The sequence below is a fragment of the Pseudomonas sp. 28 E 9 genome (assembly GCF_900004785.1).
Taxonomy (GTDB): domain Bacteria; phylum Pseudomonadota; class Gammaproteobacteria; order Pseudomonadales; family Pseudomonadaceae; genus Aquipseudomonas; species Aquipseudomonas orientalis_A.
On the sequence record NZ_CVTK01000053.1, the window covers coordinates 262,361 to 305,460 of the forward strand.

Consider the following 43,100-nt stretch of genomic DNA (forward strand, 5'->3'; position numbering starts at 1 on the left):
AATTGGTCGTCCACTGGCCGAATGATCTCCACACGGGTCGAGGGTGCGACGTTGTATCGCTCTACTGGCCAAAGATCGTAGCCGTTGATTACAAGCTGCTCTGGCGCGAGCTCCTTCAGATAGTGATCCATCGATTCGTAGATCGAGTAGCGTCCGCACATGCTGTCACCCGTCGAATAGTGATGCTTATGAGATTGACCGCAAGCGAAGCAAATCGTTAACTGTATATACGTACAGCTTACTACTCTAAGGCTTGCATCATGAGCGTCACCATCCTCGGCCCACTCGCTACTGGCGGTAAGAAGCTGCCCCTTTATTCATCCAAGGTGCCGGCGGGCTTCCCCTCCCCTGCGGCTGATCACATCGAAAAGCACATCTCCCTTGATGAGCTGTTTGATATTCGAGCTCCGCACGTGTACCTGGTGAGGATCGACGGAGACAGTATGCAGGGCGCAGGAATCTATTCAGGGGATCTGGTGGTTGTTGATCGAAGCATCGAGGCGGTCAGTGGCGATATCGTCATCGCCGCGCTGAACTCGGAGCCATTCTGCAAGCGCCTGCTTCTGCGTGAGAACGCCGTGATGCTTGTATCGGAGAACCCAAAATATCCGGCAAGGCATGTCATGGAGGGCGATGAGCTGGTGATCTGGGGTGTGGTGAAATACAGCGTGCGCGATCATGAAAACACTTGAGCCAGTCTTTGCCCTGATTGACTGCAACAGCTTCTACGCGAGCTGCGAGCGAGTGTTCAGACCCGACCTGGCAAAGACACCTATCGTGGTGCTGTCCAACAACGACGGCTGTGTAATTGCACGCAGCTACGACGCCAAGCCTTTTGTGAAAATGGGCCAGCCGTACTTCCAGATCAAAGACCATCTACGCCGGCATGGAGTCGTGGCCTTCAGCAGTAATTACGCTTTATACGGCGACATGAGCGAACGCGTCATGACGATCATCGAATCGCTAGTGCCTGCGCTTGAGGTCTACAGCATTGACGAGGCGTTTGCCGATCTCACTGGCATACCTGGCGATCTACCTGCTTTTGGGCGACACGTGCGCTCCACTCTTCTCAAGCGCACGGGAATTCCAGTCGGGGTGGGTATTGCCCGCACCAAAACTCTGGCGAAGCTGGCAAACCATACCGCCAAGCGACTGTTGGATATCACCGGTGGAGTGGTGGATCTGTGCGACCCGTTCAAACGGGACTGGACGCTGCGCAACACCGATGTCGGCGAGGTCTGGGGCATCGGCAAGCGCATGAAGGCCCACCTGGAAACGATGGGCATCAAGACCGCCATGGACTTGGCGAAAGCCGATCCGTGGATGCTTCGTCAGACATTCAGTGTGGTGATCGAGAAAACCGCTCGCGAGCTTGCCGGCACCTCCTGTCTGGAACTGGGTGAAGCTGACCCACCCAAGCAAGAGATTTGCTGCAGCCGGATGTTTGGCACCCGGCTCACGCAGATCGAACCGATCAAGGAGGCCGTCGCCACCTACACCCAGCGCGCGGCGGAAAAGCTCAGAGCGCAAAACTCGCTGTGCAAGAAGATCCGCGTGAGTATCAGGACAGGCATGTTTAATCCCGAAGAAGCGAAGTATGCGAATGGCGCACTTGTCGAACTACCCTACCCGACTAACGACGTTAGACTCATGACCAAGGCTGCGACCGAAGCGGTCAATCGCCTCTTCCGACCGGGCTTCAAGTACAGCAAGGCGGAGGTTCTGCTGATGGATTTGCGGCAGCCCGGCGAATTCACTGATGACCTGTTTACACATTCCCAGCCTGTTAAGGCGGACAAGGTGATGACCGTCCTGGATGAGATCAATGGCCGCTGGGGAAAGGGAGTGCTGCGTTTAGCCAGCGTGCCTGCTGCTCCCAGTTGGGCAATGCGTCGGGAGCTGATGAGTCAGAGCTACACGACGAAGGTTGATCAGTTGTGGACGGTAAAGGCTAGGTAGCAGACAGGTGCGGTCTGGCGATGCTCGAATGATTCTGGAAATGCAGTGCTACCTGCAAAATGTCACCAATGAACGTAAAATCAACACGTTACCTGTCATTAAATTTCCAGTAGATGAGCCAAAGCTAATTCAATTTTTCATATAGCTAAAATCAAGCATCTCTTGCCTATTGAAAGTATCCGTCCGTGCCAATAGGATGATCCCACAGCAACTAAAATAACATTAACATCAAGGAGAGATTTTATGGCGCTTAAACCAGGCCCAAAACCGATTGCCAAATCAACCGGCGAAGTTGATAAGCGTCGTCGTGACAATAAAGACACGCAAGGAAATAACCCCGGCTTGAAACCTAGCAAGCCTTTAAAAAAATAGGTTTTTGCTGACAGGAGCTACTCGAATGGTAGCTTTTGTCATTGGAGTTTTTAGAGAATGAATGCATAGCCTGTAGCTTCGTTTTATCTGACAATCACTACGCGTTCTATGAACGCTACAACGACATATCGAATATTATCATTACGGCACTGCCTAAGAGGTGAGTTACCCTGCGTTTCCTGGATGCCCTCCATGTTCGTTGGCTACAGTTTTTTTCAACTCTACTGGCAACTGAACTGCCCTTTTTCGCAAACAAACTGAGCGATAGCTTTGGGCCGTAATCAAGCGTTGCAGACTGCTCCAAAAACGACGACCAGTCGGCTGTTAACCGAGAGAATCGCCCCACGCGAAAGCACATTTATCCCGCGATTCGAGCTCAAGACCTCGCGATTGCCCTCTGGTCATCTTGGGCATTAGCACAGTTACTATGTGTGTATTGCCCTATCAGCGAGAGCAAGCACAGGGATCAAGCTTGCAGTGGCTTTTATCCTCGATGCCAGTTAGATTTAGAGCTTTCTACGATCAAGGAAAGATATGAATAGACTCATTGCACTCTTCAGCACTGAAGTCACATTAGCCAAGGATGAAGGCTGATCAACCAACGTAATCTCCAGTACCTATACCCTAGGATGTACGAATTGCAGATTTTGCTCAGTCTCACCATGAACGAGGCCAGATTGAGAACGACACGTGTTCATTTTATTCCAAGATAACTAACAGATAGGAGAGATCAGGGAATGACTGTTAAAGGTGCAAATAGTTTTGGCCGGTTAATGGGGCACTTGGATCTAGGAGATTTTGCCAAAAGTGAAAAGCCTTTGGCTTTGGTGGGAGATCTATTTGGTGAGGAGTGGCTGTCCACGAACGGCGGCCATCGGCTTCAAAAGCTATGGGCTAGAAAAGACATGCTGTCCAGCACAGAGCTCTTTGCGCTAGGGCGTGCAATCGAGAAACTGACTTCTGATCACTCGCTCTGGCTGAAGCGGGTAGCAAATGACATTATCAACCAACCCAAAAATGCTCACGGGTATCTTGCGGAAATAATGGTCTGCGCTTCGCTATCGGCGCCTGACGGCACAGTCCTTCCCGCGTCGAAGGGGAATAAAGGGTTCGATTTGACGTTGACGATGCCCTCCCAATTCAAGTACCACGTTTCGATAAAAAATCATGATATATCGGAGCATGAAGGGGTGTTTAGGGAGAAATGTGCCACTCTCAAAGCTGTATTTGACAAAAAAATGAAAGAGATGAGAGTTCATGGCGCCCTGAGGGTTATTTCGGATCAGTTTATTGAACCAACTGTGCTCGATGCGCTGGTAACGTGGGTTTCCAAGAAGATGAAAGCCCCAGGATCGTACAAATGTCAGAGGGGAACTGTAAAAGTGTTCTTTTCTGAGCTGCATTCAACGGATGAACGGCCATTGGCAAGAAACTTTTTTTCGAGCGATTTAATGGTTGTTGGTGGGTTCCACAGAAATGAGTTGGCTAATCAGAAATCGCGAATACTCAAGGCAGCAGCGAATCTGAAAAAACACGTTTCTCCTTCACCTAACTCTTGTCGGTTCGTCTGGATGAGGGTTCACTCCAGCGCGGATGTGGGGTTGATATCTGATGTAGTGAAGGAGTTGGTTGTAGGTGGTATTTCTGGTGAGGATATTGGGTTTGATGGTTTTTTCATCGCACAGCCTTCAATCGTTCGAGAGAATGGTTCGAGTAGAGTGAACACCGTACTTTCAATCATCGAGGGCTCCCATGCTGGGCTGCAAGCATCGAGAAAGCGGGGTGAAAAACTTTCCATAGAGGTTTTAGTTGGGAATATGAGCTCGGAGCCTTCTCGTGCACTGCTTCAGGTAGATGGGGAAAATATAGAGCTCTCACCTCATCTCTATATTTATCAGGACAGTGACTTCTATGTATTATCAACAATAGAAAATGGCGTAGCCCGAGGTAATATTTCGTCACCTGCTTCCGGTGTGCGGAACCACAGTGTCTTCGATATAGACGGAGAAGAGATTGGATTAACTGGCCGATTGATTCCTAGAGCGGAAGAGCTACTGATCTTCTAAGCTAAGTTGCTCGCTGCCCCCTTGATAAGGACGATCCTTCTCGGCTATTAGTGAACGTCGACCTCGATGGGCCGGATACGCGTTTGAATGGAGTCAGGAACGTCATGAGTAAAAGGTTGATCTGCGGGCGCACAAAAACGCGCGCAGGAAAAAGCGAGGGATATGACGAAAGCTGAAAAACGACGCAAGCTCGAGAAAGAGCGAGCGGACGCTTAGCGGAAGAAGACAGCCGAGCTCCTTCGAAGCGAAAAGCTAAAGCTCAAAAAAGCCAAGCCCAGACAGGGGTATTTGCCCTCTTATCTTCACTGCGTTATCAGCCAGCAATCAGACGGACTGATGTGGTGACGGATGAACATACCACCCTCAAAAAAGTACCGAATCAGTATCGTCTTGAAGGCGACACTGGTTGGTAATCCATCTGAAGTCACTTGCCCACCGAATTTTCTATTTAAAAGATTTATAAATCATAAATTTAAATCTGAAGCATAGCCGAGCCGGGTCGATAGCCTAATGAGGGATTTTCTAGGCGACCCTCCAGGTCGACTCGCTCGATTGCAATCTCCTGGCCATTTTCTACTAAGAGCTATTAGCTGATGATTGATACACCAACGAATAATCCGACCTCCGGCAAGCACGAGGGCCTTGCAAGAAAACAACTCATCTCCCAGATCGCACTCAACTGTGTTTCGATTTTGGCCGTTCTGATTGGAGGTGTTTGGATTGCCTTCAACGGCCTGTACGTGAAACAGGAAAAACAAATTTCCGCCTACACCCTTCGGGAGTTGGAACAGAAAACAAACCTCGCGCCACATGTGAGATCGAAGGTGACCGCGACGGTTGGTGAACCACAGGGTAATGCTGGTTCGATTGTGCAGGTGAGAGTGGAGCTTTCGAATCAGGGTACTGATGCACAGCGGGTAATTCTGGATAACGGGGCTCTGTCGGTGAGCGGCATCGTTTTCGTGGACAGCATGCCTCAGTTCATCGGAGAGGTACCCATGGGCAGCACACGCTTCGAGGGTGTCCTGAGGCAAGTGGGCGGCTTCATTGATATTGGAGCGGGAGAAACCTACGACATCAGCTACATCTTCCGGTTGAAATCGCCTGGCACATACTTGGTGAGATTCCTCGCCAAAATGCAAAGCCCCTACCTGGACAGGTACAAGGAAAAGGTAGGGACGCCAGTGTTGCAGGATTATTCGGTGGGCGACGACCAATACATCACCGTGCCAGAGAATCACTGACGAAACCTTGAGGCACTCGGAGCAGGGGGAATGAATCAGCAGTGGTGAACTCGCTACTCAGCCGGTTGCGACAGACTGGATCAAGTTGCCTTGTCGAGATCTGTCACGTCTCTCTCGCCTTAAGGACATCCGATCAGACGCAACCAGTTCTCGCCTAATACGATACCTCGACGAGAGGTCATTTAGTACGTCATCGTGAAACGGCCCTGATGCGCTAGCGCAACTTTCTGTTACAGAATGGCCTTGTGACATCTACCGACTCCTTCTAGCGTGAACTGCTTCACTATCGATTGGAGCACGGCTATGTCTCAGGGCGTTTTCTTTGTGAAATTTGAATCCAACATCCGCGACTTCGGCGATGGCCTAGTTTTTATTAAGGATGGCAGCGTGAATGGATGCGACCCGCATTTCCTTTACCAAGGTGTCATCCCGCGCGAGTCCGGCTCATTCAAGTCGCAGATCACAGTACGACCATGGCGTCCGGGGAACACCCACGTGTTCGGTGGCACAGGGTCGTACATTCTTGAGGCAGAAGGGACAATAGACTACGAGCGTGGGGAGTTCAGTCTGCAAGGCAATAAGAAGGATGAGCCCGGCTTGAAGCTCACCGCCAGAGGTACGCGTCTGGGCGACGTCGTGTAGTCTGATGAGCGCGGCGATACAGACACAAGCTGCGCACATGCTTGATCGTAAGCAGCTATCCGCTTTCCCCTTCGCAGTAATCGTTATCTGAAATGGAGAATTCCTTGAAGCTGTACGAAGCGAGTAACCTGGCTGAACTCGAATCACTGATGGCACAATTCGGTGATGACGTGCTGTTTCGCGGTCAGAACTCTCATTACGGTGAGCCAGGTACTCCCGAGGTGGGTACCTCGTTTGACAGGAAAGGCTGCATTCCAAGTGAGATGCTCAAGTGGTGCCGCTATTGCCAGAACGTACTCGACGCCTTCATCCCGCAATACCGTGATGATTTTGCATATCAGCAGGCGCTGCTTCAGCACTATGGATGGCGGTCTTTCTATGTCGACTGCACTTCCAATCCAGGAGTAGCTGCTTGGTTTGCAAGCCAAAGCTATTCAGAAGAGTCGACGCTTGAAATAAGTGAAGACTGCCACGAAAATCCTGTCTGGTTGAAAAAGCGCATGGCCCGCTACGATTTCCATAAGGGCCAGGGCCACCTTTACGTATTGAGTCGGGATACTGTGGCCAACGTCGGATTGGTCGATCTGGCCACATTAACTGTGGATGGCTCCAGGCCTCGCACAGTGGCCCAATCGGCTTGGCTAATTGGCCCACTCCGCGATAAAAACTTGCCTCAAGATTGCTACGTCGCACAAATCACAGCCCCCCGCGAGGCTTTTCGAGACTACGCCGTAACTCATGGTTTAACCGACACCAACACCCTCTTCCCCTCCCCTACTGAGGATCCCATCCTTAGAGCGCTGTTGGGGTTGCCATGGGACGAAATCAAACATCGGGAAAGCCTACCAAACCTTCCTGCTTTCATAAGGGCGCTTGATCTACCTGAGTACCATCCGAGCTTCGTGAAAATCGCACCAGCGCGTACCGCCTTCTATCGCGGAGCGAAAATTCTTGAAGTGCAGAACGCCATCGATGGCGCAGGGGAAGGCGGGATAGTAGTCAGCATCCCCGATGTGGTGCTGTATGGCTCAGCCGACAGAAGTGCACCGCTTCGCTTTCCGCTTATCGACACGCTTCTCGATGAAAATGGCACCGTGGCGTTCGAGGCTGACGCGCTGATCAAGCTCGCTCAACGAGGGGAGTTTCCGCTCTACCAGAAAGGCATCGGCGTCCTGCGTCGCGAGCGTGATCTATTCGAAGTCTGTGAGTTGACTGTTAAGCACCCGGGGCTTGAAATGACCAGCGTCGGGTTTACGTCAGGATGGTGTTATCGCAGACAGCAGAACGGCACATGGTTGAGAGAGGAAAGCGAGGGAGAGTGCGAATGCGGTAGCGAGGTAGTCCACGGTAGGCACCTTTCCGCCCTTCACATCGCCGAGGACTTTCTCAAAAACCCTGATGAGTACAATTGATTGAGTCACCAAGGGCCGAAACGGTGCTTATCGCGAGAAAGGGACGATGCATCTGGCAAACAGTTCAACGAGATCCTGAACTCTGCATGGCAGATTCGAATGTACATTGAGCAAGCGGATCATCTCATCGAATGCTGATTCGAGTGGGAACCAGCTTTGCAGGGCAATTATGAAATGAGTTACGCCTCTATCTTCGATTACGGCAAGCGGAGCGCGCAGGCCTAAGGCCGGAGGCGTGCGGATGGGCCGAGACTTGGCACGAGGCTCGGTTCACGACAGCCATCCCGCAGGGCACGTCACCAAAGGCTGTCACAAGACCACCAGATAAGGAGTGTTTACATTCCCCAAATCAGGTTGGGCAGGGAAATATATCGTCGATAGTCGGGCGGAAAATCACTGCAGAAACCGAGGTGTTGGATGAAGCGTTCGCAAGAGACGCAGAAACTCACGTAGGCTTGAACGACCATTACCTCGTTGAAACGTGGCCAGCACATAGCGAGAATTCTCGGTCGTCATTACCCAAAACCTGCCTTCACGCTCGACCTTGACCACGTCAGAAGTTCTGATCAGGTGACCATCGCCAAACCGCCCATATTGATCTTTGCGCTTGTGGCCAAAAACCACACCGATGCCCGCCCGCGCCCGGATAGAAACACCGCAGAGGTACGCGGTCACTGGCACATCAAAGCCTTGTTCCTGAGCTTTGATGATTCGCTTGAGATCAAAATCTGTATGGCGTTTGCCGTGAAAATTCACATCTAGGGTGTCGAGCATCACTGCGCTCCGGTGCTATTCCGCAAGGCGTTATCAGGAATTCCGCACGGAACCAGACGCGTTGGTATCGTGCAAGATTGTTGGTAATTTTCAGACTGATCGAATCATGGTTTCGAGAAAAATTGGCCGGCAGTTCTGTAGTAACTGAATTTGAAAACCTGGGCGGTGTGAGTTGTGGTAAACAGCCCCACTGTCCACCTCGATCACGCTGACTTCAAAGTCGTTATTATCGTCACCAATAGTCACCTTAACGACGCGATACATACCCCAGGCATCGCAGTTATTCATCCAAGGCGGGGTAACCACTTGCACGTCGACTATCACTTCCCCTGCATTTTGCTGCACAAGTAATTGCTGCAGTCTGTGCTCACCTTCAATCATCCTTGTGAACTCGGTGCTGCGACCTTGCTCGGTGATTCGGACGGTCAGGTGATACCAGTGCGATCTAAGCACCCGTGACACACCCTGCCAGTGCATCAAGCCTTCGCCGAACAATCCTGGAACGCCAATAGCGTCTGAGTCTTCAGTTCTGAACATCAGGTGCCTCAGTTTTCTGCGGACGCAAAGCAGCCCGGTTGGTTAATTCAAAATAGAGAGAAGATCTCTTTGATGGTTGCTGATTTGCGATGACCCGGCCCGAGCAGCACATAGACGCTATTCCGTGTTTCGAACAGAAAGCCGTCGTTGAACGCAGTGCCCATACTCGACCTGACCCAGTGGCCGGGTTCAAAACGTCTTTGCTCGTCATCCACGACCTTGTGGGCAAACATAAACATTGGCTGGCATCCGGCAGCGGATACTTTGGTTCGCTCGGCGTCGGTGACGATGGCGTCTAGGATTGTCCATTCTTCTACGGCGCAGAGGGGCATCCATTTGTAGCGTTTTCTGGCTGCAGCCATTGCGTCTTCCAGACTGAGTTCTGAGCCAGCTAAAGGAACTCCACTGCCTTCCAAAAGCCCCTCATCAATAACTTCAACCATGTGCAGCCTCTTGAATTGGTTAGGAGCGATAGATCGTACGCACGAGGCTCTGAGGCTCACTGAACGGCCAGCCCGCTGCACTCCATGGAGTGCTGACCGCTCACCTACATTTTCCATAAATTGCCAAGAATGACTTTGCGGATGCAGCTAAAGGGCTGGTGAATTCTGCTTTCAAATCAAACTATGCGCGATACTACCTCATTTTGATATTTAACGGAAACCCTCCTGTGTGGCTATATCCTGACTTTTGAGTAAGCCATGCAACTTAGAATCGCTCTCGCAGGCGCAATCAGGGCCCTGCGCCTGCAGCGTCAGCTTCGACACGAAGATCTTTCCGACGCCTCCGCGAAATCCAAGCTCAGCGCCCTCGAGCGTGGCGAAACAAGCATCACTCTTGAGAAGTTCGAGAGCCTTGCTGAGGGCCTTCGAATAGACCCTCTAGCGCTCCTAGCTCTATGCATGTCCAAAAAGCTAAATACCCCCTATACCGCTCTTATGGAGACTGCTTTAAAGCAGCTCCGAGCTTTCGAGAAAGAAGGAGGTCTGGAAATTCTTGCTGAGCAGCTCCCTGACGGAGAGGTCGCCCACCGTAACCCAGGCAAGCCTCAGAATAGACAGAGCGAAAGCGTCGTTCGCGAGCTTAAAGCGGCAGGGATGAATCAATCGCAGATTGCACGCGAGACCGGCCTAGCTCTATCGACTGTCCATCGATACTGGAAGAGGATTAATGCTACCGATTCTGGCGCAGATGAGTGATGGGGAAAAAGCAAGTTTATCGCTTGCCGTCTGCAAGCGATTCGAGCGCAGATACAAAAAAGCCGTACTAGACAGAAATTCGCCCAAAATCGTTAGATCTGTTAAGTCATTGTTTTACATAATGTAATCCATCCCTAACAGTTAGTAAGGCTCCAGAACTTCTGGGCATCCACATCGAATGAGGCAATGGCAGTTTTGGCGAGGGTCATGGTGATTCTCCGGTGGCCTGGAAATAAAAGTACATGTCATGTACTTTCAAGGCAACAAGTATTTTCATGACTGCCTGAGCTCGAGTACATGACATATCTGTCCGAAGCGTTAGACTAGGTGCCTACGTTGTAAGAAGGACGTCACATGCCATTGAGCCCCTACCTGCACACCGTCGACTTGTGCGTACTGTGTTACTCCCGTGCCTGCGGGGAATTGAAGCTGTTGCTCAACAAGCGCGATGCCGAGCCCTTTGCCGGACACTGGGCATTGCCGGGTGTGGTGGTCAATGGCGATGTGCAGGACCTGAGCTTGCAGGATGCGGTGGAGCGACTTCGCTCCAGTGACAAGGTCGGCCTCGATCTGGTCTGGAACGAACAGGTGGGCACCGTGGGCGATGCGTTTCGCGACCCGCGCTGCTGGTCATCGTCCACTTACTACCTGGCGATCGTGGCCGAAGAAGTCGCGCTGGGCGGCCATCAGGCCTGGTATTCGTTGAGTGCGGTAGCCGATGGCAGTATCAAGTTACCGTTTGATCACAACAGCCTTGTGGCGGCCGTGCAGGAGCGATTGTTTTCCAAATCGCTGTACAGCAGCCTGCCGTTGATGTTCCTGGGGCGTGAGTTCAGCGCACCGGAGGCGACTACGATTTTTTCTTTGGTGCTCGCCCGGCCGGTGGTCAAGACCAGTATCCGCCAGCGCTTGCTGAAACTGACCGAGGCCGGGTATCTGCGTGAAACCGGGCGCAAAAAGCAGGGTGAAGGCGGCCGGCCCCAGGCGACGGTGGACATGTTGAAGCCAGGAGAGATCTACTTCTTTGATCGCAGCTTTGCCGAGTAACCGAACAACGAATATCGACGGGGTGGGGCTCGTTGTCCGTGCCCACCGTGTTGATCGGTGCACGCCACTAGTTCATCCAGTTACCGCCATCGACGTTGTAGGTCTGCGCGACGACATAATCAGCCTCTTTCGACGCCAGGAAGATCGCCATGCCGGTCAGGTCTTCAGCCGTGCCCATGCGCCCGTAAGGCACCTCGTCCCCTACCCGTTTCTTCTTCTCGCCCGGCGCCAGGCCTTCATGCCGGGCGAACAGTGCATCCACCCCATCCCAGTGTTCACCGTCCACCACGCCCGGGGCGATGGCATTGACGTTGATGCCCTGCCTGATCAGGTTCAACCCCGCCGATTGCGTCAGGCTGATCACCGCCGCCTTGGTCGCGCAATACACCGCCACCAGCGCCTCGCCGCGCCGCCCGGCCTGGCTGGCCATGTTGATGATCTTGCCGCCGTGGCCCTGGCGGATCATCTGCCGCGCGGCGGCCTGCAAGGTAAACAGCGTACCGGCGACGTTGATCGAAAATAACCGTTCATAGCTGTCGCGGGTGATCTCGACGATGGGTGCCAGGTCGAAGAGTGCCGCGTTATTGATCAGAATATCCAGCTTGCCGGCGTGGGCGACCACGGCGGCAATGGCTGCGTCAATGGAGGCCTGGTCGGTTACGTCCATTGCCACCGCGTAAGCCTGGGGGCCCAGTTCGGCAGCGGTCTGCTCGGCGCGCTGCAGGTTGATATCGGCAATGGCGACCGTGGCGCCTTCGTGAATATAGGCCTGGGCAAACGTGCGACCAATGCCGCGCGCCGATCCGGTGATCAGCGCGCTCTTACCTTCAAGTCGTTTCATGGCGGTGTCCTTTGAAATCATGTCGGATTCCTGCACAGCTGATTACAGCAGTTGGAGCCGACCTCTCACAAACGCACCGCACACGCTCGACCGGTACTTTTTTAACCGACCTCAAGCGTGCAAAAAAGTATCAGTGCCCGATAGCACCGTGGGTAGCGCCGAGCCTGCCAAGGCGCGTATTTTGGCGGTTATCCAACGCACAAGAGGCAGCCGCATGCCCATCCCCGCTCCCCTGTTCGAGCAACGCCGCGCCGAACGTGAAGTGATCCTGCCCGAACCGCAGCACTGCTTTCGCTGGTTCGAGCATGACTACCCGATTGACTTGGCGCGCTGGAACCACCACCCCGAATTCGAAATCCACCTGATCCGCCACGGCGGCGGCAAGCTGGTGGCGGGCGACTATATCGGTGCATTCGGTGCCGGGCATGTCGCGCTGATCGGTCCCGACCTGCCCCACGACTGGATTGGCGACCTGGCACCCGGCGAGTACCAGCGCGGCCGTGACGTGGTGCTGCAATTCGACGGCGCCGCCCTCCTTGCCCTGCGCGAGGCCCTGCCGGAACTTGGCGACCTGCAGCCGCTGTTTGAACAGGCGCGACGCGGCCTGGAGTTCAAGCACGAAACAGCGGCGCAGGCGGCGCGGCTGATGGAAGCCATCGGCAACGCCCAGGGCCTGCAACGCCTGGTGCTGTTCCTGCAACTGCTCGACACCCTCAAGAACGCCCCGCCCCGACAGATCAAGATCCTCGCCAGCCCGCGCTACGCACCGACCCTGGACCCGCGCAGCGCCGACCGCATCAACCAGGCCTTCGACTACCTCATGCGTGAATTGAGCGGCGAGGTGCGCGTGTCGGATATCGCCCGGCAGCTGGAAATGAGCGAACCAGGCTTCTCGCGCTTTTTCAAACGCAATACCGGCCATGGTTTTATCGAACTGATGCGCAAATTTCGCGTGCAGCGCGCCTGCCGGCTATTGCTGCAAAGCGACAGGTCGGTGGCGGACATCTGTTTTGAAGTGGGCTACGCCAACCTGTCCAACTTCAACCGGCATTTTCGGATCGAGATGAACCAGACGCCAAGTGAATATCGGCGTGAGACCGGCCTGCACGCGGTCAGTCACCTCGGCTGAATGACACCCTGTCATTTTCTGATCAAAGAGACGGTTATTTCCGCCTTTTCTCAGTCGATTCAGACCATTGACGAAAGTTGGTACAGCCTGTGCAAACGTTTGCGGAACGAACCTGGTCGCAAGGTTCACCCTGCCCGAGCAATCGGGTTCAAACCGCGTACGAATAGGGATTTTCAATGCACCCCACCTCAACGCCTCGTGCTTGCCTTGGTGTTTCCTTGCTACTGGCCGCCGTTACGGGACTACTCAGTGCACCCATTTTGGCGCACGACCAACCTTCGGATGACTCGGCACAGGGCGAAACCCTCAGCCCCGAGGCCAGCCCGCCGGCGAAAAAAGGCGCTTACCTGTCGGAATGGTTCAACCAGGACCTCACGCTGATCGGCAGCAAGGACATCAGCTTCGGTCCCAAGCCCCAGGACGACGTCTACCTGGAATACGAGTATTTCGGCCGCAAGGGGCCGTTCGAGCTGTACGGCTACATCGACGTGCCAAAGATCCTCGGCATCGGTAACAGTAACGACAAAGGCGCGTGGGACCACGGCTCGCCCGTGTTCATGGAACATGAGCCGCGTATCTCCATCGACTATCTGGCCGGCCGCAGCCTGGCGATCGGGCCGTTCAAGGAATGGTATGTGGCGTTCGACTGGATCTACGACCACGGCAGCAACAAAGAGAATCGCGCCAATACCCTGTACAGCGGCCTTGGCACCGACATCGACACCCACTCGCGGGTCAACCTGTCGGCCAACTTCTACGGGCGCTACCAGTGGGAAAACTACGGCGCCAGCAATGAATATTCCTGGGACGGCTACCGCGCGCAGATGAAATACATCGTGCCCATCGGCAAATTCGACAACGGCGCCTCGCTGACCTACATCGGTTTTACCAACTACGATTTCGGCTCGGACCTGCACAAGGACAACCCGGCGCGCACCGCCAATTCCCTGGTGGCAACCAACGTATTGCTGTACTCGTTCACCCACCTGCGCTTCACCCTGGTCGGCCGTTACTTTCATAACGGCGGCAACTGGGAGGATGGCAGCGAGTTGAATTTCGGCGAAGGCAACTTTCGCGCCCGCTCCGACGGCTGGGGTTACTACGCCGGCGTGGGCTACCAATTCTGATCAAGGAGCTGCAGATGAAAACTTTAACCCGCCTCTCGATGGCCATCGGCCTCGCCCTGCTGCCCCACGTGGTGCTGGCGGACAGCGCTGCGCCGATCAAGCCCAAGGTGATGTTGATCACCATGTTCGCCCCCGAGGCGCAAACCTGGATCGATCGCTTGGAGCTCAAACAGGAGGTACGCGTGCCCGGCTTGTCCGCCGAGTACCCGGCGATTCGCTGCAACACCCAGGACGTGTGCCTGCTGGTGACCGGCATGGGCCAGACCAACGCCGCCGCCTCCACCCTGGCACTGGCCCTGTCGCCCAGGTTCGACCTGCGCCAGAGCTATTTCCCGATCGCCGGGATTGCCGGTATCAGCCCCAGGCATGGCACCATCGGCACGGCCGCCTGGGCGCATTACCTGGTGGAATTCGGTACGCAGTGGGAGCTGGATTCCCGCGACGCGCCCAAGGATTGGCCGACGGGTTATATCGGCATCAACACCAAGGGGCCCAATGAAAAACCGCCGCTGGACTACAAGACCGAAGTCTTCGAGCTCAACCCAAAGCTTCAGGCCAAGGCGTTTGCCTTGTCGCACAAGGTTGAGTTGACTGAAAGCAAGGAGTCCGCCGCCTGGCGCAAGCACTACCCCGCCGCCCCGGCCAATCAGCCGCCCCAGGTCACACGCTGCGACACCCTGGCGGGTAATACCTGGTTTTCCGGCACCCGCCTGAGCGAACGCGCCGAGGTGTGGACCAAACTGCTTACGGACAACAAAGGCGAATACTGCACCACCCAGCAGGAAGATAACTCCACCTACGAAGCGCTGCTGCGCGCCAGCCGCGAAGGGCTGGTGGACATCCAGCGCCTGGCGGTGGTGCGTGCAGGCTCGGACTTCGACCGCCCGTACCCGGGCTACAGCGAAGTGGACAACCTGCTCAAGTACGCCGACCAGGGTGGGTTTGTACCGGCGTTGGAGAACCTGTACCGCACGGGCAATCCGCTGGTACAGGCAATCCTGAACAACTGGTCGGCCTGGGAAAAAGGCGTTCCAGAGGCCTGATACAGATCAAAATGTGGGAGGGGGCTTGCTCCCGATAGCGGTGCATCAGCCAGTAAGTGATTGGCTGATCACCGCTATCGGGGCAATGGCCCGCCGATCAATCATCTCAGGCGTTGGCAGACGACTTGGCGCATTCGCAACCCGTTGCCGCCGCGCACGGCTCACCGTGCGCATGGTGCTCGGCGCAGCCCTGGCAGCAATAGCCCTTGCCGTCCTTCATTATCGCGTCGACGCCCAGTACGCATTTGCAGTGTGGGCAGGCACAGGTTTGATCCGGCATGGTCAGACTCCTTCTTCATGGTCGTCACGGCGCGGCGAATGCCACACCTTAAACAGTGACTCCAGGCACGGCGCCAAGGTTCAGCGCCGTCAGTCAGCCTGACGCGTATTGCTGCGATACATGAACACCAGGGCCAGGGCCAGGCACAACATCGCCACGATCCGGCTACCGGACAACTCGATCGCGGGGTTGCCCAGCCAGCCGAAGTTGTCGATCAGCATGCCCATGCCCAATTGCCCCACGATCACCGCTACCGTGGCAACCGCCGTACCCACCACCGGCACGGCGCCGACCATTACCATCATGTACACCACGCCGAACAGGGCACCGGTCAACTGCCACTTGGGCACCTCCAGCAAACTGACAGCCTGGGCGGGCTCAAAGAAAAAAATCAGCAGCGCGGTGGTGAGCGCACCGACCGCAAAGGTCAGCAGGCTGCTGCGCAACACCCCGACAGTCTGGCCCAGACGACCGTTGATGGCGGCCTGCACGCTCAATACCGCACCTGCGGCGACCACCACGACCAACAACACAATCAGATTCATCGCCTTACCCTCGTGCAATCAGAACAAGTGCCGCCACAATCAACGCCAGGGCTATCCAGCGCTCCACATTGACCCGCTTGCGCGCCGTGCCGAACCAGCCGAAATGGTCGATCAGCACGCTCTTGCCCACTTGGCCGGAGAGGATCGCAATCATCGTCATGGCCACACCGATATGGGGCGTGGCCAGGGTCAGCACCACCACGTACATCGGCCCCAGGAAGCCGCCGATCAACTGCCAGCGCGGCAGTTGCGTGAAAGCCGGGCCCTTTTGCGGGCCGCTGAACAACAACAGCAGAAACAGGATCGCCGAGCCGACGCCAAAGATGCTCAATGTGGCCCATAAATGCCCGGCCTGCACCCCCAATGGCCCGAGCAAACCGGCCTCCACCGACAGGCCCATGCCTGCCAGGATGACCAACGGCAGCAACAGCAACCGAAGAATGTTCCGCTTCGGCCGCGACTGGGCCGTACCTTCGATAGAACCTGCCTGCATACATCACCCGCGCTTCAAGAAGAAAACAGGGGCGCATTATCCGGTGGTCGAGCTGTGCGATAAATGGCAGCATGCAGACAACACCTTTGCGCAAAACGCACAGCCCGGAGCCGCCATGCAAGGTTTGAACGAGTTGAGTTTCAAGGCGCTGCGCCTGTTCGTCGCGGTGCTGGACCAAGGCAGTTTTTCCGAGGTAGCGCGCCGCGAAGGCCTTGCGCCCTCCTCCATTTCGCGGCAGATCCAACTGATGGAGCAAGCCCTCGGCCAGCAGTTGCTGTACCGCCACACCCGCGCCGTGAGCCCCACCGAAGCCGGTCGTTTGCTCGGGCGGCATGCGCGGCTGATGCTCGAGCAACTGGAGACTGCCAGCCAGGCCCTGCAGGAGCAGGACAGCGAACCCAGCGGACTGGTGCGCATCAATGCGCCAATGGTGTTCGGCCAGCGCCACCTTTCGCCGTGGCTGGGGGAACTGTGCCGACGCTATCCGAAGCTGCAACTGGACATCCAGCAAACCGATACCTTCGTCGACCCGCTGCAGGACGGCACCGACCTGCTGTTTCGCATCGGCGTACTCAATGATTCCAGCATGCAGGCGCGGATCTTCGCGCCGCAACGCTTTCGCCTCGCCGCCAGCCCCGCCTACCTGGCGCGGCACGGCACGCCGCGCCATCCCGACGAACTGGTCAATCACCGATGCCTGGCCTACAAGGGCATCAAAGGCCAGGAGCGCTGGTTCTTGCGTCGCGACCAGGGCGACTGGAGCGCCTACAGCGTCAAGGGCCCGATTACCGGCAACCACGCCGACACCCTGACCCACGCCGCCGAACAGGGCCTGGGGCTGGTGGTGTTTCCCTCCTGGCTGATCGGCGAGAGCCTGCGCGCGGGCACCTTGCAGGCGGTACTGACGGAATACGAGGTGGCAACCACCCTGGAGCCCCAGCAGATCGCGGCGTTATGGCCGGGCAGCCGCAGGCTGTCGCTCAAGGTGCGCACGGTGATTGATTATTTCGTGGAGTGTTTTGGGACGGTGCCGTATTGGGATCGGTGAGTTCCCCTGAACGTCGAACGGACATCTGTGAGGGGAATTCCTACGGAAAAATGTAGGCTCATTCTGTTTTTCCGGGCCAGCATTCCCTGGTACGTGGAGCTGCGGCAGACTCTCGGCGAAACCTATTTTGGAGTAATGCCATGGATGTCATGTACTGCAAACCGTCGCCCACTGAACGAGCGGCTTCAGCAGGTGGTTTAGCCATTTTTGATAGCTCACGTAGTTTTGGCTGTTTTTGGCCAAAACCCGGGGAAAACCAGATGACCATCATACCTTTGGGCGAGGCAAAAAATAATCTGTCGAAATGGGTCGATGAGGCTGCCGCCGGCAAAGTCATTACCATCGCCAAGCACGGGCGCGCAATGGCGCAGCTTGTTCCCATCGGCAAGTCCAAGGCTCGGCGAATCGGCGCGATGAAAGGCAAGCTGGTGATCCCCCAGGACTTCGACGCACCGCTGTCGGAAGACCTGCTGGATGCGTTCGAAGGTGCCCATTCATGAGGGTGCTGCTGGATACCCATATTCTGCTTTGGTCACTCAATGATGACCCGAGGTTATCCAGCAAAGCGCTCAGATTGATTGAAAATGCCGCCGATGTTTACGTGAGCGCGGCGACATTCTGGGAAATGGCCATCAAGGTCAGCATGGGGAAGCTCGATGTCGATCTGGACGAAATCCGTGACCACTGTCTGGAGAGCGGGTTTATCCAATTGCCGATCACCTCAGAGCACGCTATTGCGGTCAAGGAGCTCGAGCCACATCACAAAGATCCCTTCGATCGACTGATTGTCGCCACAGCAATCAGTGGACCCATGAAACTGTTGACCTCTGATCCGCAAGTTGCCCATTACAGCCCTCTCGCCATTCTCGTGTAGGTCATGGCCCAGCAGCAGACAGGTCACTCAGAACACCCACTGCCCGATCAACCAGGCATTCGCTCCACTGATCACCGCAAATAAAAACCATGCCAGCAATCGGGTGGGCAAGCGGTTAACGAACGGTCCCATCAGTTGCTTGTCGCCGCTCATGCGGATCAGCGGGTATAGCGCGAAGGGCAACTGCAGGCTCAGGACCACCTGGCTCAGAATCAGCAGCTTGCCGATAGCGTCGTCACCCATCAGCCACACTCCGAGAAACGCAGGGATCAGCGCCAGCCCACGGGTGATCAGGCGGCGCTGCCAGCACGGGATGCGCAGGTTCAGGTAACCCTCCATGATCACCTGCCCGGCGATCGTGCCGGTGAAGGTCGAACTCTGGCCGGAGGCCAGCAAGGCGATGCCGAACAGGATGCTGGCGAACGCGCCGCCCACCAGCGGGTCGAGCAGATGATAGGCGTCCTGAATCTCCACCACGTCGGTATGGCCGGTCTTGTGGAACGCTGCGGCGGCCAGCACGAGGATGGCCGCGTTGACCAGCAGGGCCAGGGCCAGCGAGCCGATGGTGTCGATGCGTGCCAGCTTGACCGCGTCCTGTTTGCTGGCCAGGTCCTTGCCGATCAGGCGGGTCTGCACAATGGAGGTGTGCAGGTAGAGGTTATGTGGCATCACGGTCGCACCGAGGATACCGATGGCCAGGTACAGCGGTGCGGCATCGCTGATGGCCGACAGGGATGGGGTGAAGCCACTGAGCACGTCCGGCCAGTAGGGTCTGATCAACACCAGTTCGACGAAGAAACACACGCCAATGGTCGCAACCAGCGCCAGCATGATTGCTTCCAGTCGGCGGAAACCACGGTTCTGCAAGGCCAGGATCAACAACGTGTCGAAGGCGGTGATGACGATACCGGTGGTCAGCGACACACCGAGCAGCAGGTGAAACGCCAGGGCGCAGCCGAGCACCTCGGCGAGGTCGGTGGCGATGATGGAAATTTCCGCCAGCGCCCACTGTGTGCGTGCCGAGCGCTTGCTGTAGCGCTCGCGGCACAGTTGCGCCAGGTCCTTGCCGGTCGCGATACCCAGCCGCGAGCACAGGCACTGCACCGCCATCCCCGCCAGGCTCGCCAGCAACACTACAAATAACAGGCTGTAGCCATAGCGCGACCCGGCTTCGATGGCGGTCGCCCAGTTGCCGGGGTCCATGTAGCCGATGGAGATCAACAGGCCGGGGCCGGCGAACATCAAGGCGCGCTTGAAAAACGACGCTTTGGGGTCAACGGCAACGGAGCCGGCCACTTCCGGCGGGCAGAAGGGGGCGGTAGCAATTTTCGGCAGGCTGAATTTCACGCGGTATCCCAGGCAAACACACAAGTCAGGGCGCCAGCTTAGCAGTCCGACGCGACCGTGCGCATCACCGTCTCCCGGGGCAGGTCAAACGTTTCAACCACTTGCACCACCAGGTCCAGTTCCTGATTCAGCGCCTCACGTTCCAGGCGCTGGCGAATCACGCCAACCACCAGCACCGCCAGGGTTGTGATCGAATAAGCCGGCCCGGAAAACGCCCTTACTCCGCTGACCAGCAACATCGCGGCCGCCACCGCCTGGCCCACCACCGGAATCGCCGTGGCGGCACCGCGTCGCACAATAAACCCGGTAAGCCCGGCCAATGCGGTGCCGCTCAAGGCGGTGGTGGCCGAACGGCCAACGTTGAAACGCCTGAACAAGCCTTGCTCTTTGTGCATCGCGGCCTTGAGTTCGGCCTCGAACGCCTGGCGGTCGGCAGCGCTGAGTTTGTCCTGGTACTGCTCGATCAGCGTTTGCGCAACCTGCGCTTCGATATCCGCCAGGGCAACGCTGGCAACGGCATCGTCGAACTTGATGCCCAGGCGTTGCGCCACCGCTTCGGCGATCTGGCGATAGGCCACACCGTGACCACGGGCCAGGTTCATAAAACTGTCGCCGCCCATGCGCTGCAACTCGATGGCGAGCTTGCGCGGTTCGCGCACTCCGGCATCAATCGAGGCACTGCGCTTTTGTGCCATCAACTCGGCGAGAAACTTCAACTCATCCGGTCGCGCCTGCATCAGGATCGGAAACAAGTCCGCATCCTCTTCGGCAAAGCGCACTTCACTGCTGCGCAGGTCGGCGCGGATCATGCCCCGGCGCTCCTGCAGCAGATCGGTGTACTGCACCACTGTTTTCAACTGCGGCCAGTAGGCGGCATGGTCGAAACTGGCCAGGTGAACATTGGTGACCTTGGCCTTCAGGGCTGGCGTCACTGCGATGGCATAGCGGCCAATGCAACGCTCGGTGTCCGGCTTCATCGCCAGTGCCCAGTCCTTGCTGGAGTGGCAATTGATCACCCGCCCCCTGAGTGGCGCCGTCACCGCTTCCCAAGGGCTCGACGTACAAATCGCCCCGCCCATCAGCAACAGATTGTTCAACGGCAGTTCATGGGCGATTTCAGGGCTGGCCAGCACACTCTTGACCACGATCCGCGCACCCAGAGAGTGACCGATGAGATTGATTTGCCGCACCTGGAGCGATTCGGCGTGCAGGTAGCTCGCCAGCTCGGGCAACAAGGTCCTGGCCACTTCATCGACACGCGCCTCGACACTTTTGTAATGGTCGAGAAAGTAAGCAATCGCCTTGCCCACCCCCACCGTCGCCGCGCCCAGGCCGCCTCCGCCCAGCATCGAGGCGATCACCTCCTTGAACGGCGCAAACAGGTTTTCCAGAAAGTGCCCCGCCGGCCAGAACAGCATCAGGTTGGTCGAGCCTTCAATGCCCGCCAGTTGTTCCTTGAAGCCAGCCAACTGCTGCCGGCTGAAAAACGCCGAATAACCGTGAACATAGAGATTGAGCACGTCCCCCTGGGGCTCGCCACACAGTACAAACGTGGGCTTGCGGGTACGGTGCATTTCATCCCACTGGTGCTGCATGGGGCGGTGACTCCTGGTGACGAGGGAGGAGGATAGTATCAAAGGCCAGGGTTGAACGTCGTGCCGCAGGGGGAAAAGGCCTGAGCTGGCGCACTCTTTCTTGCATGAACCTGCACCGCAGCCACCCCGCAAGAATGCGCCGATTATCCATGTGGATGGACAGTCATGGCATAAATTCGGGATTTTGTTCGCGTATTGGCTGCTATAGCCTGGGTTCAGTCCTTTACCGAACCGAGGAATCACCATGAGCAAGCCCGAATTTTTTGTCACCCCAGGCTACGGCGATTACATGCGCCAGCACCTGCATTATTCGCAAGCGGTAAAAGTCGGCGATCGCGTGGAAACCTCAGGCCAGGGCGGCTGGGACGATGAGTTCCAGATTCCCGCCGACCTGGCGGACGAAATCGCCCAGGCCTTCCATAACCTGGAACGCACCCTCGCGACCGCCGGCACGTGCTGGGAGCACGTGATTCACGTCAATTCCTACCACGTCGGCGGTTTCCCGCCCGAGGTCAACGAGGCGATGGTCAAGCACTACCGTCAGTACATGCCCAACCATGCGCCGATCTGGACGCAGGTGGGTGTCGAAGCCCTGGGCTTGCCGGCGATGCGCGTGGAAATCCGCGTGACTGCGATTATTCCCTGACCCCGAACGTATGAATCACCCACTCGACAAACACCCTGAGTCGCGCGCTCTGATGGCGATTGGGTGGGTAGAGAATGTGCAGCGGCGTGGCCGGGCGTGACCAGTCCGGCAACACGCTGACCAATTGGCCATTGTCCACGTAGTGCTGCACGATTGACTTGAAATGCTGCCCGATGCCCAAGCCGGCCAGCAGCATTTCCTTGAGGCCGTTGCCGTCATTGCTGGAGTAGGCGCAATCGCCCACCTCGATGCACCTGCCGTCCCGCTCGAAAACCAGCGGCTGCGCCTTACCCGACCCGGCAGAGAAATAGCCGGCCTTGAGGTGGTTGTGCGCCAGGTCTTCCGGGGATACCGGCAGCCCCCGACGCGCCAGGTAACTGGGCGCAGCGCAGGTCAGGTATTGCAGGTCCGCCACTTTGCGCCCGATCATCGCCATGTCATCAAGCTTGCCGGCGCGGATCACGCAATCCACGCCCTCCCCCACGATATTGACCGCACGATCACTGATCCCCAGGGCGACGGTGATATCCGGATACTCACGATGAAAATCCACCAGCGCGGGAATCAGCAGGCAGTTGGCGAACGACGCCGGCGCATCCACCCGCAGGTGCCCGCCGGGCTTGAGCAACTGACCGCGCATGGCACTGTCCACTTCATCCAGCTCCGCCACCAGGCGACGGGCCTGCTGGCAATACTCCAACCCATCGGACGTCGGCGTCAGGACACGGGTGGTACGGTGCATCAACTGGACGCCCAGGTGCTTCTCCAGGTCGATGATCAACTTGCTGACGGTGGAACGTGGCAGCCCCAGTTGGTCAGACGCACGGCTGAATGAACCGGTCTCGACGACACGGACGAAAGCGCGTAGGGCAAGGAGCTGGTTCATGAGGTTGGCTTATCCAATATAATCGATCTTCACCGGACCACCGGAAAACGTCGCAATGATCGCCAACTCACCGCCCATCGCGCGGATGGCAGTTGCGCGACATGCCGATGTAATCCTGTGTATTCAATGCCCTAATCCAGGCAAACATGCCACCCCACGCGGCAAAAATACAATTATCACGCGGTAAAAAGCGCTCTAATACGCGCCAGTCGATTTGGTTTTGAGCATCCTGGAGTTCGTAATGCCCCATGAAGGCAACCTGTTACAAGCAGCCGTGGTATTCCTGTTCGCCGCCGTGCTGGCCGTGCCCCTGGCCAAGCGCCTGCAACTGGGCGCGGTGCTGGGCTACCTGTTCGCCGGTGTGATCATCGGCCCGTCGGTCCTGGGCCTGATCGGCAACCCGCAAAGCGTGGCGCAGTTCTCCGAATTGGGCGTGGTGCTGCTGCTGTTCATTATCGGCCTGGAGCTTTCGCCCAAACGCTTGTGGGTGATGCGCAAGGCGGTATTCGGTGTGGGTCTGGCCCAGGTGTTGCTCACCGGGCTGGTCATGGGCGTGGTGGCGCTGTGGCTGTTTGGCCAGTCATGGAACAGCGCGATTGTGCTGGGCCTGGGGCTGGCGCTGTCCTCCACCGCGTTCGGGCTGCAAAGCCTGGCCGAGCGCAAGGAACTCAACCAACCCCACGGGCGCCTGGCCTTTGCGATCCTGTTGTTCCAGGACATCGCGGCAATCCCCTTGATCGCCATGGTGCCGCTGCTGGCCGGCAGCGATCATCCGACCACCGAAGCCCAGGGCGTGCAGCACGTCTTGCAGATTCTGGGCAGCATCGCCGTAGTGATCATCGGCGGGCGCTACCTGTTGCGTCCGGTGTTTCGCATCGTCGCCAAGACCGGCCTGCGCGAAGTGTCCACCGCCACCGCGTTGCTGGTGGTGATCGGCACCGCCTGGCTGATGGAACTGGTGGGCGTGTCCATGGCCCTCGGCGCTTTCCTCGCCGGGCTGCTGCTGGCGGACTCGGAATACCGCCACGAACTCGAATCCCAGATCGAACCGTTCAAGGGCCTGCTGCTGGGTCTGTTCTTTATCAGCGTGGGCATGGGCGCCAACCTCAGCCTGCTGCTCAGCACACCGCTGGTGGTGATCGGGCTGACCTTGCTGTTGATCGGGTTGAAACTGCCGCTGTTGTACGCCGTGGGTCGCAAGGTGGGTGAGCTCAATCGTGAAAGCGCCCTGCGCTTGGGCGTGGTGTTGGCGGCCGGCGGTGAGTTTGCTTTCGTGGTGTTCAAGATCGGGCGCGACCAGGGCCTGTTCGAGCCGCATCTCTACGATGTGCTGGTGCTGACCATCACCCTGTCCATGGCCGTGACACCGCTGCTGCTGTTGATATGCCCGAAGCTGTTCATACCCAAGGTCAAGTCGGTGGACGTACCCGAGGAATACCGCGCCATCGAAGGCGATGCACCGCGTGTGGTGATTGCCGGCATGGGCCGGATGGGCCAGATCGTCGCGCGTATCCTGCGCGCGCAGAACGTCTCGTTCATTGCCCTGGACACCTCGGTGGAAACCATCGAACTGACCCGCAGTTTCGGCGGCATGCCGGTGTTCTACGGCGACCCGCAACGCCCGGAAATCCTGCATGCGGCCAAGGTCGAACAGGCGGAGTTCTTCGTGATCGCCATGGATGACCCGGAGATCAACATCAAGACCGCCGAACTGGTGCGCAACCTCTACCCGCACATGAAGATCATCGCCCGCGCGCGTAACCGCCAGCACGTACACCGCCTGGTGGACCTGGACGCCTCACCGGTGCGTGAAACCTTTTACTCAAGCCTGGAGATGAGCCGACGCACCCTGGTCGGCCTCGGTTTGAGCCAGGCCCAGGCCGATGCGCGCATCGACCGCTTCAAGGCCCACGACCAGCAGGTCCTCGCCGCCCAGCATGCGGTGTACGACGATGCGGCCAAGGTCATGCAGACCGCCCAGGAAGCCCGTGCCGAGCTGGCGCGCCTGTTCGAGATGGATCGGCTGCAGGAAGAGTCCGACAAGGTGTGAGGCAGCAGGTGAACGATCTTGCGAATTTTCTGACAGAATACGCCGCAATTTCGTTCATCTCTGGAGCGCTTCATGGCCACGTTTACCAAGACCGCACTGCTGCTGGCCCTTGCGCTTACCGCCGGCAGCGTATGGGCTGCCTCCAAGGCGACCACGCAAACCATCTCCACCCTGGGCGGCAAGTTCACCTTCGACCTGCCCAAGGCCTACACCGCCGATACCCTGCCTTCCGGTAAAGCCGATGATGGCACCGCCGATACCCAGGGCACCCTGTACGCCAACGCCACCACCAAAAGCGTGGTGATCGTCGCCGAAACCATACGTAACGATGGGGTAGCCATCAAGGACAACGACCCGCAGTTCCTCGATGGCGCCGTAGCCGATTTCGTCAAGAACCAGCGCGCCGCCCTTCCCGATTTCAAGAAGCAAAACGAGAAAAAACTCACCTACAAAGGCCTCGGCCTGCGGCAAGTCGACAGCACCGCCACCCAGGGCGGCGGCAAGACGTTGAACTCCACCTTTCTCGGCGGTTCCGGCAATCAGTTGCTGGTGATCCAGGCGATTTCGCGAGCGGATGATGTAAAGGGGCATGCTGCGCTGGTCAAGCAGATTACCGGCGGCAAGTAAGCCAATCTCCAATGTGGGAGGGGGCTTGCCCCCTCCCACATTTTCAACTGCGTTTCACTTCAAACTTTTCTCCAGCCAGGCTTTTAAATCCTGGATTTCCGCTTCGCTGATCGTATGGTTCATCCCGGGATACCCATGAAATTCCGGCTTCAACCCAATCCTCTCGAGCACCGCATTCGCCCGCGTCCCCAACGCATAAGGCAGCGCCTGGTCCAACGTGCCATGGCCGATAAAGATCGCCAGCTTGCCCAACGCTTCATCCTGCTTGAGCTCGGCCTTGAGCACCGGCAACACACTGCCGCTCAGGGCCGCTATGCCACGCAGCAGCTCGGGTCTGCGCAAGCCCACCTCATAGGACATGATCGCGCCCTGGCTGAACCCGACCAGAAACACACGATCACTCATGGTGTGATACTTGGCGGTGGCCTTGGCCACGAAGTCTTCAATCAGCCTGGCGCTGCTGTGCAGATCGGCCGTCACGCCATCGTAGTCACCGTCACCGGGAGCCTTGGTGAACCAGCGATAGCCACGTGGCTCTACCGGCAGCGGCGCACGCACCGACAGGTAGGTCCAGGTGGAAGGCAGCGCATCCTTGATGCCGAACAGGTCTTCCTCGTTGCTGCCAAAGCCATGCAGGAAAATCACCAGCGGCTGGTTGCGTGAATCGCCCTGGGTTTGCTCCAGGTACGACAGCGGCAAGTCGGTGTGCAGGTCGGCATCCGCCTGGGCGACACCGGCCAGCAGGGTCAGGGTGAGCGCGAGCAATTTGAGCATGGGAACTGTCCCTCAGGGTTTGCGCAACAAATAGGTGTCCATGATCCAGCCATTGGCGAGCCGCGCAGCCTTGCGTACCCGTTGGATGTCTTGCGCCACGTCAGCCACTTTGCCGCTGATCAGGATTTCATCCGGCGTGCCCAGGTAGGCGCCCCAATAGATGTCCAGGTCTTGATCCGCCACGCTGCGGTAGGAATCTTCAGCATCGAGCATCACCACCAGGGTGTCGGCATCACTCGCCTGCCCCGCCGCCAGGCGCCGCCCGGTGGTGATTTCAATGGATTTACCGATCCGGTTCAACGGCACTTTATGCCGGGCCGCCAGGGCCTGCACGCTGGTGATGCCGGGGATCACCTCAAACTCGAATTCACAGCGGCCGTCGGCCAGGATCGCCTGCAGGATGCGAATGGTGCTGTCGTACAACGCCGGGTCACCCCAGGCCAGAAACGCGCCCACTTCGCCGTCGGCCATTTCCTCGTTGATCATACGCTCGAAGGTTTGCTGCTTGTCGCGATTGAGGTCCCGCACGGCGGTGGTGTAGTCGATATCACCGCGCGCGCGCTCAGGGCAATCGGCCTCGACGAAGCGATAGCCGGGCTCGGTGATATAGGTCTCGCAGATTTCACGCCGCAGGTCGATCAGTTTGTCCTTGCTCTGGCCCTTGTCCATCAGGAAAAACACGTCGGTGCGGTTCAGCGCCTTCACGGCCTGCATCGTGATGTAGTCGGGGTTGCCGGCGCCGATGCCGATGATCAGGATGCGTTTCATGGGTTGCTCTCATTGCGGAGCGTGGATTTTGCCACGATCGGGGCGTCAGGCGTGAGTTTCCAGACGCAGGCGCCAGACGGCATTGAAGCGCAGTTCGGTGCGCGACAGCGGTTCAACGTCGATCCGGTAGAACATCGAGACCGGGCACTGCATGACGAACAGCAGCGCAGCGCGGATAACGAACGGATGGGTCACTGCCAGCACATGGCCGGGCTGACGTTCCTGGGACTTGATCCAGTCCCCGACCCGCCTGCACAACTGCCCCAGCGTCTCGCCACCATGGGGCGCGGCGGCACTGTCGGTGAGCCAGGCGTTCATCTGATCGCTGTCGAGATCTCTAATCGCCTGGCCTTTCCAGCGCCCCAGGTCCAGGTCGCGCAGGGCCGCTTCGATGCACGGCTGCGCACCGAATAACGCCGCCGTCTGCCGGGCTCGCGCCTCCGGCCCGCACACCAGGCGAGCAGCCTTGGGGTAATGGCCTGCCAAAGACAGTTGCGCGTCTTGCCAGTCCATGAGCAGCGACTCGTCATCGGCAAAACGTGCCTGTTTCTGCGCCGCCGTGGCCGCATGGCAGATCAGGGTCAATCGGGTAGCCTGCACGCCATTCGCTCCGCCGGGATCAGGCTGCCAAGCCTGGCGCAGTTAACGCCTCGATGCAACGCCCGGCGACCGCGCCCTCAAGCCAATGCCGCCGCCGCAGGCACTGCCGCCGGGCTGGTGCTGGCCACGAAGTCCTCCTTGCGCAGCAGCACCAACGCGATCAGCGATACCACCCCGGTCGCCACATAGAAGTACCAGGGCGAGGTGATGTCACCGGTCACCTTGATCAGCCAGGTGGAGATCAGCGGCGCGCTGCCGCCAAACACCGCGACCGGCACGTTGTACGCCACGGCGATCCCGGTGGAACGGATGCGCGTGGGCAGCAGTTCGCTCATCAGCGCATAGGTGGACGAAGCGTACAGGCCGAACAGAATCGCCACCGCCATCAACGGCGCGAAGAAGGTTGCCGGCGTGGCGGTCGGTGCCATCTTGAACAGCCAGTACATCGCCAGGGTCGCCAGTGTGCCGATCACCATTAGGAACGGCTTGCGCCCGTACTTATCGGTGAAGGCGCCGCCGAACGGCATGACGAAGGCCGCCGAAAAGCTGGCGACGAACACATAAAGCAAGGTGGTGCCGCTGTCGAACTTGAGAATCTTGGCCATGTAGGTCGAGGCAAAGGTCAGCACCAGATAAAAGATCGAGCTGTGCAAGGTGATGATGAAGAACACCAGGGCAATCGCGCGCTTCCACTGCCAGACTTCGCGCAGGGGTGCACGAGAAGTTTGCCCGGCGCGTTGCAGGGCAAGGAACTCGGGGCTGTCTTCGAGCTTGAGGCGGATGTACATGGAAATGAAACCCAGGGGCGCGGCGATCAGGAACGGCACGCGCCAGGCCCACTCCTGCATCATGTCGGCGCCCAGCACCCAGGTCATGCCATTGGCCACGGCGCCGCCCAGCAGCAGGCCGAGCACGGCGGTGACCATCAACCAGCAGGTGGCAAAGCCGCGTCGGCCGGGACCGGCGTATTCGGAAATGAAGCTGGTGACCGTACCGATTTCACCGCCCGCCGAGAAGCCTTGTACGCAGCGCACCAGGATCAACAGGATCGGGGCGGCGATGCCCAGGGTCGCGTACGTGGGCAGCAAACCGAGCATTACCGTGGAGCCGGTCATCATCACCAGCGCCATGATCAGGGTTTTACGCCGGCCGATCTTGTCCGCCAGCGGGCCGAAGAACAGCCCGCCCAGGGGCCGGATGAAGAAGCTCAGGGCGAACGCGGCAAAACTGGCCAGCAGGCTGGTGGTGGGGTCGTCGGAGACGAAGAACGCCTGGCCGATATAGACGGCAAGAAAGCCGTAGACGCCATAGTCGTACCACTCGATCAAGTGGCCGGAGGTGGCACCGAGAAACGCGCGGCGGCGTTTGCGGACAGTGTCGTGCGCGTGATTGCCCATCGAGGGGACTCCTTGTCTGTTTGTCGATCCATGCTAAAGCGCGGCGATACTCGCCGCTTTGAGCGATTGCCGCAAGTCGGTCTTGAGGATTTTGCCGTAGCTGTTCTTGGGCAATTCACTGCGCCACACATATTTCTTGGGTTTTTTGAACGATGCCATGCGCGCCAGGAACCATGCCGTCAATTCGGCTTCGTCGAGGGGCTGGCCGCTGCGCGTCACCACAAACGCCACTACCGACTCGCCCCACTGCGGGTCCGGCTCACCCACCACGCACACTTCAAACACCTCGGGATGCTGGGCCAGCACCTCCTCGACTTCGCGCGGGTATACATTGCTGCCGCCGCTGATGATCACGTCCTTGGAGCGATCCGTGAGGGTCAGGTAGCCGGCGGGGTCGAGGAAACCGATGTCGCCGGTCAGCAACCAGCCATCGACCAGGGCCTGGCGCGTGGCCTCGGGGTTGCGCCAATACCCCTGCATCACCGTAGCGCCACGTACGGCAATTTCGCCGCGCGTTCCCGTGGGCAGCGGTTGGTGCCCGGTATCAAGGATGCGGATTTCCACACAGGCTTGCGCATGGCCGACGGACGCGGCCAGGGTCGCCCAATCAGGGCGCTGGCGGTCGGCAATCAGCCCACGGGGCAGCACGCTGATGGTCATCGGGCTCTCGCCCTGGCCGTAGATCTGCACCAGGCGGGCGCCAAAGGTGTCGACAGCATCGCGCAAATCGGCCAGGTACATCGGGCCACCGCCGTAGACTATGGTCTTGATGCCTGCGCCGCTGTAGCCCTGGCGCCGCGCCTGCTCGACCATGCGCTTGACCATGGTCGGCGCGGCAAACAGCGAAACACTGCCCAGCTCGGCCGCCAGGCCAAACAGCTCGGCGGCGTCAAAACCGTTGGACGCCGGCACCACGTGGCGCGCGCCGCAGCGTACGTGAATGAAGTTATAGAGCCCGGCGCCGTGGGACATCGGCGCGGCATACAGCGCCGCATCGTCGGCGCTCACCGGGTCGACATCGGTGGCGTAACACAACGACATGGCGATCAGATTGCCATGGGACAGCATCACCCCCTTGGAACGCCCGGTGGTGCCGGAGGTGTAGAACAGCCAGGCGAGGTCGTGATCCTGGCGCGGCACCGGTTGCTCCCATGTCGGCCCGCCAAGGTCAGGCGGCAGCACGTGACCATCGAGCTCTGTGCAGCGCAGGGGCAGGTCCTGCGCAGAAAACACCCGGCCGCCATCGGTAAAGATCAGGCGGGCCTGGGCGTTATCGGCGATCCACGCCGCCTCGGTCGGATGCAGCTTGGCGTTGATCGGCACCGCCACCGCACCCATCCACCAGATGGCGTAGAGCAACTCCAGGTAGTCGCAGCTGTTTTTCATCAGCACCGCCACCGCATCCCCCGGCTGCACGCCGTGCTGGTCCTGCAACTGCGCGGCGCGCTGGCGCACATGGGCGGTGAAGGTGGCGTAGTCGGCCACTTGCCGGGCGCCGTCGAACAGTGCCGGGCGTTGCGGGTCGCGACGTTGGGTATCGTGCAACCAATTGGCGATGTTCATGGCTCAGTACCGGCGCGCATGCAGGACCGAGGCGTAGTTGGCCACCGCCATTCCACCCATGTTGAACACCAGCCCGAACTCCGCGTTGGGCACCGCCAGGCCGATCGGCTCGCCGGTCAATTGCCGGAACGCCAGGGCATGCATCGAGACACCCGTCGCGCCGACGGGATGGCCCTTGGCCTTGAGCCCACCGGAAAGGTTCACCGGCAAGCGCCCGCCCGCGCGCACCACGCCGCTGTCGAGTACACGGTGCCCCTCGCCTTTGGGCGCCAGGCCCATGGCTTCGTAGATCAGCAGCTCGGCGATGGTGAAGCAATCATGCACCTCGGCGAAACTCAGGTCGGCCAGGGTCACACTGGCCCCGCGCAAGGCTGAGTGAATGGCCCGCTGCGGGCCTTCAAACGCGAGGATGTCGCGCTGGGCGATAGGCAAGGTGTCATTGACCTGGGTCATCGCGCGAATCTGCACATCGCGACGAAACGCCCGCGCGCGCTTGGGTGAAGCCAGGATGATCGCCGCCGCACCGTCGCTGATCAGCGAGCAATCGGTAAGGCGCAGCGAATCGGCCACGAACGGGTTGCTCTGGGACACATTGTTGCAGTGCTCGAAATTCATCTCCCGGTGCATCTGCGCCAACGGGTTGGCCATGGCATTGGAGTGATTCTTGGTGGCAATCGCCGCCATCGAGCCCAGCGGGCTATGGTAGCGCTCGGCGTATTGGCGCGCGGCGCGACCGAACAGCTGCGGGAAACTCAGGCCGGCCTCGGCGGCATCGTTCTGGTAACCGGCACCGGCCAGCGCCTGGGTGACGGCAGCCGTGGAGGTGTGGGTCATTTTTTCGGCGCCCACCACCAGCACCAACTCGGCGCTGCCGGAGAGAATCGCATTGACCCCGGCCTGGATCGCCGCCGAACCGGACGCACAAGCGTTTTCACAGCGCGTGGCCGGCTTGAAGCGCAGCCCGGGGTCGGCCTGCAGCAGCAATGACGCGGCAAAACCGTCGGGCACCAGCCCGGCATTGAAGTGGCCAAGGAACAGCGCGTCGATTTGCGATGCCTCAAGGTCGGCATCGCTGAGGGCCTCACGCGTGACCTGAACAATCAGATCCTCCAGCGTGGTGCCTTCCAGACGACCAAAACGCGAATGACCAGCGGCAACGATAGACACGCAATCAACAGGCATAATCAATTTCTTCTGTTCTTCAACCGGACTTCCCCTACAATGAACCAGCTCTGGCCGCACGCCAATTCGTGTAACTACTTACATGGATAAGTAGTTTTACAAGGATAAGTATTCGCCAGTGAGTTGAACAACGAGGCAGGATGCCCATGACCGTGTTTACCCAGCCCTTGCAAGACCTTGAACGCCTGGCGTTCAAACTGTCCCCCGCTCCGCAGTTGGTCACCAGCAACCGCGTGATACTCGACTGCAACGACGCGTTCCTGAAACTGTTCGGCTATGCCCGCGAGGCGCTGGTCAATCAGTTGACCTTGCTGATCTACCCGTCCAAGGCCGACTACCACGCCATCGGCAAGCGCAGCCATGATTGGTTGCTCGACAGCGACAACGGTTTTTATTCCGACGAGCGCTTCATGCAGCATCGCAACGGCGAGGTGTTCTGGGCCAAATCCCATGGCTACACTCTTACGCCCAGGGACCCGTTCAAGCTGATGATCTGGCACTTCGAACGCCTGGACCGCAGTCACCAGGGCACCGGGGACTTGACGCCGCGGGAGCGGGAAATTGCCATGCACATCGTGAACGGGCTCAAATCCAAGGAAATCGCCCTGCGCCTGGGGATTTCCCACCGCACGGTGGAAGTGCATCGGGCACGGTTGATGAGGAAATTGCAGGCCAAGACGGTGGTGGAGTTGGTGTCGAAGATTATTATGGTGGCGTGAGGGGGCTTGCCCTCGTGACGGCCGAACAGCCAACGCGTATTTACCTGACACTCCGAGGTCCAAATGTGGGAGGGGCGGTGCGACGATTCGACTTGCCCCCGATGGCGGCCGAACAGCCAACGCGTATCTACCTGACACTCCGAGGTCCAAATGTGGGAGGGGCGGTGCGACGATTCGACTTGCCCCCGATGGCGGCCTCTGGGCCGACCAGGATGTTGGATTGGACCGAGTACATATCCGTTTCTGCGGTAACGGCTGCTATGGGTTCCGCTTTTACAGCGGCTCACTTTTGAAAAGCGCAAAAGTAAGCAAAACGCTCTTGCCCCACCACTCGGCACCTCGCTGGGGCTCGGTGTGCCCTCACTCCGGCTTGAATCCGTGGGCCGCCGCAATGGGCCATCCTTGGCCCAGTGCGGCTAACCCGGCGTCCTGCCGGGTTGCCCACGGATTCAAGCCTGCGTTCGGCCAGCGTGGTTTAACGGGGCGCCTGAGATCAAGATCAAAAGCAGATCAAGAGCGACTCGCTTCGCATCGTGGGCCGTCGTATTAATTTTTGCTCTGCCCGGGCCATCTGGTACAACCCGAGCTTGGCTTTTGTACTGGAATCTTCATGTCAGCTTTTTCCATACCCCGCCGGGGCCTGCGCCGGTTTGTGCTGCTGTGCATGGCCCTGCTGATCGTCGGCCTGCCGGTCGGCTGCGCCGTGCTGCAACACAAGGAGCGCGAACTGGTGTTTCGCATCGAACCGGGCACCGCAGGCTGGTACACCGGCCTGCCAAGCGCCGTGCAGGAGTTCGATATCAAGCCCGCCACGTTCAAATCCGGCCAGAATATCCATGGCTGGTGGTACCCGGCCGCGCGCAAGGATGCGCCTGCGATCCTCTATCTGCACGGCGTGCGCTGGAACCTCACCGGCCAGCTGTTTCGCATCGAACAGTTGCACGCCCTGGGCTATTCGGTGCTGGCCATCGACTATCGCGGTTTTGGCAAAAGCCAGGGCGACCTGCCTTCGGAAACCACGGTGTATGAAGACGCGCGCATCGCCTGGGAACGCTTTCAAACCTTGCAGCCGGACCCCGGCAAACGCCTGATCTACGGCCACTCCCTGGGTGGAGCGGTGGCCATCGACCTCGCGGCCGAGTTGAGCAGGCAGGTGCCGTTGCCGGTACGCGGGCTGGTAATCGAATCCACGTTCACGTCCCTGGGGGATGTCGCCACGGCCGTTGCCGATACCTCACTGCCGGTGCGCTGGTTGCTGTCGCAGAAATTCGATTCCATCGACAAGATGGCCGATATCCATATGCCATTGCTGGTGGTGCACGGCCTTGATGACCGCTACGTACCGCCGCGTTTCAGCCAGCAGTTATTCGAAGCCGCCCAGGAACCCAAGCGGCTGTTACTGGTACCGGGGGCCGGCCACAACAACAGCATGAGCCTGGCCGGGCGCAATTATGGTGTGGCGCTGGACAAGCTGATGCAAACGACGATGCCATCACCGGTGGTCAGCCACTCCACAGGGCGAGACGGTGACTCATAAACGCACTTTTCGGCACTGGCTTGGCCAAGGCCTGTCAAGCGCAAACCCTGCCCATATTGGCCGTCATTGAAAGTTGATCAAATATTGATCGCAGGTTAAATCGCCAATGCTGCCGGGGCCTTGCAAAGTTATCCACAGAGATACCCACGGTTTTCGTGGACAACTCTTTTTACTTTTCCGTTTCTTTTTGCCCATCAAACGCCGTCAGGAAACGTGCCAGGCAGCAGGATCTCGCGATTCACATCGCGTATATCGTTATAGCCACATAGCGCCATCGACACATCCAACTCTCGGGCGATGATCTCCAGCGCTCTGGTCACGCCCGCTTCGCCCATCGCGCCCAAGCCATACAGATGCGGGCGTCCGATCATCGTGCCCCTGGCGCCCAGCGCCATAGCCTTGAGTACGTCCTGGCCGGAGCGAATGCCACCATCGAGCCACACCTCTATGCGATTGCCCACCGCCTCCACAATCGCCGGCAATTGGCTGATGCTCGACGGCGCACCATCCAGCTGACGGCCCCCGTGGTTGCTCACCACCAACGCATCGGCGCCAGTGTTGGCCGCCAGGCGTGCGTCTTCCACATCGAGGATGCCCTTGATGATCAGCTTGCCGCCCCAGCACTTCTTGATCCACTCCACATCGTCCCAGCTCAGGCGCGGGTCGAATTGCTGGGCAGTCCACGCCGACAGCGAACTCATGTCGGCCACGCCCGTCACATGCCCGACGATATTGCCGAAACCACGACGCTGGGTGCCGAGCATGCCCATCACCCAGCGCGGCTTGGTCATCATGTTGAGGATGTTCGGCAGGGTCAGCCTGGGCGGCGCCGACAGGCCATTGATCAAATCCTTGTGACGCTGCCCAAGGATCTGCAGGTCCAGCGTCAACACCAACGCATCAACACCCGCCGCCTTGGCGCGCTCGATCAGGCGCTCGATAAACCCGCGATCGCGCATCACATACAACTGGAACCAGAAGGGCTGGCCGACGTGCTCGGCGATGTCTTCCAGCGAACAGATGCTCATGGTCGACAAGGTATAGCGCAGGCCAAAAGCCGCAGCGGCGCGCGCGGTGAGGATCTCCCCATCGGCGTGCTGCATGCCCGCAAGGCCGGTAGGTGCCAGCGCCACCGGCATGGCCATGTCCTGGCCAATCATGCTGGCGCGGATCGAACGTTCATCGATATTGCGCGCCACGCGCTGACGGAACTTGATACGGGCAAAATCGCTTTCATTGGCCCGGTAGGTGCTCTCAGTCCAGGAGCCGGAATCGGCGTAGTCGTAGAACATGCGGGGCACACGTTTTTGCGCAAGCTTGCGTAAGTCTTCGATGGTTGTGATCAACGACATCGGGTCACCTCTCCCTGAACTGAACCCAGAGAGTAACCGGCGATCGCCCAGGCAACCAGCCATTGCGTTTATCTCGCGAGCTGTACACGGCGCCGCCTGCCCCCCCAGCCAAGCCGGCGAGGATTTTTTCAATCAGATGGGGAGGTGCGACCGATGAAGGTCCAGCAGGTCCAGGGCATCGGCGATCGCATGGCCGCTGGCGGTGTTATCGAAGATGCACCAAGTGGGAATGCCCTCCTCCATCGACTGGCGCAACAATTGCGCATACGCCTGCACCCGCTCATGCCCGTAGGCGCTGTGATAGATGCGCGGTGAGCCATGCAGGCGCCAATAACGCACGCCGTGCCAGGCATCGCCCGCGGCAATGACCGCGGGGTCGGCGGTGACCCAGCCAATCTCCAGGGCTCGCAACAGACTCCCAGCCGCCAGCCAACTGGCATGGCGCGGTTCCAGCACCACGGTGCCGGCAAAACCCTGGCGCAGCGCCTCGAAAAACGCGCGGGCAACCAGCGGCTCATAACTCAAGGACGGCGGCAGCTGTACCAGCAGGCAACCGAGCTTTTCGTGCAGTTGCAGGCATTGCCCGAGAAACTCGTCCAGGGCGCTGGCGCACTGCTGCAAGCGCAGCTCGTGGGTGATTCGCTTGGGCATCTTGACCGAAAAACGAAACCCTTCAGGCACCGACTCATGCCAGCGCCCATAGGTTTTCGGCAAGTGGGGCCGATAAAACGAGCTGTTGATTTCCACTGCATTGAAACGCGAGGCGTAGCGCTGCAAGTGCGTACCTTGCCCAAGGAAGGCCGGCCAATGCTCGCGGGGCAAGCTCCAGCCGGCACAGCCCACATACAGCGGTGCGCTCAAAACAGCACCGTGGCCGCATCGCGCATGAAAATCTCGATGGTCTTGGGCCCGACGCCGTCAAACTCACCCAGGCGCCTTTCAAACGCCTGGCGGTCGTTGCTGGCCTCAAGCATCCGGGTGATGCTGCCGCTGTAATCGGCATTGAGTTTTGCGCTCAGGTCCAACAGGCGCTGGGCCGTGGTTTCGTCGTAACGCACGTAATGCGCGCGCCCCAACATGGCGACCAGCTCGCGCGACGTGCAGTGCTGCAATTTACGCGGCGTGTCGCGGCGCTCCTCTTCAACGATCACCCTGTAGGCCTGCGCGGCGATCGGCGCCTGAATGCGCTTGCCCATCAGGAAGCTGGCGATAAACCACTTGAACAGACTGCCGTCATCGCCAGGCTTGAGCTCGATTCCCAGTTCCGACGCGCTGATGGAACGGGCCATGCTCACTGCCCCTTGCTGAGCTTCTCGTTGATGGCATCAGTCTGGCGCTCAAGGTCCTTGATCGAGGTCGGCGTCACCACTTTATCGATGGTTTCGGTCTTGGGGTTCGGACGTTCCAGGGACTGCCCTTTAGTGTCGTCGGCATTGCCCTTTTGCGCGTCTTCGGAACTGACGGGCGCGGGGGTTTTATCGGCGGGCTTGTGATCAGTCACGGTGCTATCTCCTGGTAATGACAGGTCACCCACAGTGGCGACCCTATGCAGCAGAACCCTGTGAATTTGGATTAGTTCAAGGAAATTGCCACGCCTGCCGTTCGGTCAATGCGTGCAAAAAAAATTTAAACCTTTTGCCTGGGCGCCGGTTCAACAGTCTCGTAACGGCAACACGCCATTTCCAAGGAGAGACACCATGACGACTCGACTGATGAAACACATGGGCCTGACATTCGCACTGGTTGCAGGCTCGATTTCCACCGCAATGGCCGCCACCTCCAACGACTTTGTCGAGAGCGCCGCCCAGGGCGGTATCACCGAAGTGGAAGCGGGCAAACTGGCGCTGGAAAAAAGCAGTTCGGCGGACGTGAAGACCTTCGCGCAACACATGATTACCGACCATACCAAGGCCAATCAGGAACTGATGGCACTGGCGAAGAAACTTGATATCGAAGTACCGGATGACGCCGCCCTGACTGACAAGGCGAAGAAAGCCATTCTGGAAATGCGCGATGAATCGTTCGACAAAGCCTACGCCAACAACCAGGTGGACGCCCACGAGAAAACCGTCGCACTGTTCAAGAAGGAAGCAGAGTCCTCCGACAACGCCGAGTTGAAAGCTTTCGCCACCAAGACCCTGCCGACCCTTGAAGCACACCTGGAAAAAGCCAAGGCGCTGCAAGGCAAATACGCCCATTAATTCACTTACCCAAACAGGAGACACCCGCTTATGAGTGCGCAACTCAACGGTAAGAAAATCCTGATCATTACCTCCAATACCGGCATCGAGCGCGATGAACTGCTCAAGCCTCTGCAAGCCCTGCGTGGCTTCGGCGCGACCGTGACGCACGCCTCCAGCAAAGGTGGCACTACCCAGACCTTCGTGGGCGATACGGAAAAGGACCAGACCGTGGAATCCGACGTGCAACTGTCGGACGTGGTCGGCAGCGACTTCGACGCGCTGGTCATCCCGGGCGGCACCGTCAATGCCGATACTCTGCGCCAGGACAGCGCCGCGCTGCGCTTGATCAGCGAGTTCGCCCAGGCCGGCAAGACCATCGCGGCCATCTGCCACGGCCCGTGGACGCTGATCGACGCGGGCGTGGTCAAGGGCAAGACCCTGACTGCGTTTAAAAGCGTGCGTATCGATCTGGAGAACGCTGGTGCCGCCAGCGTGGTCGACGCCCAGGTGCAGGAATGCAAGGCCAATGGCTGGACCTTGATCACCTCACGCACGCCGGACGATTTGCCGGCGTTCAATGAGGCGATTGCCCAGGCTGTTGCGGGTTGATCCGTCCACCGCAATAAAAACAGGCGCCCCATGGGGCGCCTGTTTTTTTTACTGAACGCTTCAGTGTTTGCGCGGTTGCGCCATCTCGCGCTTGGGCCCGAACATCGCCCAGGCGATCAGCCCCAGCAGGGGTACAAAGATCAGCACCACCACCCATAAGCCCTTGGTCTCCCAGCCGCCGGTACTGCGCAACACAATGTTGATGGCCCACAGTTCCAACAGCAGCAGAATCACTGCCAGTACGATCCAGATATATTCAATTTGCATGCTTCACCTCCTGAAGTCTAAGGGTTAGGTCAAGCAAATGCGCCAGGGGTTCCATCGAATTGTTCAGCAACGCACTTCAACAGCGGCGGCGGTTGTGCGTTGTGCAATCCCGGCAGCCCCCGATCATGCAAGCTGCACGACCACCAACCGATGGTTTGACGCCAACCATTTGATTTAAAACATAATTTACCAGCCTGAAAAGTTGGTACGCGTGATGCAATGAGCTTACTCACGAGGCGTGCGTTTCGACATGCCCGACCATTACCCGTGAGGTTCCACATGAATGCCATCGACCTTCTCAAAGCCGACCACGAACGCGTCAAGACCCTGCTGACCCAATTGAGCGAATCCACCGAACGCGGGGTGAAAAAACGCACCGACCTGCTGGCCAAGCTGGAGATGGAAATCACCCTGCACACCAAGCTGGAAGAAGAAATTCTCTACCCTGCTTTCAGAAAAGCCGGCGGCAAGGAACAGGACATCATGTACCACGAAGCCAAGGAAGAGCACCGCACCGTCGACTCATTGGTGCTGCCCGACCTGAAGCAGACCGACCCGTCCACCACCGAGTTTTCCGGTCGAGTCAAAGTGGTCAAGGAGCTGCTGGAGCATCATATCGAAGAAGAAGAAACCGAGATGTTTCCCGAGGCCAGGAAGCTTCTGGGCAAAGCGATGCTGGAGGAACTCGGGGCTGAAATGGAAGCGATGAAAGCGGCTCATAAAAAGGCCATGACGAGTAAACCAATGGCTGCGTAAGGCCTATTGGTCACGTTGTCAGCGCTTTGATTGGCGCAAGCGTCAGGGCCTGTTTACCGGCCCTGACGCCTTATACTCAGCAACCAGACCGGTCAAAATACGATTGCGACGGTAACAGCGCTGCATACGGGGCAGGCAAAGTAGTTCGAGATGTTGCTGGAAGACAGGCCAGCCCACCCCTTGTCGGAAAATTATCGGCTGACCGCCGTCCACTGCGCCTGACTGGCCGCCGAGGCCATCAAGCTGTTGACCGATCATGTGCCCATGCCCCCAAACCGCGTAAGAACAGGTTCACCAGTACGCAGGAGTACAGGGCCCAGGCAATCAGCGCCCGCTCGAGGCAGCTCGATTTCATCACCGCGACCCTACCACCGAAGCCACAAAAGGATGGAGCGCAGCGCGCCCCTGTGGCAGAACGTCGCAGATTACGCGGGGGCCCAAGGGTTGCTAGACTCTGCACCCTTCTCGTTACTCCTTTTCAAAGCCGGATGGGCAACGCCAGAGCCATTCAGGCGTTTCACAGGATGCACAGTTGATGAGTACGTTATTCACCCGCCGCAAAGTGCTGACCGGCATGGGCCTGTTGGGCCTGGGCAGCCTGCTGGGCGGCTGTGACTACAGCCCCAGGCTGGATTTCAAGTACGGCAAGGACCTCAGTGACAAGATCATGGGGCGCACCTTCAAGCTCAAGAACACCGACGGCGAAACCGTCACCCTGAGCTCGTACCGTGGCCTGATGCCCGTGGTGTTCTTCGGCTTCACCCAGTGCCCGGCGGTCTGCCCGACCACCCTGGCGCGCGCCGCCCAGGCGAAGAAGCTGATGGGGCGCGACGGTGAAATCATGCAGGTGGTGTTCATCACCCTGGACCCCGAGCGCGACACCCCCGAGATACTCGATAAATACGTCAAGGCCTTCGACCCCAGCTTCGAAGCCCTGTATGGCACCCCGGAAGAAATCGCCGTGGCCGCCAAGGAATTCGGGATTTTTTATGAAAAGATCCCCGCCGGCGACACCTACACCCTGTCCCACACCGCCACCAGTTTCGTGTTCGATACCCGTGGCAACCTGCGCCTTGGCTTGCAGGCATCCCTTACCGCTAAAGAGTGCGCAGAAGACCTGCTCACCGTCATGGAGGTCTGCTAATGACTGCCGTTCAACACCTCAAGCGTCTCACCCTCGGCCTCACCCTGCTCGGCCTCGCCGCCCACGCCAGCGCCCAGGTGCAAGTGAGCGACGCCTGGGTACGCGCCACCGTGCCCGGCCAACCGTCCAGCGGCGCGTTCATGACCGTCACCGCCGACAGCGACAGCCAGTTGCTGCGCGTGGCTTCACCAGTGGCCAAAGACGTGCAGATCCATGAAATGAGCATGAAAGACGACGTGATGCGCATGGGCCCGGTGGACTCGGTGGCCCTGCCCGCAGGCAAAGCCGTCAAGCTCGACCCGAATGGCTACCACGTGATGCTGATGGGCCTGACCGGCCAGATCAAGGAAGGCGACCAGGTGCCGCTGACCCTTACGGTAAAAGACGCCAAGGGCACCGAGCAGACCATCGAAGTGAAAGCGCCAGCGCGTGGCTTGGATGGGATGGATCATAGCCACATGGACCATAGCAAGATGCACTGAGGGGCGAACCCTCTCACATGGGGAATACTTGTTATCCTGCCGCACCAGCCAACCTGGACGCGTGCTCATGCAAATAGACCCCGCCTACCTCTTGCACCAGACCGAATACTGGTTGCTCAACCATCACCTGACAACGAGGCTGCCGGGCTACCTCATGCTCGGCGCCAAGGCACCGATCGATTCGCTGGCCGACATGCCCGACGCCGCACTGGCCGAACTCGGCGGGCTGCTCGCCAGAGTCCAGCGGGTGATGGAAACCCAGCTCCAGCCAAAGTGGCTGTATATCAGCCGCTACGGCCATATGCCGGGCTTGCCGCTGCATTTTCATTTCATCCCGGTGTATGACTGGGTCGAAGATGCGTTCTGGCAGGATGAACGCTATCGCACGCTCCAGGGGTTCGGGTCGCAAACACTCGCGAAAAACCTGACCGATGGGGCTGAGCTGACGCTGTTTGTGTGGCGCGAGTTTGGTGAAAGTACTGCACCGCCGAAGATTAAGGGGCCGTCAGTGGTAGAGGTGATCCAACGTCTAAGCGCAGCCTTCAAATCACAATGAACATCGAATGAGGGAGGGGCGCCGCGCTTTTGATCCTGATCTCAGGCGCCCCGTTAAACCACGCGGGCCGAATGCAGGCTTGAATCACCTTTCTGTTTATGACGCAGGTTGGTGCCATGGTGGTTGCACTGCAGCTGGAAGCGGGCATGATCTGGCTGAACCGTCGACCGCTCGCTATGGTCCCAACCCGTACGCTCATCGTTACAGGAACCCATCCATGACACTGCCCCAAGAAATGACCCTGATCGAAATCACCGCCCCCGGCGGCCCCGACGTGCTGCAGCCGCGTCGCGCAGACGTGCCGGTGGCCGGCCCCGGCGAGATCCTGATTCGCGTGCATGCCGCCGGGGTCAACCGTCCCGACGCCCTGCAACGTGCCGGCAAATACCCGATGAAACCCGGCATGAGCCCGATCCCCGGCCTGGAAGTGGCCGGTGAAGTGGTGGCGCTGGGCGAAGGCGTGCATCAATACGAACTCGGCGACAAGGTCTGCGCCCTGACCAATGGCGGCGGCTATGCGCAGTTCTGCGCGGTGCCGGCCAGCCAGGCGCTGCCGATTCCCGAAGGCATGGACTGGATTCAAGCGGCGGCCGTGCCGGAGACCTTCTTCACCGTCTGGGCCAACCTGTTCGGTCTCGGCGGCGCCTGCAACGGCCAGCGCGCGCTGATCCACGGCGGCACCAGCGGTATCGGCACCACCGCCCTGATGCTCTGCCGGGAATTCGGTATCGAGGCATTCGCCACCGCCGGCAGCGCCGATAAATGCGCGGCGATCGCCAAGCTCGGGGCGCAGCCGATCAATTATCGCGAAGAGGATTTTGCCCAGGTCATCGCCGAGAAAACCGCAGGTAAAGGCGTCGATGTGATTCTCGACATCATGGGTGCCTCCTACCTCAACAACAACCTCAAGGCCCTGGGCATGGACGGCCACCTGGTGATACTGGGCTTCCTCGGTGGCGCCAAGGCCAATGAGGTGGACCTGCTGACCATTCTCGGCAAACGTGCGGTCATCACCGGTTCCCTGCTACGCGCACGCACCCGCGAAGAAAAGGCCGCCATCGCCGAGCAGTTGCGTGAACATATTTGGCCGGTGCTGAGCGAAGGGCGTTGCCTGCCGATCATCGACAAGGTGTACGAATACACCGACGCCGCCCAGGCTCACGCCCGCATGGAAGGTGGCGACCATATCGGCAAGATTGTGCTGCGCGTCGAATAAACCACCCCCTGTGGCGAGTGACCTTGCTCCCTCTGGAGCATAGGTACCCACACAACTCAGCAGCGCCCAACCGTAACCACGATGCGAAGCGAGTCGCTCTGGCTCTGGCTTTTGATCTGCTTTTGATCTTAGGCGCCCCGTTAAACCACGCTGGCCGAACGCAGGCTTGAATCCGTGGGTAACCCGGCAGGACGCCGGGTTAGCCGCACTGG

At 58.8% G+C, this 43,100-nt stretch carries 50 protein-coding genes and 1 pseudogene (1 of these 51 cut by a window edge); 27 read left to right on the top strand and 24 right to left on the bottom strand.

All coding sequences use genetic code 11. The features are described 5' to 3' along the window. Positions 1–161: the start of an SOS response-associated peptidase family protein gene (locus BFQ00_RS21595; RefSeq protein WP_065934702.1), read on the bottom strand. The gene continues 550 nt to the left of window position 1, outside the view; the window shows 161 of its 711 coding nt (coding positions 1–161); it begins with the start codon at positions 159–161; its stop codon lies off the left edge, out of view. A 99-nt stretch (positions 162–260) separates the two neighbouring features. Here BFQ00_RS21595 and BFQ00_RS21600 point away from each other — a divergent pair, with 99 nt between their 5' ends. The 7 genes from BFQ00_RS21600 (at position 261) to BFQ00_RS21625 (ending at position 7,695) form a co-directional block, all read left to right on the top strand. Beyond that, entirely contained in the window at positions 261–692 is a 432-nt protein-coding gene (locus tag BFQ00_RS21600) for a LexA family protein (protein ID WP_065934703.1), read from the top strand. Next, a complete protein-coding gene (gene umuC, locus BFQ00_RS21605; RefSeq protein ID WP_065934704.1) occupies positions 679–1,959 on the top strand; it encodes a translesion error-prone DNA polymerase V subunit UmuC in 1,281 nt (426 codons plus the stop codon). Before BFQ00_RS21600 ends, umuC begins: the two co-directional genes overlap by 14 nt. A 243-nt stretch (positions 1,960–2,202) precedes the next feature. After that, positions 2,203–2,331 (top strand): hypothetical protein, encoded by a 129-nt coding sequence (locus BFQ00_RS30165; protein ID WP_256537217.1) that lies wholly within the window; start codon positions 2,203–2,205, stop codon positions 2,329–2,331. 737 nt (positions 2,332–3,068) lie between these two features. Further along, positions 3,069–4,397, top strand: coding sequence for a hypothetical protein (locus BFQ00_RS21610; protein WP_065934705.1), 1,329 nt, complete (start codon positions 3,069–3,071; stop codon positions 4,395–4,397). 593 nt (positions 4,398–4,990) lie between these two features. Next, entirely contained in the window at positions 4,991–5,641 is a 651-nt protein-coding gene (locus BFQ00_RS21615) for a hypothetical protein (protein WP_065934706.1), read from the top strand. Positions 5,642–5,944: 303 nt separating this feature from the next. Next, a complete protein-coding gene (locus tag BFQ00_RS21620) occupies positions 5,945–6,283 on the top strand; it encodes a GrlR family regulatory protein (protein WP_065934707.1) in 339 nt (112 codons plus the stop codon). A gap of 104 nt (positions 6,284–6,387) precedes the next feature. After that, entirely contained in the window at positions 6,388–7,695 is a 1,308-nt protein-coding gene (locus tag BFQ00_RS21625) for an FRG domain-containing protein (protein WP_065934708.1), read from the top strand. 393 nt (positions 7,696–8,088) lie between these two features. On the opposite strand, the gene BFQ00_RS28520 is transcribed toward BFQ00_RS21625, so the two are convergent. The 3 genes from BFQ00_RS28520 to BFQ00_RS21640 all read right to left on the bottom strand — a co-directional run bounded on the left by BFQ00_RS28520 (position 8,089) and on the right by BFQ00_RS21640 (position 9,449). Continuing rightward, a complete protein-coding gene (locus BFQ00_RS28520; RefSeq protein ID WP_083227412.1) occupies positions 8,089–8,469 on the bottom strand; it encodes a hypothetical protein in 381 nt (126 codons plus the stop codon). 90 nt (positions 8,470–8,559) lie between these two features. Continuing rightward, positions 8,560–9,006: a hypothetical protein gene (locus BFQ00_RS21635; RefSeq protein ID WP_065934710.1), complete on the bottom strand. Its 447-nt coding sequence runs from the start codon at positions 9,004–9,006 to the stop codon at positions 8,560–8,562. Positions 9,007–9,053: 47 nt separating this feature from the next. Continuing rightward, complete coding sequence (locus BFQ00_RS21640) at positions 9,054–9,449, bottom strand: DUF6957 family protein (protein WP_043205199.1); 396 nt, start codon at positions 9,447–9,449, stop codon at positions 9,054–9,056. 258 nt (positions 9,450–9,707) lie between these two features. On the opposite strand from BFQ00_RS21640, the gene BFQ00_RS21645 reads away from it, so the two are divergent. Both BFQ00_RS21645 and BFQ00_RS21650 read left to right on the top strand, forming a co-directional pair. After that, positions 9,708–10,205: a helix-turn-helix domain-containing protein gene (locus tag BFQ00_RS21645; protein WP_043205197.1), complete on the top strand. Its 498-nt coding sequence runs from the start codon at positions 9,708–9,710 to the stop codon at positions 10,203–10,205. A 354-nt stretch (positions 10,206–10,559) separates the two neighbouring features. Beyond that, positions 10,560–11,252: an NUDIX hydrolase gene (locus tag BFQ00_RS21650; RefSeq protein ID WP_065934711.1), complete on the top strand. Its 693-nt coding sequence runs from the start codon at positions 10,560–10,562 to the stop codon at positions 11,250–11,252. Positions 11,253–11,319: 67 nt separating this feature from the next. On the opposite strand, the gene BFQ00_RS21655 is transcribed toward BFQ00_RS21650, so the two are convergent. Beyond that, positions 11,320–12,093 (bottom strand): L-iditol 2-dehydrogenase, encoded by a 774-nt coding sequence (locus BFQ00_RS21655; RefSeq protein ID WP_065934734.1) that lies wholly within the window; start codon positions 12,091–12,093, stop codon positions 11,320–11,322. A gap of 214 nt (positions 12,094–12,307) precedes the next feature. Here BFQ00_RS21655 and BFQ00_RS21660 point away from each other — a divergent pair, with 214 nt between their 5' ends. From BFQ00_RS21660 to BFQ00_RS21670, 3 genes are all read left to right on the top strand, one after another. Further along, complete coding sequence (locus tag BFQ00_RS21660) at positions 12,308–13,222, top strand: AraC family transcriptional regulator (protein ID WP_065934712.1); 915 nt, start codon at positions 12,308–12,310, stop codon at positions 13,220–13,222. A 176-nt stretch (positions 13,223–13,398) separates the two neighbouring features. Continuing rightward, positions 13,399–14,349 (top strand): nucleoside-specific channel-forming protein Tsx, encoded by a 951-nt coding sequence (locus BFQ00_RS21665; protein ID WP_065884702.1) that lies wholly within the window; start codon positions 13,399–13,401, stop codon positions 14,347–14,349. Positions 14,350–14,363: 14 nt separating this feature from the next. Then, a complete protein-coding gene (locus BFQ00_RS21670; RefSeq protein WP_065934713.1) occupies positions 14,364–15,392 on the top strand; it encodes a purine-nucleoside phosphorylase in 1,029 nt (342 codons plus the stop codon). 106 nt (positions 15,393–15,498) lie between these two features. On the opposite strand, the gene BFQ00_RS28525 is transcribed toward BFQ00_RS21670, so the two are convergent. From BFQ00_RS28525 to BFQ00_RS21680, 3 genes are all read right to left on the bottom strand, one after another. Continuing rightward, positions 15,499–15,672, bottom strand: coding sequence for a metallothionein (locus BFQ00_RS28525; protein ID WP_083203250.1), 174 nt, complete (start codon positions 15,670–15,672; stop codon positions 15,499–15,501). Between the two features lie 89 nt (positions 15,673–15,761). Then, on the bottom strand, positions 15,762–16,217 hold the full coding sequence (locus tag BFQ00_RS21675) for a DMT family transporter (protein ID WP_065884704.1): 456 nt from the start codon (positions 16,215–16,217) through the stop codon (positions 15,762–15,764). 4 nt (positions 16,218–16,221) lie between these two features. After that, positions 16,222–16,710 carry a DMT family transporter gene (locus BFQ00_RS21680; protein WP_065934714.1) on the bottom strand — a complete coding sequence of 163 codons (489 nt, stop codon included), beginning with the start codon at positions 16,708–16,710 and terminating at the stop codon, positions 16,222–16,224. Between the two features lie 115 nt (positions 16,711–16,825). On the opposite strand from BFQ00_RS21680, the gene BFQ00_RS21685 reads away from it, so the two are divergent. The 3 genes from BFQ00_RS21685 to BFQ00_RS21695 all read left to right on the top strand — a co-directional run bounded on the left by BFQ00_RS21685 (position 16,826) and on the right by BFQ00_RS21695 (position 18,632). Continuing rightward, on the top strand, positions 16,826–17,758 hold the full coding sequence (locus BFQ00_RS21685) for a LysR family transcriptional regulator (RefSeq protein WP_065884706.1): 933 nt from the start codon (positions 16,826–16,828) through the stop codon (positions 17,756–17,758). 140 nt (positions 17,759–17,898) lie between these two features. Continuing rightward, positions 17,899–18,258, top strand: coding sequence for a type II toxin-antitoxin system Phd/YefM family antitoxin (locus BFQ00_RS21690; RefSeq protein ID WP_242527085.1), 360 nt, complete (start codon positions 17,899–17,901; stop codon positions 18,256–18,258). After that, on the top strand, positions 18,255–18,632 hold the full coding sequence (locus tag BFQ00_RS21695) for a type II toxin-antitoxin system VapC family toxin (protein WP_065934716.1): 378 nt from the start codon (positions 18,255–18,257) through the stop codon (positions 18,630–18,632). Before BFQ00_RS21690 ends, BFQ00_RS21695 begins: the two co-directional genes overlap by 4 nt. A 27-nt stretch (positions 18,633–18,659) precedes the next feature. On the opposite strand, the gene BFQ00_RS21700 is transcribed toward BFQ00_RS21695, so the two are convergent. Continuing rightward, positions 18,660–19,979 (bottom strand): Nramp family divalent metal transporter, encoded by a 1,320-nt coding sequence (locus tag BFQ00_RS21700; protein ID WP_065934717.1) that lies wholly within the window; start codon positions 19,977–19,979, stop codon positions 18,660–18,662. A gap of 38 nt (positions 19,980–20,017) precedes the next feature. Next, positions 20,018–21,574 carry a DUF726 domain-containing protein gene (locus tag BFQ00_RS21705; protein WP_065934718.1) on the bottom strand — a complete coding sequence of 519 codons (1,557 nt, stop codon included), beginning with the start codon at positions 21,572–21,574 and terminating at the stop codon, positions 20,018–20,020. 244 nt (positions 21,575–21,818) lie between these two features. Here BFQ00_RS21705 and BFQ00_RS21710 point away from each other — a divergent pair, with 244 nt between their 5' ends. Then, on the top strand, positions 21,819–22,220 hold the full coding sequence (locus BFQ00_RS21710) for a RidA family protein (protein WP_065884711.1): 402 nt from the start codon (positions 21,819–21,821) through the stop codon (positions 22,218–22,220). Here BFQ00_RS21710 and BFQ00_RS21715 read toward each other — a convergent pair. Both BFQ00_RS21715 and BFQ00_RS29355 read right to left on the bottom strand, forming a co-directional pair. After that, entirely contained in the window at positions 22,210–23,106 is an 897-nt protein-coding gene (locus tag BFQ00_RS21715; protein WP_065934719.1) for a LysR substrate-binding domain-containing protein, read from the bottom strand. The two genes, BFQ00_RS21710 and BFQ00_RS21715, sit on opposite strands and share 11 nt — an antisense overlap. A 67-nt stretch (positions 23,107–23,173) precedes the next feature. Continuing rightward, on the bottom strand, positions 23,174–23,356 hold the full coding sequence (locus tag BFQ00_RS29355; protein WP_130184130.1) for a hypothetical protein: 183 nt from the start codon (positions 23,354–23,356) through the stop codon (positions 23,174–23,176). Here BFQ00_RS29355 and BFQ00_RS21720 point away from each other — a divergent pair. Both BFQ00_RS21720 and BFQ00_RS21725 read left to right on the top strand, forming a co-directional pair. Then, positions 23,348–25,156, top strand: a complete 1,809-nt coding sequence (locus BFQ00_RS21720) for a monovalent cation:proton antiporter-2 (CPA2) family protein (protein WP_065934720.1) — start codon at positions 23,348–23,350, stop codon at positions 25,154–25,156. The genes BFQ00_RS29355 and BFQ00_RS21720 overlap by 9 nt on opposite strands. A gap of 72 nt (positions 25,157–25,228) precedes the next feature. Beyond that, entirely contained in the window at positions 25,229–25,783 is a 555-nt protein-coding gene (locus BFQ00_RS21725) for a hypothetical protein (RefSeq protein WP_065884714.1), read from the top strand. A gap of 54 nt (positions 25,784–25,837) precedes the next feature. Here BFQ00_RS21725 and BFQ00_RS21730 read toward each other — a convergent pair whose 3' ends face one another. The 6 genes from BFQ00_RS21730 to BFQ00_RS21755 all read right to left on the bottom strand — a co-directional run bounded on the left by BFQ00_RS21730 (position 25,838) and on the right by BFQ00_RS21755 (position 32,067). Further along, a complete protein-coding gene (locus BFQ00_RS21730; protein WP_065934721.1) occupies positions 25,838–26,557 on the bottom strand; it encodes an alpha/beta hydrolase in 720 nt (239 codons plus the stop codon). Positions 26,558–26,569: 12 nt separating this feature from the next. Beyond that, positions 26,570–27,325, bottom strand: coding sequence for a precorrin-6A synthase (deacetylating) (gene cobF / locus BFQ00_RS21735; RefSeq protein ID WP_065884716.1), 756 nt, complete (start codon positions 27,323–27,325; stop codon positions 26,570–26,572). Positions 27,326–27,370: 45 nt separating this feature from the next. After that, positions 27,371–27,925, bottom strand: a complete 555-nt coding sequence (locus BFQ00_RS21740; protein ID WP_065934722.1) for a histidine phosphatase family protein — start codon at positions 27,923–27,925, stop codon at positions 27,371–27,373. A 77-nt stretch (positions 27,926–28,002) separates the two neighbouring features. Further along, the gene (locus tag BFQ00_RS21745) at positions 28,003–29,322 is read right to left on the bottom strand and encodes an MFS transporter (RefSeq protein ID WP_065934723.1); all 1,320 of its coding nucleotides are present in this window, start codon (positions 29,320–29,322) and stop codon (positions 28,003–28,005) included. Positions 29,323–29,355: 33 nt separating this feature from the next. Further along, complete coding sequence (locus BFQ00_RS21750; protein ID WP_065934724.1) at positions 29,356–30,885, bottom strand: class I adenylate-forming enzyme family protein; 1,530 nt, start codon at positions 30,883–30,885, stop codon at positions 29,356–29,358. Between the two features lie 3 nt (positions 30,886–30,888). Further along, entirely contained in the window at positions 30,889–32,067 is a 1,179-nt protein-coding gene (locus tag BFQ00_RS21755; protein WP_065894253.1) for an acetyl-CoA acetyltransferase, read from the bottom strand. 146 nt (positions 32,068–32,213) lie between these two features. On the opposite strand from BFQ00_RS21755, the gene BFQ00_RS21760 reads away from it, so the two are divergent. Both BFQ00_RS21760 and BFQ00_RS21765 read left to right on the top strand, forming a co-directional pair. Next, positions 32,214–32,786, top strand: a complete 573-nt coding sequence (locus BFQ00_RS21760; RefSeq protein WP_065884721.1) for a LuxR C-terminal-related transcriptional regulator — start codon at positions 32,214–32,216, stop codon at positions 32,784–32,786. Positions 32,787–33,396: 610 nt separating this feature from the next. Then, complete coding sequence (locus BFQ00_RS21765) at positions 33,397–34,323, top strand: alpha/beta hydrolase (RefSeq protein ID WP_065894251.1); 927 nt, start codon at positions 33,397–33,399, stop codon at positions 34,321–34,323. 194 nt (positions 34,324–34,517) lie between these two features. Here BFQ00_RS21765 and BFQ00_RS21770 read toward each other — a convergent pair whose 3' ends face one another. The 4 genes from BFQ00_RS21770 to BFQ00_RS21785 all read right to left on the bottom strand — a co-directional run bounded on the left by BFQ00_RS21770 (position 34,518) and on the right by BFQ00_RS21785 (position 37,176). After that, entirely contained in the window at positions 34,518–35,675 is a 1,158-nt protein-coding gene (locus tag BFQ00_RS21770) for an alpha-hydroxy acid oxidase (protein WP_065884724.1), read from the bottom strand. A gap of 132 nt (positions 35,676–35,807) precedes the next feature. Continuing rightward, the gene (locus BFQ00_RS21775) at positions 35,808–36,536 is read right to left on the bottom strand and encodes a DUF72 domain-containing protein (RefSeq protein WP_065934725.1); all 729 of its coding nucleotides are present in this window, start codon (positions 36,534–36,536) and stop codon (positions 35,808–35,810) included. Then, positions 36,533–36,964 (bottom strand): DNA methylase, encoded by a 432-nt coding sequence (locus BFQ00_RS21780; RefSeq protein WP_065934726.1) that lies wholly within the window; start codon positions 36,962–36,964, stop codon positions 36,533–36,535. Before BFQ00_RS21780 ends, BFQ00_RS21775 begins: the two co-directional genes overlap by 4 nt. A 2-nt stretch (positions 36,965–36,966) precedes the next feature. Then, the gene (locus tag BFQ00_RS21785; protein ID WP_065934727.1) at positions 36,967–37,176 is read right to left on the bottom strand and encodes a hypothetical protein; all 210 of its coding nucleotides are present in this window, start codon (positions 37,174–37,176) and stop codon (positions 36,967–36,969) included. A 196-nt stretch (positions 37,177–37,372) separates the two neighbouring features. Here BFQ00_RS21785 and BFQ00_RS21790 point away from each other — a divergent pair, with 196 nt between their 5' ends. Together BFQ00_RS21790 and BFQ00_RS21795 are read left to right on the top strand one after the other, a co-directional pair. Next, the gene (locus BFQ00_RS21790) at positions 37,373–37,876 is read left to right on the top strand and encodes a DUF4142 domain-containing protein (protein WP_065884728.1); all 504 of its coding nucleotides are present in this window, start codon (positions 37,373–37,375) and stop codon (positions 37,874–37,876) included. 30 nt (positions 37,877–37,906) lie between these two features. Further along, complete coding sequence (locus BFQ00_RS21795; RefSeq protein ID WP_065884729.1) at positions 37,907–38,467, top strand: type 1 glutamine amidotransferase domain-containing protein; 561 nt, start codon at positions 37,907–37,909, stop codon at positions 38,465–38,467. 60 nt (positions 38,468–38,527) lie between these two features. Here the strand turns inward: BFQ00_RS21795 and BFQ00_RS21800 are convergent, their stop codons facing one another. Then, positions 38,528–38,734 (bottom strand): PLD nuclease N-terminal domain-containing protein, encoded by a 207-nt coding sequence (locus BFQ00_RS21800; RefSeq protein WP_065884730.1) that lies wholly within the window; start codon positions 38,732–38,734, stop codon positions 38,528–38,530. 279 nt (positions 38,735–39,013) lie between these two features. Between BFQ00_RS21800 and BFQ00_RS21805 the strand changes: the two genes are divergently transcribed. Next, positions 39,014–39,490, top strand: a complete 477-nt coding sequence (locus BFQ00_RS21805; RefSeq protein ID WP_065884731.1) for a hemerythrin domain-containing protein — start codon at positions 39,014–39,016, stop codon at positions 39,488–39,490. Between the two features lie 95 nt (positions 39,491–39,585). Here BFQ00_RS21805 and BFQ00_RS30170 read toward each other — a convergent pair. Continuing rightward, positions 39,586–39,845 (bottom strand): annotated as a pseudogene (locus BFQ00_RS30170) (DUF2946 domain-containing protein); the annotation flags it as partial. 180 nt (positions 39,846–40,025) lie between these two features. Between BFQ00_RS30170 and BFQ00_RS21810 the strand changes: the two are divergent. From BFQ00_RS21810 to BFQ00_RS21825, 4 genes are all read left to right on the top strand, one after another. Beyond that, positions 40,026–40,634: an SCO family protein gene (locus BFQ00_RS21810; RefSeq protein WP_065884732.1), complete on the top strand. Its 609-nt coding sequence runs from the start codon at positions 40,026–40,028 to the stop codon at positions 40,632–40,634. After that, complete coding sequence (locus tag BFQ00_RS21815; RefSeq protein WP_065884733.1) at positions 40,634–41,116, top strand: copper chaperone PCu(A)C; 483 nt, start codon at positions 40,634–40,636, stop codon at positions 41,114–41,116. The genes BFQ00_RS21810 and BFQ00_RS21815 overlap by 1 nt, the downstream gene beginning before the upstream one ends. Before the next feature lie 67 nt (positions 41,117–41,183). Then, positions 41,184–41,672, top strand: coding sequence for an HIT family protein (locus tag BFQ00_RS21820; protein ID WP_065934728.1), 489 nt, complete (start codon positions 41,184–41,186; stop codon positions 41,670–41,672). Positions 41,673–41,889: 217 nt separating this feature from the next. Further along, on the top strand, positions 41,890–42,888 hold the full coding sequence (locus tag BFQ00_RS21825) for an NAD(P)H-quinone oxidoreductase (RefSeq protein WP_065884735.1): 999 nt from the start codon (positions 41,890–41,892) through the stop codon (positions 42,886–42,888). The last annotated feature ends 212 nt before the right edge of the window (positions 42,889–43,100 follow it).

What these genes read in the sequence shown, in the direction of transcription:
- BFQ00_RS21795 (WP_065884729.1), top strand. Translation starts at nt 37,907, where the DNA reads ATGAGTGCGCAACTCAACGGTAAGAAAATCCTGATCATTACCTCCAAT.
- BFQ00_RS21690 (WP_242527085.1), top strand. Translation starts at nt 17,899, where the DNA reads ATGGATGTCATGTACTGCAAACCGTCGCCCACTGAACGAGCGGCTTCA.
- BFQ00_RS21600 (WP_065934703.1), top strand. Translation starts at nt 261, where the DNA reads ATGAGCGTCACCATCCTCGGCCCACTCGCTACTGGCGGTAAGAAGCTG.
- BFQ00_RS21805 (WP_065884731.1), top strand. Translation starts at nt 39,014, where the DNA reads ATGAATGCCATCGACCTTCTCAAAGCCGACCACGAACGCGTCAAGACC.
- BFQ00_RS21770 (WP_065884724.1), bottom strand. Translation starts at nt 35,675, where the DNA reads ATGTCGTTGATCACAACCATCGAAGACTTACGCAAGCTTGCGCAAAAA.
- BFQ00_RS21750 (WP_065934724.1), bottom strand. Translation starts at nt 30,885, where the DNA reads ATGAACATCGCCAATTGGTTGCACGATACCCAACGTCGCGACCCGCAA.
- BFQ00_RS21635 (WP_065934710.1), bottom strand. Translation starts at nt 9,006, where the DNA reads ATGTTCAGAACTGAAGACTCAGACGCTATTGGCGTTCCAGGATTGTTC.
- BFQ00_RS21790 (WP_065884728.1), top strand. Translation starts at nt 37,373, where the DNA reads ATGACGACTCGACTGATGAAACACATGGGCCTGACATTCGCACTGGTT.
- BFQ00_RS21720 (WP_065934720.1), top strand. Translation starts at nt 23,348, where the DNA reads ATGCCCCATGAAGGCAACCTGTTACAAGCAGCCGTGGTATTCCTGTTC.
- BFQ00_RS28525 (WP_083203250.1), bottom strand. Translation starts at nt 15,672, where the DNA reads ATGCCGGATCAAACCTGTGCCTGCCCACACTGCAAATGCGTACTGGGC.
- BFQ00_RS21620 (WP_065934707.1), top strand. Translation starts at nt 5,945, where the DNA reads ATGTCTCAGGGCGTTTTCTTTGTGAAATTTGAATCCAACATCCGCGAC.
- BFQ00_RS21800 (WP_065884730.1), bottom strand. Translation starts at nt 38,734, where the DNA reads ATGCAAATTGAATATATCTGGATCGTACTGGCAGTGATTCTGCTGCTG.
- BFQ00_RS21650 (WP_065934711.1), top strand. Translation starts at nt 10,560, where the DNA reads ATGCCATTGAGCCCCTACCTGCACACCGTCGACTTGTGCGTACTGTGT.
- BFQ00_RS21610 (WP_065934705.1), top strand. Translation starts at nt 3,069, where the DNA reads ATGACTGTTAAAGGTGCAAATAGTTTTGGCCGGTTAATGGGGCACTTG.
- BFQ00_RS21705 (WP_065934718.1), bottom strand. Translation starts at nt 21,574, where the DNA reads ATGCAGCACCAGTGGGATGAAATGCACCGTACCCGCAAGCCCACGTTT.
- BFQ00_RS21640 (WP_043205199.1), bottom strand. Translation starts at nt 9,449, where the DNA reads ATGGTTGAAGTTATTGATGAGGGGCTTTTGGAAGGCAGTGGAGTTCCT.
- BFQ00_RS21655 (WP_065934734.1), bottom strand. Translation starts at nt 12,093, where the DNA reads ATGAAACGACTTGAAGGTAAGAGCGCGCTGATCACCGGATCGGCGCGC.
- BFQ00_RS21665 (WP_065884702.1), top strand. Translation starts at nt 13,399, where the DNA reads ATGCACCCCACCTCAACGCCTCGTGCTTGCCTTGGTGTTTCCTTGCTA.
- umuC (WP_065934704.1), top strand. Translation starts at nt 679, where the DNA reads ATGAAAACACTTGAGCCAGTCTTTGCCCTGATTGACTGCAACAGCTTC.
- BFQ00_RS21780 (WP_065934726.1), bottom strand. Translation starts at nt 36,964, where the DNA reads ATGGCCCGTTCCATCAGCGCGTCGGAACTGGGAATCGAGCTCAAGCCT.
- BFQ00_RS21685 (WP_065884706.1), top strand. Translation starts at nt 16,826, where the DNA reads ATGCAAGGTTTGAACGAGTTGAGTTTCAAGGCGCTGCGCCTGTTCGTC.
- BFQ00_RS21615 (WP_065934706.1), top strand. Translation starts at nt 4,991, where the DNA reads ATGATTGATACACCAACGAATAATCCGACCTCCGGCAAGCACGAGGGC.
- BFQ00_RS21695 (WP_065934716.1), top strand. Translation starts at nt 18,255, where the DNA reads ATGAGGGTGCTGCTGGATACCCATATTCTGCTTTGGTCACTCAATGAT.
- BFQ00_RS21745 (WP_065934723.1), bottom strand. Translation starts at nt 29,322, where the DNA reads ATGGGCAATCACGCGCACGACACTGTCCGCAAACGCCGCCGCGCGTTT.
- BFQ00_RS21765 (WP_065894251.1), top strand. Translation starts at nt 33,397, where the DNA reads ATGTCAGCTTTTTCCATACCCCGCCGGGGCCTGCGCCGGTTTGTGCTG.
- BFQ00_RS30165 (WP_256537217.1), top strand. Translation starts at nt 2,203, where the DNA reads ATGGCGCTTAAACCAGGCCCAAAACCGATTGCCAAATCAACCGGCGAA.
- BFQ00_RS21675 (WP_065884704.1), bottom strand. Translation starts at nt 16,217, where the DNA reads ATGAATCTGATTGTGTTGTTGGTCGTGGTGGTCGCCGCAGGTGCGGTA.
- BFQ00_RS21660 (WP_065934712.1), top strand. Translation starts at nt 12,308, where the DNA reads ATGCCCATCCCCGCTCCCCTGTTCGAGCAACGCCGCGCCGAACGTGAA.
- BFQ00_RS21760 (WP_065884721.1), top strand. Translation starts at nt 32,214, where the DNA reads ATGACCGTGTTTACCCAGCCCTTGCAAGACCTTGAACGCCTGGCGTTC.
- cobF (WP_065884716.1), bottom strand. Translation starts at nt 27,325, where the DNA reads ATGAAACGCATCCTGATCATCGGCATCGGCGCCGGCAACCCCGACTAC.
- BFQ00_RS21710 (WP_065884711.1), top strand. Translation starts at nt 21,819, where the DNA reads ATGAGCAAGCCCGAATTTTTTGTCACCCCAGGCTACGGCGATTACATG.
- BFQ00_RS21755 (WP_065894253.1), bottom strand. Translation starts at nt 32,067, where the DNA reads ATGCCTGTTGATTGCGTGTCTATCGTTGCCGCTGGTCATTCGCGTTTT.
- BFQ00_RS29355 (WP_130184130.1), bottom strand. Translation starts at nt 23,356, where the DNA reads ATGGGGCATTACGAACTCCAGGATGCTCAAAACCAAATCGACTGGCGC.
- BFQ00_RS21820 (WP_065934728.1), top strand. Translation starts at nt 41,184, where the DNA reads ATGCAAATAGACCCCGCCTACCTCTTGCACCAGACCGAATACTGGTTG.
- BFQ00_RS28520 (WP_083227412.1), bottom strand. Translation starts at nt 8,469, where the DNA reads ATGCTCGACACCCTAGATGTGAATTTTCACGGCAAACGCCATACAGAT.
- BFQ00_RS21810 (WP_065884732.1), top strand. Translation starts at nt 40,026, where the DNA reads ATGAGTACGTTATTCACCCGCCGCAAAGTGCTGACCGGCATGGGCCTG.
- BFQ00_RS21715 (WP_065934719.1), bottom strand. Translation starts at nt 23,106, where the DNA reads ATGAACCAGCTCCTTGCCCTACGCGCTTTCGTCCGTGTCGTCGAGACC.
- BFQ00_RS21725 (WP_065884714.1), top strand. Translation starts at nt 25,229, where the DNA reads ATGGCCACGTTTACCAAGACCGCACTGCTGCTGGCCCTTGCGCTTACC.
- BFQ00_RS21680 (WP_065934714.1), bottom strand. Translation starts at nt 16,710, where the DNA reads ATGCAGGCAGGTTCTATCGAAGGTACGGCCCAGTCGCGGCCGAAGCGG.
- BFQ00_RS21670 (WP_065934713.1), top strand. Translation starts at nt 14,364, where the DNA reads ATGAAAACTTTAACCCGCCTCTCGATGGCCATCGGCCTCGCCCTGCTG.
- BFQ00_RS21815 (WP_065884733.1), top strand. Translation starts at nt 40,634, where the DNA reads ATGACTGCCGTTCAACACCTCAAGCGTCTCACCCTCGGCCTCACCCTG.
- BFQ00_RS21730 (WP_065934721.1), bottom strand. Translation starts at nt 26,557, where the DNA reads ATGCTCAAATTGCTCGCGCTCACCCTGACCCTGCTGGCCGGTGTCGCC.
- BFQ00_RS21645 (WP_043205197.1), top strand. Translation starts at nt 9,708, where the DNA reads ATGCAACTTAGAATCGCTCTCGCAGGCGCAATCAGGGCCCTGCGCCTG.
- BFQ00_RS21825 (WP_065884735.1), top strand. Translation starts at nt 41,890, where the DNA reads ATGACACTGCCCCAAGAAATGACCCTGATCGAAATCACCGCCCCCGGC.